The sequence below is a fragment of the uncultured Winogradskyella sp. genome (assembly GCF_947501905.1).
Classification (GTDB): Bacteria; Bacteroidota; Bacteroidia; order Flavobacteriales; family Flavobacteriaceae; genus Winogradskyella.
Genome location: NZ_CANMXL010000003.1, coordinates 288,356 through 346,026, shown reverse-complemented (window position 1 = coordinate 346,026; position 57,671 = coordinate 288,356). Strand labels below are relative to the sequence as shown.

The 57,671-nt window shown below is 34.6% G+C and carries 52 protein-coding genes (1 of these 52 cut by a window edge); 34 read left to right on the top strand and 18 right to left on the bottom strand.

The window, feature by feature from the left end; all coding sequences use genetic code 11:
- Positions 1–28: 28 nt before the first annotated feature.
- Complete coding sequence (locus Q0770_RS08450; RefSeq protein ID WP_299115932.1) at positions 29–2,116, bottom strand: insulinase family protein; 2,088 nt, start codon at positions 2,114–2,116, stop codon at positions 29–31.
- A 1-nt stretch (position 2,117) separates the two neighbouring features.
- On the bottom strand, positions 2,118–3,434 hold the full coding sequence (locus tag Q0770_RS08445) for a pitrilysin family protein (protein WP_299115930.1): 1,317 nt from the start codon (positions 3,432–3,434) through the stop codon (positions 2,118–2,120).
- Positions 3,435–3,734: 300 nt separating this feature from the next.
- Between Q0770_RS08445 and rplU the strand changes: the two genes are divergently transcribed.
- The 3 genes from rplU to Q0770_RS08430 all read left to right on the top strand — a co-directional run bounded on the left by rplU (position 3,735) and on the right by Q0770_RS08430 (position 5,507).
- Positions 3,735–4,430 (top strand): 50S ribosomal protein L21, encoded by a 696-nt coding sequence (gene rplU, locus Q0770_RS08440; RefSeq protein WP_188373030.1) that lies wholly within the window; start codon positions 3,735–3,737, stop codon positions 4,428–4,430.
- Positions 4,431–4,472: 42 nt separating this feature from the next.
- The gene (gene rpmA, locus Q0770_RS08435; protein WP_013869859.1) at positions 4,473–4,733 is read left to right on the top strand and encodes a 50S ribosomal protein L27; all 261 of its coding nucleotides are present in this window, start codon (positions 4,473–4,475) and stop codon (positions 4,731–4,733) included.
- A gap of 108 nt (positions 4,734–4,841) precedes the next feature.
- Positions 4,842–5,507, top strand: coding sequence for a GldM family protein (locus Q0770_RS08430; RefSeq protein ID WP_299115926.1), 666 nt, complete (start codon positions 4,842–4,844; stop codon positions 5,505–5,507).
- On the opposite strand, the gene Q0770_RS08425 is transcribed toward Q0770_RS08430, so the two are convergent.
- From Q0770_RS08425 to Q0770_RS08380, 10 genes are all read right to left on the bottom strand, one after another.
- Complete coding sequence (locus Q0770_RS08425) at positions 5,504–7,276, bottom strand: DNA mismatch repair protein MutS (RefSeq protein WP_299115924.1); 1,773 nt, start codon at positions 7,274–7,276, stop codon at positions 5,504–5,506. The genes Q0770_RS08430 and Q0770_RS08425 overlap by 4 nt on opposite strands.
- Positions 7,277–7,307: 31 nt before the next feature.
- Entirely contained in the window at positions 7,308–8,996 is a 1,689-nt protein-coding gene (locus tag Q0770_RS08420) for a M1 family aminopeptidase (RefSeq protein ID WP_299115922.1), read from the bottom strand.
- 60 nt (positions 8,997–9,056) lie between these two features.
- Positions 9,057–9,956 (bottom strand): M28 family peptidase, encoded by a 900-nt coding sequence (locus tag Q0770_RS08415; RefSeq protein ID WP_299115920.1) that lies wholly within the window; start codon positions 9,954–9,956, stop codon positions 9,057–9,059.
- Positions 9,957–10,056: 100 nt separating this feature from the next.
- Positions 10,057–10,803: a succinate dehydrogenase/fumarate reductase iron-sulfur subunit gene (locus tag Q0770_RS08410; RefSeq protein WP_299116468.1), complete on the bottom strand. Its 747-nt coding sequence runs from the start codon at positions 10,801–10,803 to the stop codon at positions 10,057–10,059.
- A gap of 16 nt (positions 10,804–10,819) precedes the next feature.
- Positions 10,820–11,098 (bottom strand): hypothetical protein, encoded by a 279-nt coding sequence (locus tag Q0770_RS08405; RefSeq protein WP_299115918.1) that lies wholly within the window; start codon positions 11,096–11,098, stop codon positions 10,820–10,822.
- A gap of 107 nt (positions 11,099–11,205) precedes the next feature.
- Positions 11,206–11,748: a hypothetical protein gene (locus Q0770_RS08400; RefSeq protein WP_299115917.1), complete on the bottom strand. Its 543-nt coding sequence runs from the start codon at positions 11,746–11,748 to the stop codon at positions 11,206–11,208.
- Positions 11,749–11,752: 4 nt separating this feature from the next.
- Positions 11,753–13,753 (bottom strand): fumarate reductase/succinate dehydrogenase flavoprotein subunit, encoded by a 2,001-nt coding sequence (locus tag Q0770_RS08395; RefSeq protein ID WP_299115914.1) that lies wholly within the window; start codon positions 13,751–13,753, stop codon positions 11,753–11,755.
- An 11-nt stretch (positions 13,754–13,764) separates the two neighbouring features.
- Positions 13,765–14,451, bottom strand: coding sequence for a succinate dehydrogenase cytochrome b subunit (locus tag Q0770_RS08390; RefSeq protein WP_299115912.1), 687 nt, complete (start codon positions 14,449–14,451; stop codon positions 13,765–13,767).
- 98 nt (positions 14,452–14,549) lie between these two features.
- A complete protein-coding gene (locus Q0770_RS08385; protein ID WP_299115911.1) occupies positions 14,550–15,800 on the bottom strand; it encodes a hypothetical protein in 1,251 nt (416 codons plus the stop codon).
- A 155-nt stretch (positions 15,801–15,955) separates the two neighbouring features.
- Positions 15,956–18,805: a glycosyl hydrolase gene (locus tag Q0770_RS08380; RefSeq protein ID WP_299115910.1), complete on the bottom strand. Its 2,850-nt coding sequence runs from the start codon at positions 18,803–18,805 to the stop codon at positions 15,956–15,958.
- Positions 18,806–19,009: 204 nt separating this feature from the next.
- Between Q0770_RS08380 and Q0770_RS08375 the strand changes: the two genes are divergently transcribed.
- The 6 genes from Q0770_RS08375 (at position 19,010) to Q0770_RS08350 (ending at position 28,265) form a co-directional block, all read left to right on the top strand.
- The gene (locus Q0770_RS08375; protein ID WP_188373042.1) at positions 19,010–19,309 is read left to right on the top strand and encodes a hypothetical protein; all 300 of its coding nucleotides are present in this window, start codon (positions 19,010–19,012) and stop codon (positions 19,307–19,309) included.
- A gap of 153 nt (positions 19,310–19,462) precedes the next feature.
- Complete coding sequence (locus tag Q0770_RS08370) at positions 19,463–20,755, top strand: aminopeptidase P family protein (protein ID WP_299115909.1); 1,293 nt, start codon at positions 19,463–19,465, stop codon at positions 20,753–20,755.
- Positions 20,756–20,758: 3 nt separating this feature from the next.
- On the top strand, positions 20,759–21,046 hold the full coding sequence (locus Q0770_RS08365; protein ID WP_299115908.1) for a DUF2188 domain-containing protein: 288 nt from the start codon (positions 20,759–20,761) through the stop codon (positions 21,044–21,046).
- A gap of 166 nt (positions 21,047–21,212) precedes the next feature.
- Positions 21,213–23,516, top strand: a complete 2,304-nt coding sequence (locus Q0770_RS08360) for a hypothetical protein (protein ID WP_299115907.1) — start codon at positions 21,213–21,215, stop codon at positions 23,514–23,516.
- Between the two features lie 12 nt (positions 23,517–23,528).
- Positions 23,529–26,087, top strand: coding sequence for a hypothetical protein (locus tag Q0770_RS08355; RefSeq protein ID WP_299115906.1), 2,559 nt, complete (start codon positions 23,529–23,531; stop codon positions 26,085–26,087).
- Between the two features lie 171 nt (positions 26,088–26,258).
- Complete coding sequence (locus Q0770_RS08350) at positions 26,259–28,265, top strand: AAA family ATPase (protein WP_299115905.1); 2,007 nt, start codon at positions 26,259–26,261, stop codon at positions 28,263–28,265.
- Between the two features lie 42 nt (positions 28,266–28,307).
- On the opposite strand, the gene Q0770_RS08345 is transcribed toward Q0770_RS08350, so the two are convergent.
- On the bottom strand, positions 28,308–29,636 hold the full coding sequence (locus tag Q0770_RS08345) for an aspartate kinase (protein ID WP_299115904.1): 1,329 nt from the start codon (positions 29,634–29,636) through the stop codon (positions 28,308–28,310).
- Between the two features lie 266 nt (positions 29,637–29,902).
- On the opposite strand from Q0770_RS08345, the gene Q0770_RS08340 reads away from it, so the two are divergent.
- Entirely contained in the window at positions 29,903–30,556 is a 654-nt protein-coding gene (locus tag Q0770_RS08340; protein WP_299115903.1) for a hypothetical protein, read from the top strand.
- Here the strand turns inward: Q0770_RS08340 and brnQ are convergent.
- Positions 30,534–31,838, bottom strand: coding sequence for a branched-chain amino acid transport system II carrier protein (brnQ, locus tag Q0770_RS08335; RefSeq protein ID WP_299115902.1), 1,305 nt, complete (start codon positions 31,836–31,838; stop codon positions 30,534–30,536). The genes Q0770_RS08340 and brnQ overlap by 23 nt on opposite strands.
- A complete protein-coding gene (locus tag Q0770_RS08330) occupies positions 31,838–33,388 on the bottom strand; it encodes a serine hydrolase (RefSeq protein ID WP_299115901.1) in 1,551 nt (516 codons plus the stop codon). The genes brnQ and Q0770_RS08330 overlap by 1 nt, the downstream gene beginning before the upstream one ends.
- 99 nt (positions 33,389–33,487) lie before the next feature.
- On the opposite strand from Q0770_RS08330, the gene Q0770_RS08325 reads away from it, so the two are divergent.
- Both Q0770_RS08325 and Q0770_RS08320 read left to right on the top strand, forming a co-directional pair.
- Entirely contained in the window at positions 33,488–34,264 is a 777-nt protein-coding gene (locus tag Q0770_RS08325) for an alpha/beta fold hydrolase (protein WP_299115900.1), read from the top strand.
- Positions 34,265–34,325: 61 nt separating this feature from the next.
- A complete protein-coding gene (locus Q0770_RS08320) occupies positions 34,326–34,589 on the top strand; it encodes a hypothetical protein (RefSeq protein ID WP_188373056.1) in 264 nt (87 codons plus the stop codon).
- Here the strand turns inward: Q0770_RS08320 and thiL are convergent, their stop codons facing one another.
- Complete coding sequence (gene thiL / locus Q0770_RS08315) at positions 34,590–35,648, bottom strand: thiamine-phosphate kinase (protein ID WP_299115899.1); 1,059 nt, start codon at positions 35,646–35,648, stop codon at positions 34,590–34,592. It abuts the gene before it with no gap.
- Positions 35,649–35,759: 111 nt separating this feature from the next.
- On the opposite strand from thiL, the gene Q0770_RS08310 reads away from it, so the two are divergent.
- The 19 genes from Q0770_RS08310 to Q0770_RS08220 all read left to right on the top strand — a co-directional run bounded on the left by Q0770_RS08310 (position 35,760) and on the right by Q0770_RS08220 (position 53,269).
- The gene (locus Q0770_RS08310; protein WP_299115898.1) at positions 35,760–37,517 is read left to right on the top strand and encodes a choice-of-anchor B family protein; all 1,758 of its coding nucleotides are present in this window, start codon (positions 35,760–35,762) and stop codon (positions 37,515–37,517) included.
- A gap of 12 nt (positions 37,518–37,529) precedes the next feature.
- Positions 37,530–38,864, top strand: coding sequence for a hypothetical protein (locus tag Q0770_RS08305; RefSeq protein WP_299115897.1), 1,335 nt, complete (start codon positions 37,530–37,532; stop codon positions 38,862–38,864).
- 12 nt (positions 38,865–38,876) lie between these two features.
- Complete coding sequence (locus Q0770_RS08300; protein ID WP_299115896.1) at positions 38,877–39,647, top strand: MbnP family protein; 771 nt, start codon at positions 38,877–38,879, stop codon at positions 39,645–39,647.
- A gap of 6 nt (positions 39,648–39,653) precedes the next feature.
- Positions 39,654–40,715: a cytochrome-c peroxidase gene (locus Q0770_RS08295; RefSeq protein ID WP_299115895.1), complete on the top strand. Its 1,062-nt coding sequence runs from the start codon at positions 39,654–39,656 to the stop codon at positions 40,713–40,715.
- Positions 40,716–40,825: 110 nt separating this feature from the next.
- Positions 40,826–41,044, top strand: coding sequence for a hypothetical protein (locus Q0770_RS08290; protein WP_299115894.1), 219 nt, complete (start codon positions 40,826–40,828; stop codon positions 41,042–41,044).
- Between the two features lie 161 nt (positions 41,045–41,205).
- A complete protein-coding gene (locus tag Q0770_RS08285) occupies positions 41,206–41,535 on the top strand; it encodes an iron-sulfur cluster assembly accessory protein (protein ID WP_188373061.1) in 330 nt (109 codons plus the stop codon).
- 48 nt (positions 41,536–41,583) lie between these two features.
- Positions 41,584–43,032 (top strand): Fe-S cluster assembly protein SufB, encoded by a 1,449-nt coding sequence (sufB, locus tag Q0770_RS08280; RefSeq protein WP_299115893.1) that lies wholly within the window; start codon positions 41,584–41,586, stop codon positions 43,030–43,032.
- Positions 43,033–43,046: 14 nt separating this feature from the next.
- Positions 43,047–43,928 (top strand): N-acyl homoserine lactonase family protein, encoded by an 882-nt coding sequence (locus Q0770_RS08275; protein WP_299115892.1) that lies wholly within the window; start codon positions 43,047–43,049, stop codon positions 43,926–43,928.
- Positions 43,928–44,344: a hypothetical protein gene (locus Q0770_RS08270; RefSeq protein WP_299115890.1), complete on the top strand. Its 417-nt coding sequence runs from the start codon at positions 43,928–43,930 to the stop codon at positions 44,342–44,344. Before Q0770_RS08275 ends, Q0770_RS08270 begins: the two co-directional genes overlap by 1 nt.
- Before the next feature lie 4 nt (positions 44,345–44,348).
- Positions 44,349–45,101 (top strand): Fe-S cluster assembly ATPase SufC, encoded by a 753-nt coding sequence (sufC, locus tag Q0770_RS08265; RefSeq protein WP_299115888.1) that lies wholly within the window; start codon positions 44,349–44,351, stop codon positions 45,099–45,101.
- Between the two features lie 10 nt (positions 45,102–45,111).
- On the top strand, positions 45,112–46,425 hold the full coding sequence (gene sufD / locus Q0770_RS08260; protein WP_299115886.1) for a Fe-S cluster assembly protein SufD: 1,314 nt from the start codon (positions 45,112–45,114) through the stop codon (positions 46,423–46,425).
- Positions 46,426–47,664, top strand: coding sequence for an aminotransferase class V-fold PLP-dependent enzyme (locus tag Q0770_RS08255; protein WP_299115884.1), 1,239 nt, complete (start codon positions 46,426–46,428; stop codon positions 47,662–47,664).
- Between the two features lie 165 nt (positions 47,665–47,829).
- Positions 47,830–48,906, top strand: a complete 1,077-nt coding sequence (locus tag Q0770_RS08250; RefSeq protein ID WP_299115882.1) for a zinc metalloprotease — start codon at positions 47,830–47,832, stop codon at positions 48,904–48,906.
- 95 nt (positions 48,907–49,001) lie between these two features.
- Entirely contained in the window at positions 49,002–49,520 is a 519-nt protein-coding gene (locus Q0770_RS08245; RefSeq protein WP_299115880.1) for a hypothetical protein, read from the top strand.
- Between the two features lie 25 nt (positions 49,521–49,545).
- On the top strand, positions 49,546–49,968 hold the full coding sequence (locus Q0770_RS08240) for a SufE family protein (RefSeq protein WP_299115878.1): 423 nt from the start codon (positions 49,546–49,548) through the stop codon (positions 49,966–49,968).
- Position 49,969: 1 nt separating this feature from the next.
- Positions 49,970–50,296 (top strand): iron-sulfur cluster assembly protein, encoded by a 327-nt coding sequence (locus Q0770_RS08235; protein WP_299115876.1) that lies wholly within the window; start codon positions 49,970–49,972, stop codon positions 50,294–50,296.
- Positions 50,297–50,306: 10 nt separating this feature from the next.
- Positions 50,307–51,749, top strand: a complete 1,443-nt coding sequence (locus Q0770_RS08230) for a hydroxymethylglutaryl-CoA synthase family protein (protein WP_299115874.1) — start codon at positions 50,307–50,309, stop codon at positions 51,747–51,749.
- Positions 51,749–52,258, top strand: coding sequence for a DUF2480 family protein (locus tag Q0770_RS08225; RefSeq protein ID WP_299115872.1), 510 nt, complete (start codon positions 51,749–51,751; stop codon positions 52,256–52,258). Before Q0770_RS08230 ends, Q0770_RS08225 begins: the two co-directional genes overlap by 1 nt.
- Positions 52,259–52,354: 96 nt before the next feature.
- Positions 52,355–53,269 (top strand): DUF3078 domain-containing protein, encoded by a 915-nt coding sequence (locus Q0770_RS08220; RefSeq protein ID WP_299115870.1) that lies wholly within the window; start codon positions 52,355–52,357, stop codon positions 53,267–53,269.
- A gap of 50 nt (positions 53,270–53,319) precedes the next feature.
- On the opposite strand, the gene hflX is transcribed toward Q0770_RS08220, so the two are convergent.
- Entirely contained in the window at positions 53,320–54,531 is a 1,212-nt protein-coding gene (gene hflX / locus Q0770_RS08215) for a GTPase HflX (protein ID WP_299115868.1), read from the bottom strand.
- Positions 54,532–54,655: 124 nt separating this feature from the next.
- On the opposite strand from hflX, the gene Q0770_RS08210 reads away from it, so the two are divergent.
- Positions 54,656–55,600 carry an endonuclease gene (locus Q0770_RS08210; protein WP_299115866.1) on the top strand — a complete coding sequence of 315 codons (945 nt, stop codon included), beginning with the start codon at positions 54,656–54,658 and terminating at the stop codon, positions 55,598–55,600.
- A 1-nt stretch (position 55,601) separates the two neighbouring features.
- Positions 55,602–56,507, top strand: a complete 906-nt coding sequence (locus tag Q0770_RS08205; RefSeq protein ID WP_299115864.1) for a type IX secretion system membrane protein PorP/SprF — start codon at positions 55,602–55,604, stop codon at positions 56,505–56,507.
- Here the strand turns inward: Q0770_RS08205 and Q0770_RS08200 are convergent, their stop codons facing one another.
- Entirely contained in the window at positions 56,508–56,975 is a 468-nt protein-coding gene (locus tag Q0770_RS08200) for a CYTH domain-containing protein (RefSeq protein ID WP_299115862.1), read from the bottom strand.
- 21 nt (positions 56,976–56,996) lie between these two features.
- Here Q0770_RS08200 and dinB point away from each other — a divergent pair, with 21 nt between their 5' ends.
- Positions 56,997–57,671: the 5' portion of a DNA polymerase IV gene (gene dinB, locus Q0770_RS08195; protein WP_299115860.1), read on the top strand. The gene runs 435 nt beyond the window's last position; only the first 675 of its 1,110 coding nucleotides appear in the window; it begins with the start codon at positions 56,997–56,999; its stop codon lies off the right edge, out of view.

Sequence of the window (57,671 nt, the reverse complement as noted above, 5' to 3'; positions counted from 1 at the left end):
GTTTAAAATTTATTTAAAGATTTTAATCTTAGTTAAAATCCTCAGCAGTTACACCTTCGTTAACCTTTACTTCTGTAATAGCCATCTCAAAAACTTGAGGTCCTTGAGTTATTTTCATTTTTTGAGCAAACATAACCCCATTCACTTCTTTATAATCAGAATAATCTGTAACTGTAGTGATTGATTGTCCAGCTGCTTCATTAGTCTCTTCAGTTCTAAGTAATAAGCCCGAATCTGCTGCATAGTATTTTACTGATGTCTTACCATCTTTAGTAACTACTATCTTGTATGCATCTACACCATCTACATCTGTAAGGCTCTCTAATTCTATATTAGATGCTTCCATATATAACTCAGGGAATAATCCTTTTTCAGCTTTACGAGAATTAACATCATCATCAGACATTGGGATTTTTTGCCCTTGTTGTTCTTGATAACCTGAATTACCATCAAACTTTTGCTTCATAATAGTTCCCATACCTTCAATACTCATCTCCATAGAAAACTTGTTTGGTGCCATTTGCTTAATTATAGCTTTTGGCTTGAAAGGTGCTCCTGTAATTGTAACATCAGCCATTGTTAAGGTAGATTTTACGTCTCTTAATTTAGCTTCTCCTCCAACAGCTTTTACATAATTTTTAACCACATCTGCAGCTGTTAAACCTTCTGGTAATGGCTTAGAGAATACTGGTTTTTCTGTTGCACTCGCATATTTGTCATAATACTTAATTGGTAACCCAACTTTTTCTAGATTGTCAATAACGTCAGCTCCTTTACCTACAATTACAATTCTAGCATTGTCTATATTAAAATATTTGTTTGCTACACGCTGTACATCTTCAACAGAAACATTATTGATGTTTTCTAAGTATTTAGCATAAAAATCATCTGGTAAGTTATTTCTTCTTATGTTCAACGCATAGTTAGCAATAGTTTGCGGACGCTCTAAAGCCATAACAAAACGACCAACATATTTAGCCTTAGCATTATCTAAAGTCTGTACTTCTACTGGTTCAGTACGAATACGCTTTATTTCCTTTAAAAACTCAACAACAGCACTATCTGTTACTGCATTACGAACTTTTGCACTTGCATTAAAGCGAGATACACCATAACGACTAGCACCTAAACTAGAGTATGCCCCATAAGTATACCCTTTGTCTTCACGAAGATTTTTAAATAAGTAACCTTCGCCACCACCACCAAGGATGTTGTTTGCCATTAAAGCAGCAAAATAATCACTATCACTTTGCTTTAAATCAACATTGTTAGTTACAGAAATATTAGATTGTGTTGCATTTGGCATATCTACAAAATTTATTTCTACAGTAGAAAGGTTTGCTGTTAACTCTGGCGTTGGCAACTCTTTTAAATCAACTTTTTCCCACTTGCCAAAATATTTTTTCATTTGCTTTTTGACATCTTTTACATTAATGTCACCAACAACAACGATATACGCATTATTTGGAGCAAATCTGATTTTATAAAAATCTAATACATCTTGAAATGTTACATTATTTACAGTGTCTTCTGTTGTAAACTCTCCATAAACATGATCCTTCCCATAAGCTAAAGCACCTACTACACGACCTGCAACAGCATCAGAGCTTTTTGCACTACTCTTTAAGTTTTCGATTAACTTATCTTTTTCTTTATCGAATTCTTCTTCTGTTAATAAAGGATTGATTGTTGCGTCTGCCATAAGCTCGACAATACGATCAGCATATTTTACTAAGCCACTACCAAAACCCCCACTTGAACCAAATGAAATATTTGCACCTAAGAAATCAACTTCCTCATTAAACTCATCTTTAGAAATAGACGTTGTTCCGTTTCCTAACATGGCTGAAAGTAAACTAGAAACACCTGCCTTGTCTCCTTCAGCATATGGCTTGTTGTCTATGCTTAATTGGTAAGATACTCTTGGTAGTTTATTGTTTTCAACTACCATTACAGTAATACCGTTATTTAGTTTAAACTCTTGTGGGTCTTCTAAATTAATTACAGGTTCTGGACCTGGCTTTGGCATTTGAGACCTATCTAGTTGTGCGTTTACTCCAAATGATATTAGAGCCATACCTATAAACGCAGCTAATTTTAATTTTAATGTCTTCATCTTATTTATCGTCTTTTTTAGGTAAATACTGAATTTCTACACGTTGATTTGGGCTTAAATATTTAGCCGCTACATCTCTAATTTCTTCTCTAGTAATAGACTTATACAAATCTAATTGTGTGTTAATTAAGTTTACATCACCGTATAACATATAATACGTAGCTAAAGAACTTGCAATACCTGCAACGCTAGAGTTTGAGCTTACAAATCTGTTTTCAAACTGATTTTGAAGTTTTTGATAGTCACGTTCAGAAATTAATTCTGTTTGCATGACTTTAATTTCTTCATCCATTTCTGCTAATAGTGTATCTAAAGGAACATCCCCTTGAGGCAAAGCAAATAGTGCAAAAATATTATAGTCTACTTGCCCTAAATTTACCGCTTGTACTTGCAGTGCTTGCTTCTGCTCATCAACAATTTTCTTGTATAATACAGAACTTTTTCCGCCGCTTAAATAAGTAGAAATCATATCTAATACAAATGCGTCTCTAGTAGCTTGACCAGGTAAACGATATGCTGCAATAACAGCTGGTATCTGAATATTTGGATCGTATGCTTCTACTTTTTTAGTTTCGGTAATTGGTGTTTCTTTTGGGAAATCTCTAACCACTTCTGGTCTAGATTTTACTTCACTAAAATATTCTTTAATCATCTCTTTAGTCTTAGCCGTGTCTATATCTCCAGCAACGATTAATACTGCATTATTAGGCCCATAATACTTATTAAAGTAGGCATTAAATTCATCTAAAGTTGCCGCATCTAAATCTTTCATAAATCCAATATTAGGGTCTTTATAAGGATGCACATCAAACAAATTTTTACCTATAACCTCTAATATTTTTCCGTAAGGTCTATCGTAACTCTGACGTTTTTCTTCTTTTACAACTTCATTTTGAGTGTCTACGCCAACCTTATCAATTACAGGGTGTAACATACGCTCAGATTCTAACCATAAACCTAACTCTAATTTATTAGATGGAAAGATTTCGTAATAGTAAGTTCTATCCTGAGATGTATTGGCATTGAAAGTACCACCATTAGCTGGGATAATTTTCATAAACTCACCACGCTCAATATTTTCTGAACCTTCAAACAATAAGTGTTCAAAAAAGTGAGCAAAACCTGTTCGGTTAAGTTCACGGTCTTTACCACCAACATCGTACATTACTGATGTAATAACTACTGGTGCTGTATTATCTTGATGAAGGATAACGTGTAATCCATTATCTAAATCAAATTCTTCAAACTCTACCTTTTGTGCTGTAGACGAGTATCCTACAAACATCAAAAGGGCTAGACTTAATAAGCTTTTTTTCATTTTTGTGTTTTTTAAATAAAAGTTTCAAGTGTTTGTCTTGCTGAAATAATTATTGTTACAGCAATTGGCACAAAAATAACGAACAAATCCACCTTTTTATCTAAATAAAATGTGAAATAAGCATCCCTTTCAACTATTAAGTTATGGTTTTGGCGATAACAAAGCTGATAACAAGGATTTTAAATGCTTTTCAAAAGCAATAAAACGTTTGTGAATTAGGAATTTAAGCGTATATTTGCATCCGCTTTCTGAGAAGAAGGCTTAATTTATTGAATAACAAATTAATAAAAACGTTACGCTATGTACGCAATTGTAGAGATAGCAGGGCATCAATTTAAAGTTGAAAAAGACCAAAAAGTTTTTGTTAATCGTTTAGCTACAGAAGAAGGTAAGAAAGTAAATTTCGATAACGTTCTTTTAATTGGCGACGGTGACAAAGTAACTCTAGGCGCCCCAGCTATAGACGGAGCACAAGTAAGTGCAAAAGTCTTAAAGCACCTTAAAGGTGATAAGGTTATTGTTTTCAAAAAGAAAAGACGTAAAGGTTACCGTGTTAAGAATGGTCACCGTCAAGCACTTTCTGAAATCGTAATCGAAGGTATTAAAGCTTCCGGAGCAAAAAAAGCAGCTCCAAAAAAAGAAACTAAAAAAGCTGAGCCTAAAGCAGAAGTAAAAGCTGCTGCTCCTAAAGCTGAAAAAGCTGCACCTAAAAAGGCTGCTGCAAAACCAGCTGCTAAGAAGGCTACAGGCAAGGCTGATGATTTAAAGAAAATTGAAGGTATTGGACCAAAAATTGCATCTACTTTAGTAGAAGCAGGTATAGCTACTTTCGCTGATTTAGCAAAAGCTAAGCCAGCTAAAATTTCTGAAATTATCGCTGGAGTTCGTGGTAATCACGTTACTGACACATGGCCAAAGCAAGCTAAATTAGCTGCAGATGGTAAGTGGGACGAGCTTAAAAAATGGCAAGACGAATTAGATGGTGGTAAAGCATAATTGCTTAACTGCTTAAGTTTAACAATATAAAACCTTAAGACAATGGCTCATAAAAAAGGAGTTGGTAGTTCGAAAAACGGTAGAGAATCAGAATCGAAACGCTTAGGTGTTAAGATATTTGGTGGTCAAGCTGCTATCGCAGGGAACATTATCATTAGACAACGTGGTAACACGCATCACCCAGGTGAAAACGTTTACCAAGGAAAAGACCACACTTTACATGCTAAAGTAGATGGTTTAGTGAAATTTACTAAGAAAAAAGACAACAAGTCTTATGTTTCTATTGAGCCTTTTGAAGCTTAATTAAACAGTCTTTATAATTTTATAAAAACCCTTTCTATTTCTAGAAAGGGTTTTTTGTTTGCAATAAATTGAATTGAAAAAAGTTTATAATTTATCAACTTCTTTCTTATGAAATCATTTAAGGTTCTTTTCCTAATAATTACCATTCTTTATTCCTCCTTCTTATCAAGTCAATCAGAATCTAACAAAAGCTACTCGGCATTAGAACTCAAAAACATGAATATTGTTTATAGAGGTGTTTCAAATCCTATTAAAATTGTATCTAAAGGCAAACTTATTAGTGCTGAAGCACCTGGGTTGAAAAAGATTGATGATTACGGAAATTATGAATTAAGACCGCAAACAGGAAAAACCGTTGATATAAAAATTAAATCTTTACTTAAAAATCGAGATATAATTACAGAAACTAAGAGATTAAGAATATTAGACTTAAAGAGAGCGCAAAGTTTATTTAATGGTAAAGAATGCTACAAATGTGAACTATTAATTACAAAAGAAGAATTATTAAATGGTAAAATATCATTGGGACTCCAAGATTTTCTTTTTGATTATAAAATTCTAGTCAAAGGCTTCATAATTAAGTTTCCAAATGAAAAATCTATTGAAGTAAATGGCGCAAAAATACCAAAAGAGTTAAGTCAAAGAATAAAAAGTTTAAGAAAAGGAGACATAGTTCAAATACTTAACTTAAAAACTAAGGTTGTAAATCAATCCTCCAGTAGCTTCCTAAGGTATTGCAAAATTTCTCCTATTATCATTAGGATAAAGAATTAAACAATCTCCATCTTCTTCAGCAGAAAGCTGGCATTCATATTTTGGCAAACACCTTGCTTGAGTTTGTAATCAAAATAAAGTTCGTCATTAACAATTTGCGCATCAAAGAAGTAGTTTTTAACTGGTTCTAGTTGGCTTTCGATTTCCGTAAGACTTAAATCGTGTGTAGCAATGATTCCTGTGGCATTAAGCTTGACTAGTTTTTCTACAAACTTTCTTGAACCAATAGCCTTGTCAGTACTATTTGTGCCTTTTAAGATTTCATCTAAAATGATGAAGTAGTTGTTATCTTTTTCAATAGTATCTACAACAAATTTTAAGCGAGTTAACTCGCTAAAGAAATAACTACTATCATCCGTTAGCGAGTCCGTTGTACGCATACTCGTAATGAGTTTAATGGGTTTGTATTTACTGCTTTTTGCACAAACGGGGAGTCCTACATTTGCCATTACTATATGTAAGGCTACTGTTCTTAAAAAGGTACTTTTACCCGCCATATTAGCTCCAGTAACAATAAAAAACTGTTCTTGCTGTAAGTCTAAATCACTATCAACACGTTTGTCAGATTCTAATAGTGGATGCCCTAAATTTTGAGCTAGAATTGTGTTTTTTGTTTCTGTGATTTCTGGATAAGAAAATGCTTGATGATTAAACCCATAGTTTCCTAAGCTGTTGTAGGCATCAAAAAACGTCACAACTTCAAACCAATGGTCAACCTTGTCTGCATAGGTTTTAATCCACTGTTCAATGTAATACGTCTGTCTTATGTCCCAGAGAAAATAACCATTTCCAAAAATGGCTGAAAGTAAATTGTTTCTATTATCTAAGGCGTCAATATGTTTCGAAAATTTAGAAAATATCTCAGAGGCTTTTCTGCCCTCCAATTCAATTCGGCTTTGTTGTTCTTTTAATAAATCTGAAGAAAAAGTAGCAGTTTCAATCTCATTTAAAAGCAATGCATATTGCCTAAATGTGTCTTTGGCTCTTGAGGTTTGTTGAGCAATAATATTTATCTGTTTTAAATAGCGTCCTGTAAGTCCTAGACCTAATAACAGCCAATACAATAAAGATTCGATAAGTATAATTTCTGCAATAGCTAAACTTAAAACAACTAACGATGCTAGACTAAAACCAATGGTTATCATAAACCATGTCTTGCTCAAAAATGGCTTATAATGCTGCAACCATTTTATAATGCTATTCGCCGAATGTTCCACTTTTACACCTTGTGCAATAGCTGTATAATTTTGTCGCCACTCTGATTTATCTGCTAACTCTTTAATAGCTTCTTGACGTTTAGGAATTTCAGTAGTTGTATTTGCTAATAAAAAATCAACAAGCTTTTGCGTGCCTTCTTTTATGGTGGCTCTGTTTATAAACTGAAAGAACGAACCTCTACCAAATAAGTCTATATCCAAACTATAAAAATGCTTTGGGTTTTGAAACTTAGACCCATCCAATCTTTCGTGAAAATCTCCCGAGGCAATAGCAATCTCCTCTTCATTGATACTAACCAAGCGTTTAAATCGGGCTCTTTCAGATTTTAAATCCGTGTATTTAGACAATAAAAATAGAAAAATGACAATCCCAATAATAGCTATGCCTGTAGCTAATTGCCATTGCTTAAACGTGAAGTATATACCAATTACTGTTACTGCAAAAACAGCAAGTCTTAATAGACTATACAAGCTCAATTTTTTAAATAAATCTCGAGCTTTAGTTTGATGGTTTTCTAATTGATTTCTATAAAATTCTAAAGGATTCTGCATAACATTCTAACAAAGTAGAAATATAAGAAAACTAGAAATTTAACTGAGATTTATTATGAATATTATCCTTTAATTGAGGCAAGTTTATTTCTTTAGTTGGGTAATAGCTTATCTCAATTTCTTTTTTGTTTCTTATTACGGTAAACTCAGCTTTGTACTCCGTAGAATTACTAAAATAACTTATACTTTTAAACACATCTCCCTCTCTTAATCCAGATTTATATGCTTCAGAATTGATGTCGATAGAACTTATACGACTCTTGTCTTCAGAAAAATTAAATCCTAAGTCATATACCTTTGTTTTTGAACTGAATTCAAAACCAAAGGTTTGATAGATTTCTTCTAAACTGAAAAGCCGACCTTCTTCAATATGTTTGCTAAAAAACTGTTTTAAATCTTCTTTTAGGTATTTATTAGCTGTTTTTATAAAATATTCGTGATTGATTTTTTGTCCGTTTTTAAGTGCATCTTCTTTAAAGTTCAATAATAAGTCATCTAAACTTTTTTCACCATTAGTATCCTTTTTAATTTTGTTATCCAAATAAAAAGCAAATACAGCTCCTCTTCTATAAGGCAATTTTTGAACACCTTCTTTACCACTCCAAAACGTTTCATAATTTAGTTCACTATTCGGCATCTCATTAACAGGTGAAGTGAAAAGTTCTCTAACAAATTCGTTAAACTTTTTTATAAAATAACTCTCATCTAAGTTGTAAACTTTTGCTTTTGCAATATTCTTCAAGGTATAATACTCTGTAAACCCTTCGCTAAACCAATATTGCTTTTCTTCATCATCGTTTTTGATTAATGACCCTGTCCAATTGTGCTGTAACTCATGATTAAATAAATATACTAGCCCTTCTACATCAAGAAATTTATTATTAGAAGCATTAGTTGCAAAAGAGTTTGTAAGCCCAGAACCTTGAAAAGAACTTCCTCTTTCAAGTATTGTAGGAATTAAAGTTATCGCATAAAAAGATTGAGAATGATCTTTCCAGAAATCACGTTGCGCTGATACTGTTTTATCAATTATAGCAACCATAGTAGAATCATCAAAGACCTGCCAATCACCACGAACTATAAAGTTAACCTCATTGCCTTTAATTTTTATGTTATGATGTCTAAAATCACCTCCAGTAAAAATTGCCGTATGAAATTTCTCTTCTGTAGTGTTCTTGATTTCTTGATATTCTTCTTGCGTACCAAAACTATTGCCTAAACGATACTCAGTAGGGAAATCTTTCCATTGTATAACTACATCAAAATTATCTTCTGAATCTTTGACAATATGCTTAGGGAGCATAAAAAAGTTATGAGAAAACAAATGGAAATACTTTTCTTGAATTATAGGCCTATATGTATCCCAAGTTGTTAATTCTCCTTCGCTATCTTGCCTAATTGTATACTCAATTTCTAACTTTTCTAAGTTCTTTGGGTGCCTGATACTATACCATCCGCTATCTCTATTAGGAGTAATTTCGCTCTTTTCTGATATTACCTCTATCCCTTTAATTATGTTGTGAAGGCTGTCTTGACCCCAAGCCTTATCTTGAAATAATAATATAGTTTCTCCAGATGTATTAGGGTGAAATGTAGTGTTTACCTTTAATAAATTAGTACCGTCCTGTATTAAAGTGCTAACAACATAACTAACTTTATTTTCTTGATCATTATTACAGGACAATAAAAAAAGAAAAAATACGGTAATTAGTCGTTTCATTTTTGATTGGTTTTAGCTTATAACTAAAAGACGAATCAAATGTATAAATGTGACAGCCTTTTATATGCTCTTATTATCAATATCATTAAATATAGATAATATAATCTCCACTGCATTTTTATAAAATTCAGGTGTGATATCCTTAAAATCATCTGTTGGTTTATGATAGGCTGCATGATCTTCGTTTCCAAAATATAAAAACGGAATATTAGCGCGATGAAAAGGGCCGTGGTCAGACGCGTATGTCCAGTCTTGCTTTCCATCGGAGCCATCGTGACCAACAAGCAATTTGGTGTTAGTAGGGTTTTTAAAAGATGTTATTACTTCTTGAAGTGTCTTGTTGTATCTACTACCAACAACGTACAATTCATTTTTAGAGCTTCTACTAATCATGTCCATATTAATATTAGCCACTATTGTTTCTTCTTTCATATTGTCCACAAAATACTTTGCGCCTCTTAATCCAAGTTCTTCAGCATCAAAAGCTGCTAGTATCACAGAATGCTTTGGTGGGTTTTGTTTTAAATATTCTGCAAAAGCAAATAAGGCTGATACACCTGATGCGTCATCATCAGCTCCATTATATATTATATCTCCCGAAATCCCAAGATGATCATGATGCGCACTAACAACTATATATTTATCAGGGAAATCTGTTCCTTTAATCTCAATCAGAATATTATTAGCATCAAATTTACCAACACGTGAATCGAAAGAAAATGAATGTTCATATCTTCCATTAAATCCAGGTAAATTCAAACTTTTAAACTCTTTTATAATATATGCTCTAGCTAAATCATTTCCTTTCTCTCCTGTTCGTCTTCCTTCAAACTTATCTGAGCTTAAAACTTCTAATCTAGTTAAAAGTTTATCTTCATTGAATTTTTGAATGCTTTTTTGTGAATAGCCAATTGTAATAAAAAACAGAAGGCATATTAGAGAATTTATTATAGTTTTCATATTGATGATTTGAAATCAAAATAAAGAAAAAATCCTAAGATAAAATTTACCTTAGGATAATAAATATTAAAATTTGTAACTCGATATGACTTGCAAATTTTTAGCCTTTTAAACTTGCTGAAAGGTATTCGCGATTCATACGAGCTATATTTTCTAAAGAAATGCCTTTAGGGCATTCTACTTCACAAGCTCCAGTATTAGTACAGTTTCCAAATCCTTCTTCATCCATTTGCTTTACCATATTTAAAACACGGTCTGTAGCTTCTACTTGACCTTGTGGTAATAACGCAAATTGAGACACTTTAGCAGATACAAATAACATTGCCGAAGAGTTTTTACAGCTTGCTACACAAGCACCGCAACCAATACAAGTTGCTGCATCAAAGGCTTTGTCTGCATTTTCTTTTTCTATAGGAATCGCATTGGCATCTTGTGTGTTACCAGAGGTGTTTACAGAGATAAACCCTCCTGCTTGCTGAATACGATCAAAAGAAGTACGGTCTACAATTAAATCTTTTACAACAGGAAAAGCCTCAGCTCTCCATGGCTCAATATAGATGGTATCACCATCTTTAAAGCTACGCATGTGTAACTGGCATGCTGTAATTTTTGTTTCTGGACCATGCGCTCTACCGTTAATATATAACGAACACGTTCCGCAAATACCTTCACGGCAATCGTGATCAAAAGCAACAGGTTGTTCACCTTTTTCAATAAGCTCTTGATTTAAAACGTCTAGCATCTCTAAGAAAGACATATCTGGAGAAACACCACTTAATGGATAATCTACAATCTGTCCTTTATCACTAGCGTTTTTTTGACGCCATATTTTTAACGTTAAATTCATCATAGCAATTTGTTTTTTATTGTTCAATACGACCTTGATTTGATTGTGCTTCAAAATCGAAACCCACTTTTTCAAAATCAATGTCTAATCCTCCTGTTTTCTTAAGAACGAAATTTAATAATGACGTAGCAATTAATGTTACCACAAATATTATGACTCCATAAACTATGATTCCGAAAATCATTCCTATTATTCCTCCGCCAATAAGAGCAGCTCCAGCTCCAATAGATTCAGAACCTGCTCCAATTCCAATAGCAGAAAAGATTAAAAAGAAAGGTAATACGAATATTAACATGATTGTTAAAGTTAAAACTGTAGTAATTATTGCATATTTTACAGGATCAACTCTCTTTAGTTTTAATTTTAAAATGTTAGAATTCATAATTAATAGTTATTATTTGGTTAGTTATTTTTAAAATTCATAGTTGGCAAAAGCTGCTTAATTTTATTATTAGATCTAGACTTTGCTCTTTTATAAGCTTCCATTGCTTTTGTGATGTTCTCTTCTTTTTCTTCGGTTCTATTAGCATCTACAACGTTAGCATTGATATGCTTTTTAAGCACTTTATTGACACGCCTTACATGTCTTTTGCTCTCTGGCGAATAGGGCTCAACACCAACAGCTGCGATAAACATGCCCAATTTCGCCCTTAAGTCTATTACATAGGTTTTATCAGCTTCAAGATTTGCTTCTACATAATCTCTATTTTCTGAAGCAGCCCAGAACAAATGTTCTCCTGGTTCGCACTCATATGTAAAATATGCTCTTGAAGGCAATGCTCCTAAAAACAAATCTTTGTCATAAACTCTAAAATTTAATCCTCCACCTAAATCATTACTCCTCATTATGTAAACTAATGACTTTCCAACAGAAGGTTTTTTTAGAACCTGAGAAAAACTATTAAGCGTAAATAAAATTATAAGAAACGATATTAAAAATCTCATAATTCTATTTGTAAGAACGTTCTTTTACTTCTATATTTTCGTATTTTAATTCTTCTTTATGGTGTATTGCCTCACTTGGCTTTCCTTTATATTCCCATGCAGAAACATACTGAAACTCTGGTCGTCTTAAGGCTTCACCACCTTCTGTTTGATACTCATCTCTAAAATGACCTCCAGCAGATTCTTCACGCTCTAAAGCATCTTTAGCAAACAATTCTCCTAATTCTAAGAAATCTGCAACTCTTCCTGCTTTCGCTAGTTCTTCATTATACTCGTTTTCTGTACCTGGAACAAATACATCTTTATAAAACTCCTCGCGTAATTGAGCAATTTCTGAAATGGCTTCTTTCAAATCTTTTTCATTACGAGCCATTCCGCATTTATTCCACATAATTTTTCCTAAACGTTTATGGAAATGGTCAACAGATTTTGTCCCTTCGTTATTGATAAACTTATTAATACCTGCTCTTACGTTTTCTTCAGCTTCGTCAAATTCTTTTGTGTCTGTAGGGATTGTTCCTGTTCTAATATCGTGAGCTAAATAGTCTCCAATGGTGTATGGCAATACAAAATACCCATCTGCTAAACCTTGCATCAATGCCGAAGCGCCTAAACGGTTTGCCCCATGGTCAGAGAAATTAGCTTCACCAATAGCATATAATCCTGGTACAGTTGTCATTAAATTATAGTCTACCCATAGTCCACCCATTGTATAGTGTACTGCAGGATAAATCATCATTGGCGTTTCGTAAGGATTCTGATCTACAATTTTCTCGTACATCTGAAATAAATTTCCGTACTTATTTTCCACCACTTTTTTACCAAGGTCTGTTACTAATTTAGTATCATCAACATTTAGACCTTTTACGTAAGCTTGTTCTTTTCCGTAACGTTCAATAGCTGAGGCAAAATCTAAGTAAACTGCTTCACCAGTTTTGTTAACACCATAACCTGCATCACAACGTTCTTTAGCAGCACGAGATGCAACATCACGAGGTACTAAATTCCCGAAAGCTGGATAACGACGTTCTAGATAATAGTCTCTATCTGCTTCTGCTAAATCGGTAGGTTTTAAACTTCCGTTTCTAATAGCATCAACATCTTTTTTGTGTTTTGGCACCCATATACGCCCGTCATTTCTTAAAGACTCTGACATCAATGTTAGTTTAGATTGATGGTCTCCAGAAACCGGAATACATGTTGGGTGAATTTGAGTATAGCATGGATTTGCAAAGAATGCCCCGCGCTTATGCGCTTTCCAAGCAGCAGTAACATTAGATCCCATGGCATATGTTGAAAGGTAAAATGCATTACCATAACCACCAGTGCCTAAGACTACGGCGTGAGCAGAATGTCTTTCAATCTCACCAGTAACTAAGTTTCGTGCAATAATACCTCTTGCTTTGCCATCTACAATAACCACGTCTAACATTTCATGACGCGTGTACATTTTTATTTTACCACGACCAATCTGACGATTCATAGCAGCATAAGCGCCTAGTAATAATTGTTGTCCTGTCTGCCCTTTAGCATAGAATGTTCTCGAAACTAAAACACCACCAAATGAGCGGTTGTCTAATAAACCTCCATATTCTCTGGCAAAAGGTACGCCTTGAGCGACACATTGATCAATAATATTTGTAGACACCTCAGCCAAACGATGAACATTTGCTTCTCTTGATCTATAATCGCCACCTTTTACCGTATCGTAAAATAATCTATATGTCGAGTCACCATCACCTTGGTAGTTTTTGGCAGCATTAATTCCGCCTTGGGCTGCAATAGAGTGTGCGCGTCTTGGAGAGTCTTGAAAACAAAATGCTTTTACATTATAACCTAATTCTGCAAGTGTTGCCGCAGAAGAACCACCAGCTAAACCAGTACCTACAATAATAACATCTATAAGACGCTTATTGGCTGGATTAACTAGGTTAATCTCATTTTTATGTTTTGTCCACTTGTCCGCTAAAGGACCTTTTGGTATTTTAGAATCTAATATTGACATATTCTATTTTTTTAGTGGGTGAAGTGATGAAATAATGCTATAAATACAAACCCTAAAGGAATACCAATGGCATAAACTTTACTAAAGCCTTTAAGGCCGTTTGTGTATTTATTATTTGCCCCTACAGACTGAAAAGCTGAGTTAAATCCATGTAATAAGTGTAAGCTTAATAAAACAAATGCTATTACATAAGCACCAACTCTTAATGGGCTATGAAACTTATGTACTAATTCTTCGTAATATCTGAAACCACTCTCAGTATTTGCTGGGTCAATAAGACCACTCATATCTCCTGCAATGTATTTTGTGTTTATCTCTGGAATCCAAAAATCTATAAAATGCAACACCATAAAAGCTAAAACCACCGCACCAGTTAAAAGCATGTTTCTACTCATCCAAGTAGAGTTAGCAGCACGACTTGTTTTTGCATAAGCTATTTTTCTGGCTTTATTGTTTTTTATTTCTAAAACAAAGCCCATTACAAAATGAAAAACAACACCAAAAATTAATACAGGTTGTAATACATATTGAATAACCCAAAACGTCCCCATAAAATGAGAAACCTCATTAAAAGTGTCTGGACTGAAAACCGATAAGATATTTATAGCAAAATGTTGAAGTAAAAAAAACATGAGGAAGAGTGCCGAAAGTGCCATGGCAAACTTTCTTCCAATCGAAGAATTTAAAATTCCGCTCATTGTAGAATAAATCTTTTTGTTAGTCTAACAAAGATAGTATTCCGATAGGGTTTTGACAACTGTGCTTGTTTCTAATTAGTTATTTAGAATGGTTATAATTAAAAATCAAAACGAGGGTTTACAATTGTGTTATAAATAGAACCAAATGAATAATTAAATCCGACACTTACAAAATAATTATAACCCGATTGAAGCTGTTGTTGCTGTAGTAATAACTCTTCGACGGTTAAGTCACCACCAGGAATATTCACTTGGTTTCTTGTAATAGAATAACTGCCGCTAACATTAAAATTAAAGCCTTTAAATAGACGCACATTAGTACTTAAAAAGAAGTTTGTTGCGTTTAGAGTTGGGTCATTCAAAAACTGATTAAAAGACACTTCTGCATTAACAGTTCCCCATTCTTGATTTATACGCCCCCCTAGCTGAATCCCATGTTCCCACAAAAGTTCTTCAGTCTCATTAAAAACAGTGCGCTCTATATATTCGTTGTATCTAATGCCATTACGGTAAGAAATGGTCAATTGCTTTTTTGCTGAATCTACATAATCAAAAAAACTATACTCTAAAGCTGGTCTAAATGTCGCAAATAAGTCAAAATTACTAAAGGTTGATGTTCCTATACTTCCAAAAAAGCCGTAAGACCAATGGTCATTGATACTTAGAACATCATTAACATTTAAACGTTTATTGTTATTAAAAACTTTAAAGTCCTCTTCTTCATCTAAATCATTAATAAATGTAAATGTTGACCTGTTTTCGCCATAACGTAGAAAAAGTGAAAATTTATTCTTTTCTGTTACACGTCTTGCAGAAAGGTTTACATTAAAATTACTTCTATTATTAAGCTCTTGCCCATTAAAAAACCCATTAGCTCCTACACGGAATAACCAATAATCCCAAGGATATTTCTCTTCAATTTCTTCTTCTTCGTTTTCGGGTGTTGGCACATTTACTGCAACCTCCGAAATAGTTCCTTTTGCAATCCAAAAACGTACTAAACCAAGCTTTAAATATTCTAAAACACGCTTTCTAACCTCATCATTGGTCATATTTGCATCTGTAGCAAAAGTTAGTTTATAATTAATCGCTTCAAACTCATTCTTACCAATAAAATCCATCTCATAACTCCGTCCACCTGCACCATTCCGTTGTGTAACTACAAAGATGTGGACATCACTTAAATCTTGATCCCTTACAAATTGTACATTCCCAAGGTTTTGTCGTTGAAACTCGTCATCACAGCGGTCGCAGTCCAAGAAGATTTTAACCTGTTCAACAGGCTCTTCTTGAGCAATAAGATGACATGAAAAGCATAGAAATGCCAGTAGAAAAAAGCGGTTTAGCATATAAAATTTGATTGATGCTTGTTTGTCTAACTAAGACTAAATGATTCTATAATATAAAACGTAAAAAAAATCTTTTAGTATACTCACTAAATTATGGCACGAAACTAGGGTTTATAACTTCAAATACTGTGAAAAAAATGCAAAAGAAATGTCAATTATTTGATTTTAAAATTGGTTTTAACACCATCTATTTCAATACTATATTCGCCTTTAGGTAAGTAATATTTTCCATTACTAGCTTCGTTAATATCTATACTCGTATCTTCTTTCATCAAAGCCTTTCTGCCTTTTTTGGTCAGTTCTAAATTGTAATCCGTATAATTAAAACCTTTGTCTGCTTTAACCGCTATACGATTTAATTCTGCTCCTTTTTCAGATAATATTTTAATGACTTTTTCGCCTGACGTATTACTAAAAAACTTAATCGTAGCTTCTGGTTCAAAAGCATCTAGCCATTTACTCCATGAACTACCCCATCGACTAGAATGACGAATAGAGTTTATTTTAAAAAGCGTCAAGGGCTTGGCTACCATTTTATCATTCATTTGCTGTAGTGGAGCTACATTGGCTTTGTAAATGCTTCGCCCATGTGTGCCTAATAATACATCTTTAGCGTATGGTTGAATCACAATATCATGCACCGCTACATTAGGTACACCATTAGAGAATACTTCCCAAGATTTTCCCATATCAAAAGATACGTAAGCACCATTGTCTGTACCTAAATACAAGATGTTTTCATTCTCAGAATCTTCAGTAATCACGTTTACTGGTGAGGCTGGAAGACCACTATTTAAATCTTCCCAATTTTGCCCATAATCGTCACTCATAAAAATGTAAGATGTAAAGTCATCCCATCGGTAACCATTAAGAGTTACGTAAACGCGTTCCTTTTTATGTTGAGATGCCACAACGCGACTCACCCATAAATCCTTTGGAAAACTATTCGAAATATTTGACCAACTACCACCTGCGTTTTTAGTGACGTGAACTAAACCATCATCGCTTCCTACATAGATTAATCCAAATTTAAAAGGACTTTCACTAATCGATGTCAATGTGCCATAAGCTACATTTCCTTTTTTACCACCATTGGTTAGGTCGTCACTTATAGCTTCCCAATCATTACCTTGATTCATAGAACGCATCAATTTATTGCCCCCTAAATACAAGATGTCTTGATTATGAGACGATAGTAAAATTGGTGTTTGCCAATTAAAACGATATGGATTTTCGCCTAAAGTATGTTTAGGTTGAATATAGTTTTGGTCACCTGTTTCGAGATTTAATCTAAAATAATTTCCAAACTGATAGCCTGTGTAAACAATATCCGAATTGCGATTATCTATCTGTATTTGCATACCATCACCACCCATAATCGATTTCCATGGATATTGCCCTCGTTGATGCCAGCCTTTATCTTCACGAGCAGTATTTGCGCCTTTCCAAACACCATTATCTTGAAGCCCACCATACACATTATATGGTTTTTCGTTATCGACATTAATCGCATAAAACTGACCTACTGAAGGCGAGTTATTCTTAATCCAATTATCACCATCGTCGTAAGTAATGTTTACGCCACCATCATTCCCATTAACTAAATGGTTCGGGTTTTTAGGGTTTATCCAAAGTGCATGATGATCGGCATGAACATTCTCAGCACTTATAGATTTAAATGTCTTACCGCCATCTTTAGACTTTAATATTGGTACTCCGTATATATAAATGTCATTAGCATTTGCTGGTGATACATGTATATGTCCAAAATAGTAGCCATAACTAAAGTAGATACCATCTAAATAATCCTCATGTGTTTTTTTCCATGTTGTTCCACCATCTGTACTTTTATAAACCTCAGCACCAACAACAGGCGTATCAAACAACATCGAGTTGGCATCTTCAAGATATTTCGCCAAGTCAATAGGCTTTACATTTCCACTTCGTACCATCTGCTTTACATTTTCAGCACGGTATTTTTCTTGAAAGCCGTTGGTCTTTAGAAAAGTGTTTAGTTTTTTGTCTTCTAATGCTAAAAAATCAGCATTAGACATGGTTTTAAAATCATCTTTAGCTAGACCTCTTTTGGACGCTGAGCTTGCCGAAGTTTCGTCTGGGCGTCTAAATTGGCTATCATGAATGGCATAAACCGTATTGTCATCAAAAACAGCAACACCAATACGTCCAACACCTTCTCCAGTTGGAAAACCACTAGACGCTGTTGATACTTTAGTCCATGTCTCACCAGCATCTGTACTTTTATAAATGGCCGAATTAGTTCCATTTCCGGTAAAATTCCATGCTTTTCTATCTTTTGTCCAAGATGTTGCAAACATGACATTGTAATTATTAGGATTTTGCTGAAGATCAATAATTCCGCTCAGATTATCTACAAAAAGCGTTTGTTTCCAAGTTTGTCCGCCATCGGTAGTTTTGTAAATCCCGCGCTCATCGTTTTCAGAATATAAGTGCCCAGTAACACCAACGGTAACCACATCTGGATTATCTGGGTGAATTAATATTGGTGCGAAATGATGGGCATCCATAAGCCCAACATTTGCCCATGTTTTTCCGTTATCTGTAGATTTCAAAATACCAATCCCGGCATAAGAGCTTCGCGACGCATTATTCTCGCCTGTACCCACATAAATGGTTCGGGTCGACCAATGCACAGCAATATCACCAACGTTTTGGGTATCAGACGCATCTAAAATAGGTTCAAACGTTGTACCATTATTAGTTGTGTGCCATACACCACCAGATGCATAACCGACATAAAACTCTGAAGGCATATCCGGATTAACATCCACATCAACAACACGGCCACTCATAATAGTTGGGCCAATGTTTTTAAAAGGCACATTTTTAACCAATGATGTTTCGGTCATTGTACTTTTTTGCTCTAAAGCTTGTTTAATAGTTTCTGAAGATGTTGCAGGCTGTTGCGCAATTGCAAATACTGAAATTAGACTTAAGGTCAAGCCTAAGAATTTTGAATATTTCATGGTGGTTAGTTTAAAGGATTCAAGTTAGAAATAAACCCATTACCTACCATAAGTATAAACTAAAGTTTAACAAAGCGTCTTAAAATTTATTATTGGTTATTTGACATTATTTTTACTTAAAAAATGATATTTATTTAATTTTTTAACATTTTTTTAAAGCTTTTAGTTATTTTTGAACGAATTAACTAACAAAATTTTATTACAATGGAAGAGTATTTACCTCTAATTATTCAATTAGTCAGTGGAGCTGTCGGCGGAAATGTTGCTGGCAAGCTTATGAAAGGATCGTCATTAGGCACATTATGGAACTCCGTAGCTGGTATTCTAGGTGGTGGACTTGGTGGCAAAGTTCTTGGAATGCTAGGTCTCGGTGGCGCTGCTGCGGCTGAAGCTTCAACAGGAATGGATCTTACTAGTATTTTAGGTAGTGTTGCTGGCGGTGGTGTTGGTGGTGGTATCTTAATGGCTATTATTGGCTTTGTTAAAAAGGCGATGGCAAAATAAATACTTTATAGCATAAAAAATAAAAGAGCCTAAAATTGGGCTCTTTTTTTATGGGAGACACTTTAAAGTTCTTATTTTTGAAATTCATAACCTCCTGTTTTTACAATTACACAATTCTATTTAGAATTACAGGGACTAAACTTTCTTTTTAAGATGAAATACAATCTAATCGACCGTAATCTCTTTATAAAAAACCGTAAAAATTTCGCCTCAGCAATGAAGCCAAGTAGCTTAGCGGTATTTAATTCTAACGATATTTATCCGGTAAGTGCAGATAGCACCTTACCTTTTGCGCAACACCGTGATATCTTTTATTTAAGTGGTGTGGATCAAGAAGAAAGTGTTCTGGTACTGTTTCCGGATTGTCCAAAAGCAAAGCATCGCGAAATTTTATTCCTAAAAGAAACCAACGAACATATTGCGGTTTGGGAAGGCGAAAAACTCACTAAAGAAAAAGCCTTTGAAACTTCGGGTGTCAAAACCGTGTATTGGTTACAAGACTTAGAAAAAATCATGTTTGAATTGATGACGCAATGTGATACCGTTTATATCAATACCAACGAACACTATCGCGCCAATGTAGAAACTGAAACGCGAGAAGACCGTTTTACCAAATGGCTAACCAACAAATATCCTGCACATTCTGTTGCCAAGAGCAATCCAATTTTGCAACGTTTACGCTCAGTCAAAGACCAGATAGAATTAGACTTGATGCAGCATGCTTGTAATATTACCGAAAAAGGCTTTAAGCGTGTGCTCAATTTTGTAAAACCAAATGTTTGGGAGTATAATATAGAAGCCGAGTTTATGCACGAGTTTTTAAATAATCGTTCTAAAGGATTTGCGTATACACCAATTATTGCTTCAGGAAATAATGCTAATGTGTTGCATTATATTGAGAATAACCAACAATGTAAAACTGGCGATTTAATTTTAATGGATGTTGGCGCTGAATATGCCAATTTTTCAAGTGATATGAGTCGTACTATTCCTGTTTCTGGGCGTTTTACAGAAAGACAGAAGCAAGTGTATAATGCGGTAAACCGTGTAAAAGACGAAGCCACAAAACTCCTTGTTCCAGGTGCATTTTGGGAAGAATACCATGTCGAAGTTGGTAAACTCATGACTTCAGAATTATTAGGCTTAGGTTTATTAGACAAAGCCGATGTACAAAACGAAAACCCAGATTGGCCAGCCTACAAAAAATACTTTATGCATGGTACGAGTCATCATATCGGTTTAGATACTCATGATTATGGATTGTTACACGAGCCGATGCAAGCTAATATGGTCTTTACGGTAGAACCTGGTATTTATATCCCAGATGAAGGTTTTGGTATCCGTTTAGAAGATGATGTGGTCATCCAAAATTCAGGTGAGCCATTTAACTTAATGCGTAATATCCCTATTGAAGCTGAGGAGATTGAGGATATTATGAATGCTTAATCTATGTCAAAGTCTTCAAAATCTTGGATTAATGCCCTTTCAGATATTATTAAAGTTATTCTTGAAGCGCTAGGCAAAAGCAATAAAAAAAGAACATGGCACCAACATGTGGTGCCTTACGAAAATGGTTGGGCAGTAAGACGTGAAGGCAATAAACGTATTACATCAAAGCACCGCAAACAATCTACCGCCATTAACAAAGCCAAAACTTTGGCTAAACGCAAAAAAGCCGACGTGATTATCCATCGTGAAAGTGGTGGCATTCGAGATCGCATAAGTTTTAAAGATTAATTTTTGGCTCTATAAGACTTTTTGTATAATTTTAGTACAGCTATTTAATTCTCAGTTTTTTACATTTTAATTCGTTGTTGACGCACAATAGAAAATACCCAGTATTGGGTATGTTATTCTATGATGCTCGCTGTTAATTTTATCAACCAATTTAAACCAACGAATTATGAAATTTAAAATTCTTGTTTGCTTCTTCCTTCTGAGTACAACAATCTATGGACAAAAATTAAAAACAACTGAAATAGCAGGAGAAACTTTTGGTTTAAGCTATAACAAAGCTAACCAAGGGTTTACCATATGCGAAAATGTTTCTGCTATGGATAAAAAATGTTCTATTGTTTTTATTGATAACAGTAACACATTCGTTTTTCAGCAAAAATTAAAAGATGCACTAACTAATGCTATTGACAATTTTGAGTATCAAATCCTTGAATCTAATGTTAAGCTTACTGATTTCAACAATATTGATTACACATCACAAAAATTTGATTATGATTCATCTCAATTAGACGCTGATGGTAAGGAGATTGATATTACTATTAAAGATGCTCCTAACGAATTCCCAAAATTTAAGCTTAAACGCGTTAGCTCTGGTAATTACGAGTTGTCTAATGCTGATGTTTTTTCGGGAACGCTTAGTGTTGCTTTTGCTTCTGAAATAAGTGATGAAGCTAATAGTGCGGCTTTTATTTCTGCTGTAGTGGCAGTATTGGAAACAAACAAGGCCGATATCACAACATATTACCAACCTAAGTTTAAGGCCTATGTTGAGAAGTCTTTGCTGAGTCTTTTAGAAGAACTTTATAATACAACAATCACAAAGGATGCTGATTATGAGTTTTTGGCTTCAGAGCTTTTAGATGATGTTACAAGCAATCAAAAAAGTTACAGCTTTTATCAGTTACTCGATGCTAAAAAATTTCATATTAGGGTATGTGAAGGTTCTAACTGCAACACTTATTCAGAATTTGACAACGAGGTGTCTGAAGGGGATTTCATAAATACAATGATGACCAGACATTTAATATTTGATTCTGCTAGCGAATTAAACAAGGCTAAACTTGGCAAACTATATTTATTAGCAAGGGGTAAAGTCGGAGCTAAAATGGTCCAAGTCAATAAGAAAGAGTTTAATGATAGTTTAAAAGGTGTCATTGCTAAATTAGTAAACGAAGGTAAAACATACAGTGGCCAATTTGTATTGAATAATGTAGTGGACTTATATGAATATAAAGATGTCACAGTTGATAAGAAAAATATGTTCGGCAATAAAAAGTTAAATGATGACGGAAGCGTAAAGCAAAAGACGGTAAGTGAATTTGTTCTCAGTGAAGAGTTAAAACTAGAGGTAGATTCCATTAACATCCATATTTTTAATAACCGCGCAGATAACATTACTATTGTTGGTAAATTAAGCGACGATGACGATAAGACACAGATATTTACAAATCGTTTCTACAGTCTTCCGTTAAGAGAATTTAATCATCGCAAACAACTAAATTCTATCGTAAGAAATGATAAGACATACTATTATTATTACGATGATGTTTTAGATTACTTGCCTTACAATAAATATAACTATGCGGCAAAAAATGCGGAATACAAGGTAATAAAGGATGATTCAACAAGGGTTGTTGAACGAAAAATAGGGGACTACTTTACAGGGATATTTTTTACAGATCTTTTAGGTTTAAATAGTAATAATGGCAATGGTTTAATTGTAGCGGAAGGACGTTTACGCATTCCGTGGCATTTAAGGAATTGGGGGAAATTTACATTGTTTGATAATATCAGTTTGTATGCCTCTGTGGCCTTAGTAGGAGGTTTGGAAAACACATCACGAAAAGTAAGGATTGATAATTTTACCAACCCAGATTTAACCGCTGATGAAAATGCAGATAAATTTATAACGGATAATTTCAACCTTTTAGATTTAAATAATGTAGATGCAGGTATTAATCTAACACCATTCACCTTTGAATGGAAAGGGGCTTCAACCTTCATCCACTTGCGCTATGGTTTACGTTTTTTAAGAACAGGTATCTTATATAATTTAAATGAAGTAACAACCATGCCAGATCCTGATAATAGCGATAACACCATTACTGAAGAAACTTTACTTGAAACTCGGGAATTTCAAGTGTATTCCATTGGTCAAGAAGCCGAAATTCACTTTGAGTTTAGACCACAAGCATTAATTGGTGGTGACTTAACTGCAGGACTTAATTGGTTCGGTCCAACGGGTACCAATCAGTCTGATGTAGATTTTAATACCACAAACAATTCGCCAAATCTTAAGTTATTAGCCAATGTATATGCCTATACGGATTCCGAAAATAGTAATAGTGGTATTTATGTACGTTTTGGTGGGCATTATAACCTCGGTAATTACAGGTTATTTCCACAACTCTTGGTAGGTTATGCCACAAACTTAAGCTCATTCGTAAATAAGTTGACTAAAGACGATTAAAAGCCTTGTAGTATGAATAACAGATTATTTAGCGTTGAAGAAAATTCTAAAACCAAAGTGCCTTGGATTTTGCTTCTTATTCAAGCCATTATAAAGCACTGGTTATCCTTAATTTTTGTCGTGCTTATTTTTATTGTTTTTAGAATGCCGCATTTAAGCGACCTTACGGTAGTAATTATTCAAAAAGAATACCATTTCGTTTATATTCCTCTATTCTACGTTGCTATTATTGTTATGGCAATTTTAATAAGCTACAGTTATTTGGTTATTGATAAAGCCGTTGCAAAACGTGAAGCCAAACTGCAGTATAAAAAAGCGCAGGATATGCTTTCGGATACTAACCAACCAATGGCACAGCCCTCTGCGGGCAATAGTGATGAACATACAATAGTAGATAGCACCCATACGGTAGTTGAAGACACTAACCAATCTCAAAAATCTAGGCTTGAAACCATGCGGAGTTCATTGAGCTTGCAGGATTCCAAAGAACGAGAAATACTTGCTAAAAAGCCACCTGTTCCTGTTGATGAATCAAAATATGATGCGTCTCCCTCAGAGGTTAATAAAGAAGGTTTATCTCAACCTAAATCAAATAAAAATTCGGGTTCAGATGATGTTACTGAAACACCATTTGCATATATGAATCGTGTGTTTCCAAAGTTTTTAGCAACGTTTATGATACTCAGCATAGCCTTTGCTGTAAACGATACCATTGCAGAACTCTTCGGTCAGCCTTTTGTGCCATCGGTTGTACTATGGATTATACTTGCGGTATTCTTGCTATTAACCCACCAAGATGCGGCTAACTATATAAAAAAGCAGTTGCGATGGGACTCTAAAAGCTACTGGATACCGATGACCTTTATTATCCTCAGTACACTAATCATTGTGGCTTTGGCTTTCTTTAACCAAAAAGGGACTTCTAGGGATGTCAATTCATTATTTGTATCCATGTTTTTCTTAGCGCTCTTATTTTTTACGCTAAATGTGTCTTACAATACAAGGATACTGCGCATTAAAAAGAAGTATTTGGAACCTGTGGTCATCTTCTTTTTTATACTGGCCTTAGTCCTATATCTAGTTGTGGCTATATCACCTTCTAGTACACTTAATACCGTAACTCCAATGGTCATCCTCATGTTATGTCTCGTAGGGATATATGTCATTTTTTTGGTGTTTCAATATTTAGGGGCAAAGTCAGGCTGGCCCATATTAACCTTAGTATTCTCTGGAGCCATTTTCCTCACTATCCTCTTTGCAAAGAATTCTAAATTCAAACATTATGAGGTCACCAATACCAAAACAGAAAATGCTGCAGCAGACCGGATGGACTTAGATACCTATGTAGATTTGTGGTTTAAAGAGCGTGCCGAAAAGATTGCGGCAAGCCCAGGTAAATTTCCCATAATTATGGTTTCTGCTGAAGGCGGTGGGTCGCGTGCAGGGCATTGGGCATTTTTGGTACATAGTTATTTGTATGAACAAGACGAAGCCTATTTTAAAGATTACCTATTCTCAATGACAGGTGCATCTGGTGGCAGTGTGGGTAGTAATATATTTTACACCCAAGCCTATGAGCATAGAAACGATTATCAAAAAACACGTTTTAGAACAAAAACGTCTGAAGACCTTCGCTACAAAGCCAGTGAATTTTATAATAATGATTTTATTTCTTCAAGTATTGCAGGACTTCTAGGCCGTGACCTTTTTGCGAGTATAACTAACTTTAGTTGGTTTAAAGACCGTGGAGCCTTAACGGAATTAGAATGGGAGGCCGCCTATGATTCTATTTTCAATCCAAGTATATTAGGCCGCTCGTATTTGGATATTATGCCAAAACAAGATGCTTATTTTGTGCCGCCAATAATGGTAACAACAACCACGCATGTACAATCTGGAGCACAGTATATTATGAGTCCGGTTAAATTTGAGCCCAATGTGGCTAACGAAATGCAGTTTAAGGATTTATTGAAGGAATACCAAGACAAGTATCCAGATACAACCATGATCAAGCGTTCTACGGCCATGCTGCTTACGGCACGTTTCCCGTATCTTAGTCCCAATGGTCGTGTTACGGGTATTGGGCAATTTGGCGATGGTGGCTATTACGATAATGTTGGCGGCTTGGTGACCAGACGGTTAGAACAGGCCATATTAAAAAAACTCAACGCTGTGGATAGCCTTAAGGCCAAATGCGATATCAGGCATCTTATTATATGGAATTCTAGGTCTAACGACTTTGATGAGTGCTCAGATTTGGTTTGCAAATGTAAACCTAAGGTTGATTATAACAGTCAGTTGCTAACTCCAGCCCTAATGGTGATCAATGCTACCTTTGCACCAGCGGATGAGTTTGTAGAATCATACCCTAAAGATTTTCTGGTAGAGTCCAAACGCACGCCGATTCCTATAGATGGCGCTAAGGCATCTGATACTAGTTGTGATAATATGTACAGGCCACTGATACCTCTTGGACGTTATATGAGTAAGGCTTCTGTACTATCCTTAGAGGCGCGCTTACAATCCGATGAGGTAAAAACAAAGTTAGATAACTTATTAAAGCAAGAATAGATGTATAAACATCAGTTAGCCCTTGCATAGACAAGCGCTTTTGTTATCTTTAGACTCCCTTAAAATACCCCCTTTTATTTTGAATTAATAAAGTATGCTATATATAATAGCTACAAGCACTTATGACATGAACTAAAGTTGATATCAATTTTGAAAAGTTTTAATTAAAATATGATTGCAGGATTATTCTTAAGAAATTATAAGATTTATAATGGGATTAACTTTATACCGTTTATAAATAAGCTGACAGATAAGCTGAATTTATTTATTGGAAATAATGGAGCTGGTAAAAGTTCAATTTTAGAGGGTTTAGATACTTTTTTTAACGGAAAACCTTTTATTGTGCATACTGGTGCAAGAAGTAGAGATTCCAGTACTGCAGTAGTATTTTTATTAGAGAAAAGTAAGCTTTTTACCGATAGAACTACTGAAAACTATAATTATGCAAATAGCCTAAGTGTTTCTATTTGGAATTTGGATTTCTCATCTCTTTATGCTAGTACTCCAGTGTTAGAGAAATTTATAGATTTGAGAACTTCTCTATCTGAAAATTACTCATCTGATGATTATTTCCTTTTTGTTTTTAGTGCTAACCCCAATAATCGTGATACTATACAAGCTACTTTGAAAAATAAACTTATAGCTAACGTAACTAGTGAGCTAGGAATAGATGAGTCAGCTTTCGTGTCAGCGCATAATACTTTGTGTAATAGGGTTAAAGACTTATATCGTTATTTGTATATACCTGTTGAAACTTCTGTTGATGATTTTTTAAAAATTGAGGAGAACGGAATACAATCCTTAACCAGAAAAGATTTAAAACAAGAAATAAAAACCACTTTAAATCGTACAATAGAATTACCAGGTTTAGGAACTCAAAGAGTAACTACACGTAATGTCACAATAATTAATTACATCAATGAAAAACTAGAATCTTATGTAAATGAAATTGAAGGCGCAGTTCAAAGTATAGATAGCACTTATCATTTTAACAGAGAACAAAGAGCCAAAAGGGTTAATATCAAAGATTTCACAGAAGTAATTATTAATGTTTATTTCGCTAAAAGAAGACTTCAAAAAGATGGTAAGAATATTAAAAATTTGAGTGCTGGTGAGAGAAAAAAAGCCCTAATAGATATAACTTATGCCTTTATTTCGCAAAATGCAGATACAGAAAGAGAAGTAATACTTGGCATTGATGAACCCGAGACTTCGTTGCATATTTCAATGTGTTATGAACAATATGAACGGATTGAAGAAATAGCAAATCAGTATAAAACTCAATTATTTGTTACTACACACTGGTATGGTGGTTTACCTATATTGAATGAAGGAAGATTATATCATGTACAAAAAAGCACTAGTAGAAATATTGATGTTGAGATATTTCAATTAGCTAATTACTTTGAAGATAGAGGAGCACACCCAAACGATGTTAACCTAAAGAGTTTCTACGATTTAACTTCTTCTATAGTCAGTGCAGTTAGAAGTAAACCTACAAACTGGCTTATTGTGGAGGGCAAGACAGATAAAGACTATTTAAATCATTATTTGCCAGATGACTTAGATGTCAAGATATTGCCAGTAGGCGGTTGCACAATTGTAAAAAAGATATATGAGTATTTATACTTACCAATTAATGCTAATGAAGAAGCTAGAGATATAATAGGGAAAATTTACTGCCTTATAGATACTGACAGACGAGGAATTAGACTTGAAGTTAATTCTGAAACCAGAAATGGTAAGCTAAGATTTCGAAGAATGCAGATTGATCATGACAGGGATTTAATTAGATTAGTCCGTATAGATGATACATTAAATACAGAAACAGAATTTGAAGAAGTCTTATTCCCAAGTAGATTTTATTCAGCCTTAAAAACAGTAGTAAATAATCATTCTGACCATATTCCAACAACAAATGGTTCTGAGACTATTCAGGATATATTTTCTTGTTATGAATTTGAAGAAAATTCAAACTTTAGTTTTATTCGTGGGACAAATTCAATTTTAAGAGTTTCTGAATCAGGAGTAGGAAGAAACTTTAATGCTGATACAGAATCTATACATTCTTTCTTTGACTCAAAAAAAGACGAGATTTGTAAAGAATATTTGAGACTAAACAAAGAAGAAAGTCCTCTTTGGATTCAAGACATAATCAGATTTTACTATACTAGTTAGTGTCCAACGACTAAAAAAGCGCCTTTCGGCGCTTTTCTTCTACTAAGCTAAAACAGAATAACCATTAAACACGTAACGTTGTAGCTTTTGTAAAGTTTCTAATTTATCGCTGGTATTAACGAGTAAGGAGATGTTATTATTGCTACCGCCATAAGCAATCATACGTACATTTACATCTTGTAACACTTGGAAGAGTTCTGGCGTGTCTGGATGGTAAATAATTTGGTTACCCACCAAACACACAATACTAATGTAATCCTCCACTTGAACCTCAGCAAATTTTTCAAGCTCAGATACAATAATGCCCAAATTAGTTGTATTGTCTATAGTTAATGACACCGCTATTTCAGATGTAGTAATCATATCTATAGCGGTTTCATAGGTTTCGAAAATCTCAAAGATTTTCTTTAAAAAACCATGTGCCAAAAGCATCCGTACCGACTTTATTTTAATGGCAGTAATACCATCTTTCGCAGCAATGGCTTTTATGCCTTCGCCATGAATTTGGTTGGTGATTAATGTGCCGTTTGCTTCTGGCGCCATGGTATTTTTTAATCGTAATGGTATGTCTAAACGTCTTACTGGCATTACCGTTTGTGGGTGCAATATTTTTGCTCCAAAATAGGCGAGCTCTGCAGCTTCGTCATAAGATAAATGCGATAAGGCTTTAGTCTCATTTACAAAACGTGGGTCGTTGTTATGGAAACCGTCAATATCTGTCCAAATCTGGACCTCATCGGCATCTATGGCTGCACCAATGATGGTTGCCGTGTAATCGCTACCACCACGGTGTAAGTTGGTAATAGCGCCATCGGCATCCAAGCTAATAAACCCTTGTGTAATATAGATGTCTGCCGTTGGTTGGCTATCGATTAGACGGAATAAATTTTGTTTGATATAAAAATTATCAGGCTCTTGATTACGATCTACTCTCATAAAATCTAGAGCCGGTAATAAAACCACATTAAAGCCTTCTTGTTCTAAAAATCGGCTAAACATATAGGTTGATAATAGCTCGCCATTGGCTAGTATACTATTGTGCAATGGCGTATTAAAATGTCTGGTTGCTGCTTGATGTAGATTTTTAAAAATCCCATTGACATAATGACTGACCTCTTGTCGCAACGATTCTACATGCAACAAATCATAAATAGTGGCATTGTAGATTTCGTTGAGATTATTAATCTGTTCTTGAGCAGCTTCGATATGTCCTTTTGCAATAGATTCCGAAATCGCAACAAGTGCATTTGTGGTGCCAGACATGGCAGACAATACCACTATTTTTTGGTCATCGGTAGTGATGATGTCTTTGACGTGATTCATATTCACCACAGACCCAACAGACGTACCGCCAAACTTATATACTAACATGTGTTTCAATTTTAAAGCACAAAAATAAGTTGACACATTTCCTTAGCACTAATATTTTGAAGAAATAGTTTATATTTGCACACATTGTTAATTATATAACAAATAGAAAATGCTATCGAAACTTTGTCAGTTCGAGTGATTTTATTTTCAAATTTTTGGAAATAAAAGTGTACCGAGAACCTAGTTATACGTCTTCTCGATACAAATTTCTCGAATTATAATTAGAGAAATTCACTCGAACTGACGTTGCTAATACTAAATAAGAAATGAAAACTATTGCCTCTTGTGTAGAAGACATTTTAATCAAACAGCCTTTTTTAGAAGAAGCCTTGTTTAGACAAATCATAAACTTTTCGGCATTATCTGAAGAGCTACAAGCACCTGTAAGTAAAATGCTTGGAAAACCTGTAAAAACTGGCGCTATTATGATGGCTTTACGTCGTTATGCGCCTCCAGTGCATTTGCGACAATCGCATCAGCTCAAAGCTGTGCTAAAACAGTTGGGTGATATTACCGTACGCTCTAACTTAATTGACTACACCTTTCAGAATTCGGACACTTTAATCAAAAGTCACTCAAATGTTATGGAAACTTTAGATACAAAGTCGTTCTATGGGTTTTCTAAAGGTGTCTACGAAAGTAATATTGTCGTTTCATCGTCAGAAAAACGCATAATTCTAGAGGGCTTTAAAAATGAAAAAATGATAGATTCACAAGACAATTTATCGTCTATAAGCATCCGCTTACCCAAAAATAATCAACGAATTTCTGGCTTATACTATCAAATTTTTAAGCGTTTTGCTTGGGAAGGCATTTCACTTCACGAGGTGATTTCTACCACTAACGAGTTTACTGTTTTGGTAGAAAGTCATTTGGTTGACCAAGCATTTTCTGCAATTAAGAATTTGAATGCTGTTTAGATGTCTTAATCACATTTGCCAAAACAAAAGCAACTAAAGCTGGCAATACCCAACCTAAACTATGGTTTGCTAAAGGAATGTAACTGATTAGATTTTTCAATCCGTCAGATGGGCTTATAAAACCTACAACATCAGGTATGCTAAAAACAAAGGTTGTCACCACCACTGCTCTAAACACTAATGGTTTGGCTAACTTTTCAGGCAATACATTCAAAATTATTAATACAATAGTTATCGGATAGATAAATAATAGTATCGGATAAGCGATAACTATGATAGAATGAAAATCGAGCTGCCCAACACCAACACCAGCCAAACAAGCAATAATAGCTGTAATAATATACGCTTTGTTAGAACTGTGAAATAAGCCTCTAAAATAATCTGCTGTTCCGGCGACAATACCTACAGCTGTAGTAAAACATGCGAGCGAAATAAGGATACTTAATACTGTATTACCAAAAGTACCTAATGCCGATATACTAATACCTCTTAACAAATTGGCGCGTTGCATATCATTACTCAAAGTACTATCGACATTAATTTCCGTACCATAATAGGCACCTACAGAAATCAATCCTGCATAAATAACAAACAAGCCTATACCTGCAATAAGTCCCGCTTTTCGGATTAAAGATTTTTTGGCTTCATAAGCTTCGACATCAATAGTTTTAAACTTTAAAGACACAATAATAAAAGCCCCAACAACGACAGCGCCAATAGCATCAAAGGTTTGGTAGCCCTCTAAAATTCCGCTTACAATAGGTGATTCAAATGTCGCTGGGTTAGCCAAACTACTATTATACAAACCAATACCAATGACCATAAGCAACATAATAACAATCAGTGGTGTTAAAAACTTACCTATGAAATTTAAAATTTTCGAACGGTTTAAAACAAACACTAAAACCAAAGCGAAGTAAATTAAACTTGTCCATATTGGGTCTGTGCCAAAAGCTGGATGAATGGCGATTTCATGCGTTGCAGAAGCGGTCCTTGGTGAGGGAATCGCGATAGAAATAATATAAACAATAACACAATAAATAGAACTAAACCATGGTGATACTTTTTTGCCAAAGTCGTACATGGTACCTTGCAATTTGGCATGTGCCATGATACCAATAATAGGAATAATTACCGCAGTAATCATAAATCCTAAGGTCACCCAAAACCATTGCTCACCAGCATTATAACCTAATAAAGGTGGAATTAATAAATTTCCTGCGCCAAAGAATAAAGAGAATAAACCAAAACTGGTTACGAGGAGAACTTTACGTTTGTACACTAGTCTATTCTTTTAAGTTCTAAGTCTCCAAAATCGAAACTAAAATCAGTAATTGGTGCAATATATTCCATAGTGGCTGACTGTGCTTTACCGTCTTTATCAAACGTAAACTTTACAAATACATCGGCATCAAAACTCCTGTTATTCCATTTGGCAACATAAGTTGTTGCATTGTACGGCAATAACTCTCCAACGAGTTGAGAAGAGCGTTCGCATTTTATATTATAGTTTTTGCCATCATGAGATATCATAATATTTCCAAACCAAGCATCATTATACACTCCTGTAATTTGATTTGGGTTTGGTAGTTTGGAACTGCCCTTCATTTTGTTCACTTGAGCATATACCGAAGTTTTTAAACTATCGTTATACTTAATGTATCTGGCATTTCTTCCGCCATAATTTTTTAACCAATTACGATTTTCGTACCCTAAATAAGAATCCTTTATGGTATTTGTAATGGTATTAAACGCAGAACCATTCATCTGATTTGTCAATACGACTATTGCTAAATTCAAATCAGGAATCATTGTAAACTGTGTTACGGTTCCTAATAAACCTCCTGTATGATACACTTGTTTGTGTCCGCCTTTAACATCAGTAACAAACCAACCTAATCCGTAACCTCTAAAATTAGAATTATACCAATCGCCAGCCCTAACATTAAGAGGTGTTTGTAATTGCCATAACTCATGGAATAAACCTTTATCAAGCAAACGCGTACCGTCAACAGTAACGGCGTCATTCATTAAAAACCGAGCCCATGTTAACATATCTCGAACATTACTCATAATACCTCCAGCAGGATTTGCCAACGGCGACCAATCGTGAGGAATTTTAATGACCTTACCTTCTGTTCTTGTATGTGCATCTATAATATTACTTTTATCAGTAACACGATTGTAAGACGCTTTACTGTTCACCATTCCGACTGGTTTCATGATTTTGGTTTCAATAAATTCTTCCCATGACATGCCACTAACACGTTTTAAAACTTCGCCAGCAATGATGTACATATTATTGTTATATCGGAATTTACTCCTAAAAGAAGATTCCGGTTTTAGGTGTTTTACATTGGCAATAACATCATCAACCGTAAAATCGCTGCCTTCAGGAAAAAACATTAAATCTCCAGCACCGAGAGATAAACCGCTTCTGTGCGTCACCAAATCTCTAACAGTAAACGCTTCGGTAACATGTGGGTCTTGCATCTGAAACTCTGGAATGTGCTTACGGACTTTGTCGTCCCAATTTAATTTTCCTGCATCGACCATCATCGCCAAGGCAAAACAGGTAAATCCTTTGCTATTAGATGCCACACCAACAAGCGTGTTTGGGTCCATTGGTCTGTTATTTTCTAAAGACCGTACACCATGGCCATTGGCATATATAATTTTATTGTCTTTTAATATCCCCACAGAAATACCAGGAACATCAAATGTGGTTAAGGTTTCTTGAATAAGTTTATCGAGTTCTGCTTCTTCTATTTGAGCGTTTAGGGTTGCAGAAAGTGCAAAAATAAATAGCGTAAACCAGCGTCTTAAAGCCATATGATTTGTATGTTTTAATTTTAGAATAGTTTCAAATATAGTGAATAGTTAGTGATGATTTGTGCTGAATAAACCTATGATAAATTTATCTTTGCAATCATGTTTGTAACTCACAGAAATTGTAAGATTCATTATACTTCAACCGGGGAAGGCCCAACATTATTACTATTACATGGTTTTTTAGAAACTCTAAACATGTGGGATGATTTTGTTGAAGAACTTTCTGAAAATAATCATGTGCTATGCATTGATTTATTAGGTCACGGAAAAACAGACTGCCATGGATATATACATAGTATGGAAGCTATGGCTGAAGCTGTTTATTCTGTAATAGATGAATTAAAAATTATTGAATTGAGATGTATAGGACATTCCATGGGTGGATATGTGGCTTTGGCTTTGGCTGAAATGAAACCTAACTTAATTAAGAATTTATGCTTAATGAATTCTACATTTGAAGCGGATGACAATGAGCGAAAAATTCTCCGAGCTCGTGCTGCAAAAATGGCAACAGAAAATTACGAAGCTCTTGTACGAATGTCATTTACCAACTTATTTGCGCCAGATAGTAAAGAAAAATTTAAAGATGATTTTGATAAGGCATTGGCCATAGGTCTTAAAACATCTAAACAGGGTTTTATTGCTGCACATAAAGGCATGGCCATAAGACCAGATAGATTTGAAACACTTACAAGTATCACAGGAAAAAAAGTAATTATAATAGGAGAAAAAGACACCATTTATAATCAAGAATTAGTATTGCAGAAAGTAGAGGATACAACCATAAAAATAGAACTATTTTCAGGTGGGCATATGAGTCATATTGAAAATAAACAAGAATTATCTTACTTTTTAAAGCGTTTTAGCGAAAAATAATACGTTTTAGCGTTTTAATTTGATTTTTTAATTATGTTAGTCATTCCAAATCTAACTAATTATGAAAAAATCTACTTCAGCGATTACTCCATTGAAACTATATTGCGATTTTTTTGGTCATAATTATAAAGTCACTAAAAAAGTGACGCATCATGTTAAAGAATATACATGCTCTTGTTGTAAGAAGCAATTAACAACCAATAGTAATGGTAGACTTACTGAACTTACACCAAAATTCAAAGAGATAAATGCTACACTAGCAAAAATTTATTCTAATAAATTATCTAGAATGAATGCACAAAGATTTAATACTTCAGCTGCCTAATTATTCCGTTTCTTTATCGTTGAAATTTTTCCAACCTTTCGCTATGATTGGCACTTTAGTTTCTGCTCTAGTTACTAAATGTAAACCTCGGTCAGCTTCAGTCATATAACCAATAACCGTTAAATTAGGATTCCCTTTGATTTTCGGGAAATCTTCTTGAGCTATAGTCATCAACAACTCATAATCTTCACCACCGTTTAAAGCAATAGTAGTGCTGTCTATATTAAATTCTTCACAGGTGCTAATAACTTGCGGATCTAACGGAATTTTATTTTCGTATACATCTACACCAACATTGCTTTGTTTGCATATGTGCATAATTTCAGAAGATAAACCATCACTGATATCAATCATACTTGTAGGCTTTACTTCGAGTTGCTTAAGTAAATCTATAATGTCTTTACGAGCTTCAGGTTTTAATTGACGCTCAACGATATAAGTATACATGGATAAGTCTGGCTGACTCTGTGGGTTAACTTTAAAGACTTCTTTTTCACGTTCTAAAATTTGAAGGCCCATATAAGCACCTCCCAAATCACCTGTAACGACTAATAAATCATTAGGTTTTGCTCCTGAGCGCATCACAACATTTTCTTCATCTACTTCACCAATAGCAGTAATAGAAATGATAAGTCCAGAAGTAGAAGAGGTTGTGTCTCCTCCAATAACATCTACATTATACATTCTAGATGCTGTTTCAATACCTTCATATAACTCTTCTAAAGCTTCAAGCGGAAAACGATTAGATACAGCAATAGACACTGTAATTTGTGTGGCCATGGCATTCATAGCATATACATCAGATAAATTGACCATAACCGACTTATATCCCAAATGTTTTAAAGGCACATAACTCAAATCAAAATGTACACCTTCAACTAATAAATCTGTAGTAACAACTATTTGTTTTTTTTCAGGGCTTAAAACAGCAGCGTCATCTCCAATCCCTTTAACTGTAGACTTATGGTTTATTTCAAATTGTTCTGTTAAGTGCTCAATGAGTTTAAACTCACCGAGTTCGCTCAATGGTGTTCTTTGTGGGTTTTTATCTTCTATCATTCTGCAAAAATATTATGCTTTTAACAATTAACATGTAATTTATTCATCTAATTTCAGTTAAGTATTTAGAGCAATTCTTAATTAATGGTTAAATTGCAAAAAAAACACCCCATGAAAATATATAAACTTACACTCCTAGCTCTACTCTTGTGTTTCATTTCTGTTACTATAATAAGTTGTAAAGATGATGATACGGCAATTGAAATTATTGATACTGATGGCGATGGTATAGCTGATGATGACGACAACTGTCCAAATACTGCAAATAGCAACCAAGAAGATAGTGACAATGATGGTGTTGGTGATGCATGTAATGGCGACTCAGATAATGATGGTGTCATCGATGGTGATGATAATTGTCCTAATACTGAAAATGCAGACCAGTTGGATACTGATAATGATGGTATAGGAGACGTCTGTGATACTGATGATGATGGTGATGGTATAGATGATGTAGACGACAACTGCCCTTTAATTCCTAATCCTGATCAAGAAGACAACGATAATGATGGTATTGGTGATATATGTGATGTAGATGATGACAATGATGGTGTAGAAGATGATGTTGATAATTGTCCTCTTAATTCAAATTCAGGACAAGAAGATGGAGACAATGATGGTATTGGTGATGTTTGCGATAACTGTCCTAACAACTCAAACCCGGGACAAGAAGATGTTGATAATGATGGTGTTGGTGATGCTTGCGATGTAAGTCCATTTACTTTAGATACACCTTGCGTAGATGGAATGGCAGGTGTTTTCCCTTGTAATGGTATTGACGTTATGGGTGCCATAGACACAGAAACACTTGGCGGAAGCTCAGCCTCTAATATAGAAGGCAGTGATATTTGGGGCTGGACTGATCCAACAACAAATAAAGAATATGCCTTGGTTGGTCTTACGAATACTACAGCTTTTGTAGATGTTACTGACCCTTTCAACCCTATATTCTTAGGTCGTTTAAATTCTAGTGCAGGTATAAACTTTTGGCGCGATGTAAAAGTATATAATAATTATGCCTTTATAGTTGCTGATAATGTCGGGAGTCATGGTATGCAAGTTTTTGACCTAACGCGCTTAAGAAACGTTACAAATCCTCCAGAGATTTTTACTGTAGATGCTCTTTATACTGGTGTTGGTAGCTGTCATAATATTGTAATTAATGAAAGTGAAGCTGTGGCATATTTGGTTGGATGTACAGCTACAAATGGAGGTGGACCAATCTTTGTTGATATTTCTAACCCGTTGAATCCAACATTCTTGGGAGACTATACTGCTGGTGGTTATTCTCACGATGCGCAAGTTATTACTTATACTGGTCCAGACCCAGATTATCAGGGTAGAGAAATCTACGTAGGTAGTAATGGTAATTCAGATAGAGTTGTAATATTAGATGTTACTGATAAGTCTAATGTAATACCTATTAGTGATTTTACTTATCCGCAAACAGCTTATGCACATCAAGGTTGGTTTACCGAAGATCAAAGATACTTTATACTTGGTGACGAAATTGACGAACGTAATTTTGGTTTCAATACTAAAACCTTAATATTCGATTTTTCAGATTTAGATAACCCAGTGCCATCTGCAAATTATTTTGGTCCAACACCAGCAATTGACCATAATGGTTATGTAGTTGGTAATGAATATTACTTATCTAATTATAGAGCTGGATTACGCATATTAGATATTTCTAATATTAGCTCAACCACAAACCCAATGACTGAAACTCATTTTATAGACACTTACCTGCCTAATGATGCTTCAGAGTTTAATGGTGTTTGGAGTGTTTACCCTTATTTTGCTAGTGGAAACATTATGATAGGTGATATTGAACGTGGACTTATTATTGTCAAAAAAAGCATGTAAACTATTAAAAAGATGAAGTCCCAAAAATCTTTTTTATACGTTCTACTAATCAGCCTAATCATAAGTTGTACTGATGTAGAAGACTTGAGTAATTCCAATTCTAACAATACTATTAGTTCTGAATTAACCACCTTTGGTGGTTCAAAAAATGACAGTGCTCAATCTGTTGTAGCCACAAATGATGGTGGTTACGCCATTTTAGGATTCACCCAAAGCAACGATGGCGACATCACAGACAAGCAAGATGAAAGCTTTGATTATTGGCTTTTAAAATTTTCTGCTCAAAACATGCTTGAATGGCAAAAAACCTATGGTGGCTCAGAGGATGATAGAGGTCAAGAAATTATACAAACTCAAGATGGTGGTTATGCTATAATTGGCACGAGTCAAAGTACTGACTTTGATGTTACAGAGAATAATGGTTCTCAAGACTTTTGGATAGCAAAATTAGACGCTACGGGAAATATATCTTGGCAAAAATCTTTTGGTTTTCAAGGAGATGATATGGGTGTTTCAGTTATTCAAACTTCGGATTTAGGATATCTTTTAACAGGTGTTCTAGATGTAACTTCATCTAACGGGCAAGGAAATACAGGGCGTTCTGCCTCTCGCCATGCTGGTGGAGACTATTGGGCAATAAAACTAGATGCTTCAGGAGATTTACAATGGAGTCGCTACTTCGGAGGTAATTTTACTGACACTCCTGTAGGCGCAGTAGAAATGAATGATGGCGGATTTATAATTGCTGGAGGCTCTGATAGTGAAGATACAGACATTTCTGGAAATAAAGGCACATACGACTTTTGGGTTGTGCGCGTAAATGCAGATGGAGACCTAGTTTGGGAAAAATCCTTTGGTGGTACAGAAACTGATGAAGCTAGAGCTATGATAAAAACAAATGATGGAAATATTGTTATTGCGGGCGAAACAAGAAGTAATGATTTGGATATAACTAGCAATAATGGAGCTGCAGATTTTTGGCTCATAAAAATTTCTACAGATGGAAGTCTCATTTGGCAAAAAACATTAGGCGGAAGCGGTTTTGATGTAGCTCGCGATATAAATACTACTCAAGATAACGGCTTTGTTTTATCTGGAAGCTCAAGAAGCAGCGATGGAGATGTTTCAGAAAATAAAGGACAGAATGATGCTTGGGCTGTTAAAGTAGATGGCAATGGAAATCTAGCTTGGGAAACATCTTTTGGAGGCAGTAATATTGACTTTGCGTATGGTATTACAGAGTTAAACGACCAATCTATTATCGTCGTTGGAGACACATCAAGTAATGATGGAGATATCGAAGAAAACAAAGGATTTACAGACCTTTTGCTTCTAAAAATAAATTAGAAAATACAACTTATGAAAAAGATTTTTGCCCTATTATTCATCAGCTTATGCTTTGCATCATGTAGTGATGATGATAACAATAATAGTTTAAGCCCAAGCTCTACAACTTTAAGTTTTTCTCATAATTGGAATGGCACTCCTGTAACTAATGCAGATTTTAATACTATTCAATTCACTAATGAGAATGGCGAAATGTTGAGTATAGAACGCCTACGCTACCTTATATCAGACATCACTTTTACCTCAACATCAAATGAAGTTCTAGATTTGGATAATTATAACCTAATAGACCTTACCAATGGCACTAATCTCGATTTCAATTTAGGAACACAAATTCCTCCAGGAAATTACAGTAATGTGTCTTTTACATTTGGATTTGATAATGAAGATAATTCTCAAAATTATTTAGACTTAAACTCTGCCTCCTTTAATGTGCCTGACATGTTAGGTGGTGGTTATCATTATATGCAATTTGATGGAAAGTATTTAGACTCAAACAATGCAGAAGCAAATTTCAATTATCATGCGATTAGAGCTGTAGATAACCCTGGAATGAATCCAACATTTCCTCAAGATACTTTTTTTACGGTTAATTTAGGAGCAGTTACTATAAGTGGTGATACGACGCTTAATATTGAAATGAATATTGCAGAATGGTTTACAAACCCTAACACATGGGATTTAAACCAATTGAATACTGTTCTCATGCCAAATTCTGCAGCTCAAATACAAATATATCAAAATGGTCAAAGCGTATTTACACTAGGTTCTGTTTCTCAATAAATCAATTTGAAAAAGCTCATCTACATATTATGTTTATGTTTCCTTTTCTCTTCATGTTCTAGTAATAATGATAACGAAGGCTACACACCAGTTGCCTTAGATTTAGAAATTCCAGAAATTTTTTCAAATAATATCATTCCTCCTATTATTCCAAATGATAATGGACAAACTGTTGAAGGTGTCGCTTTAGGAAAGCGTTTATTTTTTGATAACACTTTATCTGGAGACCAAAGCATATCATGCGCAAGTTGTCATTCGCCACAAAATGCATTCACAGATAATACACCAACAAGTGTTGGAATAGACGGTATTTTTGGAACAAGAAATTCCATGCCTCTTTTTAATCTCGCGTGGAATTATAATGAGCGTTTTGCTTGGGATGGCAAAGAATTAAGTCTAGAAAGGCAAGCTTTAGAACCTGTTGAAAATCCTGTAGAAATGCACAGTGATTGGAGTGATGTTGTCAGCAGACTTCAAAATCATCCTGAATACCCTGAACTTTTTAGACTAGCATTTAATACCTCAACCATAACAAAGGAACTAGCAGCTAAAGCTCTAGCACAATTTGAGAGAACCTTAATTTCTGCAAATTCAAAATTTGACAGATACTCATTAGGACAAACTACTTTAACACCTCAAGAGTTAAATGGATTAGATGTTTTTCTTCGTGAAGATAAAGGTGATTGTTTTCATTGTCATGGCAATCCTAATAATCCACTTTGGACAGATAACGATTTTCATAATAATGGCCTAGATACAGCTTTTACTGACTTAGGGCTAGGTGCTGTAACTGGTGACCCAAATGACAATGGTAAATTTAGATCACCTTCACTACGCAACTTAGCATATACTGCTCCTTTTATGCACGATGGCCGTTTTGCCACTTTAGATGAGGTTATAGATCATTACAGTGAAGGACTACAAAACTCATCTACAATAGACCCGTTAATGAAAAACATTGCTCAAGGTGGTGTACAACTTTCTGCTCAAGATAAAGCCGACTTAAAAGCCTTTTTATTAACATTATCTGACCCTTCTTTTTTAACCAATCCCGACTTTCAGAATTAAAATTTATAGTAAAATCTTATAAGTTTTATGCATTTCATCGAAAAAATAAGTATTTCAGCTTGTGTAAGTGAATTATTTATCTATATTAGTCGTCCCCCAAATTACCAAATATGAAACCTACTAATACAGATAATATATCTTGTATAATTTTTGGTCATAATTTTTATAAGCCTCAAAATGAGGTTTATAAAAATGACCAATTAAAATGTAAGCATTGCAATACAACAGTAATCATGGACAAACATGGAGACTTTAACACAAGCGGTGCAGACAAAACATTTGAAAACACACTTCGTAAACTTTTTCTACTTAAACGAAGAATTGCATAATTGCTTTTTTAATTTTCCTAATAGTACGGAGGTTTTTCTTTTAGCTTTTTAGTATAGCTAAATACTATTAAATCATATCTTAATATAATGTTAGTAAATGTTGTAAGAACCCTGCTATATCGTATCTTTGCACTCTATTTAGAGAAAATCTATATAAGGATATGATAAAGGTTTCTGAAACAGCAAAGCAAAAAGTCGTGCAGTTAATGCAAGAAGATGGCTTTAGTGCTTCTACAGATTATGTAAGAGTTGGTGTAAAAAGCGGAGGTTGCTCAGGTTTGTCCTACGATTTAAAGTTTGACAAAAACCAAGAAGAAGGTGATAAAGTTTTTGAGGACAATGGTGTAAAAATTATCGTCAATAAAAAAAGCTTTTTATACCTCATAGGCACAACTCTAGAATATTCCGGTGGACTTAACGGAACTGGTTTTGTATTTAACAATCCTAATGCCAATAGAACTTGTGGCTGTGGCGAATCATTTTCGCTATAAACCTTTCTAAAAACTTCCTTTAGAGGAAGGATTTCAAAAAAATATAAGATGTCAAAATATACTGAAGACGATTTAAGAGAAGAACTAAAAACCAAAGAATATGAGTATGGTTTTTATACAGATATTGAATCTGAAACTTTCCCGAATGGCCTTAACGAAGATATAGTAAGAGCAATTTCTAAAAAGAAAGAAGAGCCAGAATGGATGACCAACTGGCGTCTTGAGGCTTTTAAAGTTTGGAAAGAAATGACTGAGCCCGAATGGGCAAACGTACATTACCAAAAACCAGATTTTCAAGCTATTTCTTATTATTCTGCGCCAAATAGTAAACCAAAATACGATAGTATTGATGAAGTAGACCCAGAATTGTTAGCCACTTTCGAAAAACTTGGAATTTCTCTTGACGAGCAAAAAAAACTTGCAGGTGTTGCTATGGATGTGGTTGTAGATTCAGTTTCTGTTGCAACAACTTTTAAAAAGACTTTAGCAGAAAAAGGAATTATTTTTATGAGTATCTCTGAAGCTATCCAGGAACATCCTGAGTTAGTGAAAAAACATATTGGCACAGTCGTACCTACAAAAGATAATTTTTACGCAGCTCTAAACTCTGCTGTGTTTAGTGACGGTAGTTTTTGTTACATCCCAAAAGGTGTACGCTGCCCAATGGAACTGTCTACTTACTTCCGTATTAATCAAGCAGGAACAGGACAATTTGAAAGAACTTTAGTAGTTGCTGATGAAGGCAGTTACGTCAGCTACCTTGAAGGTTGTACAGCACCAAGTCGTGACGAAAACCAACTGCATGCTGCAGTCGTAGAACTTATTGCGCTTGACGATGCAGAGATAAAGTACAGTACTGTACAAAACTGGTATCCTGGAAATGCTGAAGGAAAAGGCGGTGTTTACAACTTTGTAACTAAGCGTGGACTTTGCGAAAAGAACGCAAAAATATCTTGGACTCAAGTAGAAACTGGAAGTGCTGTGACTTGGAAATACCCTTCTTGTGTTTTAAAAGGTGACAATTCTATTGGTGAATTTTACTCTATAGCAGTAACTAATAATTACCAACAAGCAGATACTGGAACCAAAATGATTCACTTAGGTAAAAACACTAAGTCAACAATTATCTCAAAAGGTATTTCTGCAGGTAAATCTCAAAACTCTTATCGTGGATTGGTACAAATTAGCTCGCGAGCAGAAAATGCTCGTAACTTCTCGCAATGCGATAGTTTGCTAATGGGTAACGAATGTGGAGCTCATACTTTCCCATACATAGAGGCTAAAAACAAATCTGCTCAAATAGAACACGAAGCCACAACAAGTAAAATTGGTGAAGACCAAATTTTCTATTGTAATCAGCGTGGTATCGATACAGAAAAAGCTATTGCATTAATAGTAAACGGATTTAGTAAAGAAGTATTAAATAAACTCCCTATGGAATTTGCTGTGGAAGCTCAAAAATTACTTGAGATTTCTTTAGAAGGTTCTGTTGGATAAAAATATATACAACCATGAAAAAACTAATCATTTTATTAGTAGTTACTTTAACTTTTTCGTCATGTAAAGACTTTAAAGAAGGTGTAAAAGATGGCTATAATGACGCTCAAAAAGAAGCTAAAGCTTCAAAAAAAGAAGGTGTAAAACTTTATGTTCTTGATGGTGGAAAAATTAGAGTTAATAATCTTGAACTATTTTCTCAAGACACCACTTATACAGGACAATCAAAAACGTTTTCTAATGCCTTTTATGTTATAGAACACCCTAAAGGACGAATGTTATGGGATGCTGGTTTAGCTGAAGGATTAGTAGGTCAAGAACCTTTTACAACACCTAATGGTGCTTTTACTGTTTCAAGAAATGATTCTGTTATATCACAACTAGCAGAATTAAAATTAACACCTGAAGATTTTGATTATATCGCGGTATCTCATACGCATTTTGATCACACAGGTTCTGCTTCAAAGTTTGCAGCATCGACATGGTTGGTTCAAGAAGCAGAATATGATTTTATAACTAGTGAAGAGCAGAAAAAAGGAGATAACTATCCGCCAATTGCAGCGTTAACTAAAGTGCAAAAGCTTAACGGGGACCATGATGTTTTTGGAGATGGTACGGTTGTTATTAAATCAATGCCTGGACATACCCCAGGGCATCAAGTTTTATTCTTAAAGCTTAATACTTATGGTAATATTCTACTAACAGGAGATTTGTATCATCTTCAAGAAAACCGAGAACATAAGCGTGTACCAAGTTTTAACTTTGATGCAGAAATGACATTAAAAAGCATGGAAGCTTTTGAAGCTTTTGCTAAAGAAAACAATGCAGATGTTTTTATTCAGCATAGTAGAGAAGATTTAATTAGAGTTCCACATTCTCCAAATTATTTAGACTAATGACAAAACATATTTTCACACTTATTTTGTGCGTTACCTTATTTGTTTCGTGCAAAAATGATTCGAAAACTGAAACCATAACTACTGAGGTTGATGCTTCAAAATCTTACGACCAAAATGATGGTCTTATTACACTAAAAGGCGATTTTATATATGATGAAAATCAGAATGCTGCAGTTATACAAACATCAAACTCTATCTACGGTGTTGTTATCGACGATAACATGAAAGCTTTAAACGAAAAAGTTAAAGCGTTCAAAAAAGAGCCAACAGATATGGTGCCTGTTACAGTTAGAGCTAAACGCTTTGAAAGTAATAAAGAAGATGCTTGGCAATTCTTTGTAGAAATAAAAGAAACCATTAAGGTTGAAGCGCCAGACCCAGAACAAAACGACGTTATTAAAATAGAAAACTAAGACTATGTTAAAGATAAATAACCTTCACGCTAGCGTTGAGGACAAACCAATTTTAAGAGGTATTAACCTAGATGTTAAGCCTGGCGAAGTTCATGCAATCATGGGACCAAATGGTTCAGGAAAAAGTACCTTGGCTTCAGTAATTGCTGGTAAAGAAGAGTATGAAGTAGAAGATGGCGAAATTATCTTAGATGGCGAAGATTTAGAAGAGCTAAGTGCAGAAGAACGTGCACATAAAGGTATATTTTTATCCTTTCAATATCCAGTAGAAATTCCTGGAGTTAGTGTAACTAACTTTATGAAAACTGCTATAAACGAAACTCGTAAAGCAAAAGGTTTAGAAGATATGCCAGCAAATCAAATGCTAAAGCTTATCCGTGAAAAAGCTGAACTTCTAGAAATAGACCGTAAGTTCTTATCACGTTCTTTAAACGAAGGCTTTTCTGGTGGTGAAAAAAAGCGAAATGAGATTTTTCAAATGGCAATGTTAGGGCCAAAATTAGCAATCCTTGATGAGACAGATTCTGGTTTAGATATCGATGCCTTACGAATTGTGGCTAATGGTGTTAACAAGCTAAAATCTAAAGACAATGCGGTTGTTGTAATTACACACTACCAACGTCTTTTAGACCATATCGTTCCAGATTTTGTACATGTTTTATATAATGGACGCATCGTAAAATCAGGAACCGCAGAGTTGGCTCATGAGTTAGAAGCTAAAGGTTACGACTGGATTAAAGAAGAAGTAAACGCTTAATTAATAAGCAATGGAATTAAAAGAAAAACTAGTATCGTCCTTCATGGCTTTTGAAAATACAGTAGATGTAGATTCATCGGTGCATGACATAAGAATAGATGCGATGAAAGCATTTGAAGCTCAAGGTTTTCCTCATAAAAAGCTTGAAGCATGGAAATACACGTCTTTAAAATCTATTTTAAAAAATGATTTTAGTGTTTTCCCTAAAGAAAATGAAGCTTTAGAATATAAAGACATAAAGAAGTATTTTATCCATGACATAGATGCTTACAAAATCATATTTGTAGATGGTAAGTACTCTTCTCATTTGTCTGCAACAACACATGATGGTATTGATGTTTGCTTAATGTCTTCTGCATTAACTAAGCCAAAGTATAAGGTGATTATTGATAATTACTTCAATAAAATAGCTACAAAAGATGGACTATCTTCTTTAAATACCGCGTTTTCAGCAGAAGGGGCTTACATCCATATTCCTAAGAATAAAGTGGTTGAAAAGCCAATACAAATTATTCATTTTTCTACAGGAAATGAAGCTGCTTTAATGCTACAACCAAGAAATTTGATTGTTGTTGATGAGAACTCTCATGTTCAGATTATTGAAAGACATCAGAGCTTAACTGAAAACCCTGTACTTACAAATAGTGTTACTGAAATTTTTGCTAATAAGCGCGCTATTGTAGATTACTACAAAATTCAGAATGACAAGCAATCGGCATCGCTTATAGACAATACATTCATCAACCAAAAACAAGAAAGTTTAGCTAAGGTACATACCTTTTCTTTTGGTGGAAAATTAACACGTAATAACCTTAATTTTTATCAAAACGGTGAACGCATAGACTCTACAATGAAAGGTATTACCATCATTGGAGATAAACAGCACGTGGACCACAATACTTTAGTGCATCATATTGAACCAAATTGCGAATCTCACCAAGATTACAAAGGTATTTTTGATGCTAACTCTACTGGCGTATTTAATGGTAAAGTTGTGGTTGAAAAGGAAGCACAAAAAACAAACGCTTTTCAGGCTAACAATAATATTTTAGTAAGTGATAAAGCAACAATAAACACAAAACCTCAACTAGAGATTTTTGCGGATGATGTAAGATGTACACATGGTTGTACTATTGGGCAATTAGACGAAAGTGCAATGTTCTATTTACGCTCTCGTGGAATTCCAGAGAAAGAGGCAAGAGGCTTATTAATGTTTGCGTTTAGTAACAACGTTTTAGATTCTGTAAAAATCCCTGAAATTAAAAGTAGGATTACCAAGCTAATCGCTCAAAAATTAGGCGTTAATATCGGGTTTGATTTGTAGATGAATACTACTCATAAACATATTGCCTTTAACGTAGATACTATAAGAAAAGACTTTCCAATTCTCAATAGAGAAGTTAATGGTAAGCCATTAATCTATTTCGATAATGCAGCGACATCACAAACACCTCAACAGGTAATCGATGTTATAGTAGATTATTACAGTAATTATAATGCTAACATTCATCGTGGAGTACATGCTTTAAGCCAAGAAGCAACAGATGCTTATGAGCAAGCTCGTATAAAAATCCAAAAGCATTTTAATGCTAAACATGCACATGAGATTATTTATACCTCGGGAACAACACATGGCATTAATTTAGTGGCAAATGGCTTTTCATCCATACTAAAAAAAGAAGATGAAATCATAGTTTCTGCTTTAGAGCATCATAGTAATATTGTGCCTTGGCAAATGTTATGTGAGCGTACAGGAGCAAGTTTAAAAGTTATACCCATGAATACTAATGGGGAATTAATTTTAAATGAATTCGATGAGTTATTAAATGAAAACACCAAACTTGTATTTGTTAATCATATTTCTAATGCACTGGGAACTATAAATCCTATTAAATATATTATCGAAAAAGCACATGCTGTTAATGCTGCCGTTTTAGTTGATGGTGCACAATCTTGCCCGCATATAAGACCAGATGTACAAGCTTTGGATGTAGATTTCTATGTGTGTTCTGCTCATAAAATATGTGGCCCAACAGGCGTTGGTATGCTCTACGGGAAAGAAGAATGGCTCAAAAAATTACCGCCTTATCAAGGTGGTGGCGAAATGATTGCTGAAGTCTCTTTTGAGAAAACGACTTATGCAGATTTACCTCATAAGTTTGAAGCTGGTACACCAAACGTATGTGGAGGCATCGCTTTTGGTGCTGCTTTAGATTACATGAATGCTATTGGTTTTGACGTTATAGCTTCTTATGAAAATAAACTTCTAGTTTATGCTACCGAGCAAATGCTTCAGATAGACGATTTAAAGATTTACGGTACAGCAAAAGAAAAGACATCTGTAATCTCATTTAACGTAGGCAATATTCACCCTTATGATATCGGAACTATCCTCGATAAAATGGGAATTGCTGTACGTACGGGTCATCATTGTGCACAACCCATAATGGATTTTTATCAAATCCCAGGGACTATTCGTGCTTCATTTATGTTCTACAACACTAAAGAAGAAATAGATACTTTTATTACTGCACTTAAAAAGGCAGTGATGATGCTATCGTAAAATCTTTCAACATATTTGGTCAAATAATTAGCACCTTTTGTAGGTGCTTTTTTTATTTCGGCCATGCACTTTATCGATTTGTAGATAAATATTTTGTGTATTTGTTAAATTTTTAACAAATAATTTTATATTCGTGAAAATTTTTAACCAAAAAACCAACAAAAAATGAAAAAAACGATTTTAAGAGTTGCTGTAATGGCGCTTCTTTTTGCAGGATGTAGTGACGACAACAACCTTGAACAAGAACAGGCAAAAGTAGACATGAGTGACTTCTATTTATACACAGATGCTACAGAAGATGGGACTAATGCTAGAGTTGTAAACGGAAAAAACTGTAGTTCAATGACAATTCTTAATCGTCAACTTAATGATAACCCTGGATTATACGAAAGTATGTACGAAGTAGAGCTCCATTCTCGCCAATTTATGGCTAATGCTAGACCTCCTGGAGGAAATGGCGGTGGTAACGGCAATGGAAATGGCGGCGGCGGTAACGGCGGCGGCGATGGAGATGGTGGCGGTGGAGACCCAGTCGATGATGGTCTTGGAACACTTAACATCCCAGTATACATTTATGTAATCTACTCTAACTCTAGTCAGAACATCAGTGATGCACAAATTAATTCTCAAATGGCAGTACTTAATGCTGATTTTAATGATACTAATTTCAATGATGTACGTGCAGAATTCCAAGGGTTAGGTGCTGATGTGGATATCAATTTTATGACTCCTGTTGTTGATAGACAGTTTAACTCTACATCTTCATGGGGCACAAACAATGCTGTAAAGTCTGTTTACCCAGCACAACCCGGTTATTTAACTATGTGGGTTGCTAATATTGGAGGCGGTATCTTAGGTTATGCTCAATTCCCAGGAGGTAATGCTTCTACAGATGGTGTTGTAATGTCTCCTCAATATTTTGGTACAACTGGTACAGCACAGGCTCCTTTTGATGGTGGTCGTACTACAACTCATGAAGTAGGTCACTGGATGAACTTGCGTCATATTTGGGGTGATGGAAGATGTCGTCAAGATGATTTTGTGTCTGATACACCTTCTTCAGATGCTCCAAACTATGGTTGTGATTTAGGAGAAAGAAGTTGTAGAACTACTGATATGGTAGAAAACTATATGGATTACTCTGATGATGATTGTATGGGCTTATTTACTGAAGGTCAAAAAGCAAGAATGCGTGCTGTTTTTGCTCCAGGTGGCGCAAGAGCATCCTTGGTAGGAAACTAAAGACACTAAAAAATATCAATTTTAAAAGGAGCTTCTATAGAAGCTCCTTTTTTTGGCATCAAAAGTGTAACTTACACTTTTAAAATACTTTTATTATGAAATTTTTATTCAGTGTAGTGACCTTATTCTTTTTAACGGGTTCATGTAATTCACAAAAACAGACAACAACAAATTCTAATGAATCTAATGCAACTCCCAAAGCAGAAAAGCAAATGATGACAGATAAACAAAAAGCTATTGGTCAAAATTATGATGTTGCAGTTATATATGAAGCTCGCTCTAGAGGTTTTGCAAAGTATGCCTATATTTCTAAAGCTAAGGTAACTCTATCAGAAGACAGAAGTCTTCAAAAAATGGATGAGTATACATGTGATGCTAAAGACTGGGAGGAGATAGAACAACTACTAGATGCTATTGATAGAAAAACATTTCAAAGTCTAAAAGCACCTACAGATAAACGCCTTTATGATGGCGCAGCTCACACGACCTTATCTATAAAACAAGGTGACGTTGTCTACATGACACCAAGTTTTGACGAGGGTTTTCCACCAAAGGAGATTGAAAAACTCGTTAATAAAGTGTTAGCAATAGCAGAGAAAGTAAAAAAACAGTAGTAATTTTGCTTTCAAAGAATTAGCAATGACTATTGAAGAGATTCAAAACGAAATTATTGACGAATTTTCAATGTTTGATGATTGGGAAGAGCGTTACCAATATATGATTGATTTAGGGAAGACATTACCTCTAATTGACGATGCTCACAAAACTGATGACAATATTATTAAAGGTTGCCAGAGTAAAGTTTGGGTGCATGCTAATATGAATGATGATAAAGTGGCTTTTACTGCAGATAGTGATGCTATTATTACCAAGGGTATTATTGCCATTTTAATTCGTGCGTTTTCCAATCAACATCCTACAGCAATTATTGAGGCCAATACCGATTTTATAGATAAAATTGGACTGAAAGAGCATTTATCGCCAACAAGAGCTAATGGCTTAGTGAGCATGATAAAGCAGTTAAAAATGTATGCCATTGCATACCAAACACAATTGAATTAAAATGAGTGAGACAACGATAGATACAAATGTACTTGGTGAGAAAATCGTGAAGGTTATTAAAACGATTTACGACCCTGAAATTCCAGTAGACATCTACGAATTAGGTTTAATATATGATGTTTTTGTAAATGAGGATTATGATGTAAAAATCTTAATGACCTTAACATCTCCAAACTGTCCTGTGGCAGAAACTTTGCCTCTAGAAGTGGAAGAAAAAGTGAAATCTATAAACGAGGTTAAAGATGCCGAAGTAGAAATTACATTCGACCCACCTTGGTCTAATGATTTAATGAGCGAAGAGGCAAAGTTAGAATTAGGAATGTTATAATTCTCCAATTATGAATACTACAGGAATAGATGCTATAGCCTTTTACGTTCCACAACTTTATGTGTCAATGGATAATTTGGCGGAAGCCAGAGGTATTCCTGCAGAAAAACTAAAACGTGGTTTAGGTCTCCAAAAAATGGCAGTACCTAATATTGGTGAGGATGCAGCAACATTTGCTGCTAATGCACTTTTAAATTTAATTTCTCAGAACAATATAGACCCTAACGACATTGGTCGTGTGTATTTAGGTACCGAAAGTGCTGTAGATGGTTCTAAACCAACTGCAACATATGCTGTAGAGATAGTAGAAAGAGAACTATCAAAAACGTACGGAGAACGCAGTTTTAAAAATTGTGATATTCTAGATATGACCTTTGCTTGTGTTGGTGCTGTAGATGCATTACACAACAGTCTTGATTGGGTTAAGCAAGACAAAGATAGAAAGGCTGTAGTTATTGCTTCTGACCTTTCAAAATATGATATTAATTCAACTGGCGAGTATACTCAAGGTGCTGGAGCTGTTGCTGTTTTGGTAAGCCATAATCCTTCTATTTTATCAATAAATAATACTTGGGGTGTTGCTTCTAAAAGTGAAGGTGATTTCTTTAAGCCGCGTCGTACATACAAAAAATCCGAATTATTAAAATCTGTACTTACAGAGCTTAAAATTGATGCTTCTGCAGAAACCATTGATACTTTCATAAAGTCTACATCATCTCAATTTTGGTCCGACACTAATGAAGTTGTAGAAGTCTTTAAAGAAGAACCTGTTTTTGATGGTCAGTTCTCAAACGCATGTTATGCCGATAGAATAACTGAAGCTTTAGAGCATTTTTATGCTCAGAAAAAAACAGACTTTGCAAATAGCTGGAAACAAATCGTTTTCCATTTGCCTTATGCTTATCATGGGCGTCGTATTATTTTTGATAATTGGTTAAGTTGGATAAAAGAAACTCCGGTTTACAACACTTTAATAAAAGAGGTTGGTAAGCCTGAAGATACCGATGCTAAAACATGGCAGAAGAGCGCTTATAAATCTAAGCTTTATAGCGACTTTATTTTAGAAAATATTTCTGCTGGCGAATTAGCATCATCTGAGATTGGTAACATGTATACCGCATCAATATTTATGTCGCTATTAAGTTATCTGTCTAATAGCCTAAATACTTCCAAAGAAATATCAGGTAATACCATTGGACTTATTGGTTATGGTAGCGGTTCAAAATCTAAAGTTTTTGAAGGTACTGTTCAACCAGATTGGGCGTCTAAAATTAAGCCTATAAAATTGTTTGAATATTTAGAACATAGAACTTCGATTGATGTGGATACTTACGAAAAAATCCATTCTTCTAAAATAGAAAAGCCAGTCCATAATGGTAGTAAAATTGCCTTAAACTATGTTGAAAAAGAAGACACTAATTACGGCTTAAGGCGCTATAAAGTGAATGAATAATGGCAGACGAAATTATAAATAGAGTCGCAAATAGTAAACTGCAAGTTATTGATTTAGAAGATTTTTATCCTGAAGGAAAACGCATTGTTTTTGATATTAAGGATTGGTTATTTGAAGGTTTAGTTCTTCGTGAAAAAGACTTTAGAAAACATGTTGTAGAGCACGATTGGTCCCAATACCAAGATGCATATGTAGCTTTATACTGCTCAACAGATGCCATTGTACCTGATTGGGCGTACATGCTTATTTCTGTTCAACTTCAAGACATTGCGAAATTGAGTGTAATTGGCAATTTAGACCAATTAGAATCTATTCTTTACGCACAGATAATTTCAGAATTAAATACTTTGGATTATAAAGATATGCCTGTAATTATCAAAGGGTGTTCTAACAAGCCTGTACCTGCAAATGCACTTGTTTTATTATCACAAAAGTTAAAACCTATTGCCAAATCTATAATGTTTGGAGAAGCCTGTTCTTCAGTACCGCTTTACAAAAGAAGAAAATAGTTTTACTTATCTGTAGTGTTGAATCTATTCAATCAATTAGTACTTCATTTCTTACAATTACTATATTTGCATAACAATCCATAAAACTTTTAACTTATGAAAACCAAATTTATTTTATCATTAATACTAGTCCTAACTTTTAGCTTTGGGTTTTCTCAAACTAAAGAAGAATTACAAAAACAAAAAGCCGAAAAACAAGCTGAAGCAGATAAGTATCAGGGAGAGGCAAATGCTTTGCAAGCACAAATAGATGCATTACCAGGATGGCGCGTTGGTGCTTTTGGAACTATTGGTGGTAGTTTATCACAATTTAGTAATTGGTATGCGCAAGGTGCTCCAAACAATTCTTCTGGTAGTATTGGTTTTACAGTAAATGCATTTGCTAATAAAATTGAGGATAAATATTTCTGGAGAAATAGCTTAAACTTAAATCTTAACTGGACCAAACTTGATGATGAGGACAATCCATTAGATAGTGATGATTTTGAGCCAACTACAGATGTTTTTAACCTTACATCGCTATATGGACAGAGATTAAATGATAAGTGGGCTGTTTCTGGTTTAATGGAATACAGAACAACATTATTAAATAACTTTAACGACCCAGGCTATCTAGATCTTGGTGTTGGTGTTGGTTTTACATGGACACCAATTACAGATTTAGTTGTTGTAATTCATCCTGCAAACTACAACTTTGTGTTCTCTAGTGGTGATACTGTTTTCGATTCATCTTTTGGTGCTAAAATAGTAGCTGATTACACGAAGCAATTAGGTAAAGTAAAATTTAAAACTAACCTATCAGCTTTTCAAAGCTATGAAGATAGTGATTTATCTAACTGGACATGGATTAATTCTTTTAGTTATACCTTATGGAAAGGTATAGGTGTAGGTTTTGATTTTGGACTACGAAGCAATAGACAAGAAGCAGCTAACTTCCAAGGCACTACTTTAGAAGCAGCCGATAATGATTTACAATCGTATTACACCATTGGTTTGAGTTATAATTTCTAATAACTTAAATAATGTAAATAAAAAAGAGGTCTCAATTGAGACCTCTTTTTTTACTGAATATCCTCAACATCAGGATATAAAAAGTGATTGTATGGAAAACGTGTGACATGTATTTCACGAACTTCTTTATACACACGCTTTCTAAATTCGTCTAGATTTTCTTTATTTAATGCAGAAATAAACAACGCATTATCGCCAATTTTAGACATCCATGTTTGTTTCCATTCGTCTATAGAGTAATTGGCTTTTGTTCGCTCTATAATTAAATCCTCTTCATCATAAGGTTGAGCTTCATAAGCATCAATCTTATTAAACACCATAATCGTTGGTTTATCTTTGCTTTGTATCTCGTCCAAAATCTGATTCACAGATTCGATATGCTCTTCAAAATTAGAATGCGAAATATCTACAACGTGTAATAACAAATCTGCTTCTCTAACCTCATCCAAAGTACTTTTAAAAGACTCTACTAATTGCGTAGGTAGTTTTCTAATAAAACCAACCGTATCACTTACTAAAAAAGGCAAATTGCCAATTACCACTTTGCGTACAGTAGTATCTAAGGTTGCAAAGAGTTTGTTTTCGGCAAAAACCTCAGACTTACTAATGACATTCATCAAGGTAGATTTACCAACATTGGTATAACCTACTAAAGCCACGCGTACCATTTTGCCACGGTTACCACGTTGCACAGCCATTTGTTTGTCTATGGTTTTAATCTTTGCCTTTAAAAGTGATATTTTATCACGTACAATACGCCTATCTGTTTCAATCTCCGTTTCACCAGGACCACGCATACCAATACCTCCTTTTTGTCGTTCAAGGTGAGTCCACATTCCTTTTAATCGCGGTAATAAATACTGGCATTGTGCCAATTCTACTTGAGTACGTGCATAGCTAGTTTGCGCACGCTGAGCAAAAATGTCAAGAATAAGATTGGTACGGTCAAGAATTTTACAATTTAGGATTTTACTAATATTACGTTCTTGTGCCGGAGATAATTCGTCGTCAAAAATAACAGTACCTATTTCATTAGCTTTTACAAACTCTTGTACATCATTCATCTTTCCGCTACCAATAAAAGTTTTAGGATTAGGCATGTCTAGTTTCTGAGTGTAGCGCTTTACGACTTCTCCTCCAGCAGTATATGTCAAAAACTCTAGTTCGTCCAAGTATTCCTTAGATGTAACTTCATCCTGGTCTTTGGTAACAATTCCTATAAGCACAACCTTCTCCAGGCTTATGTCTTTTTTTTCTAGCATAAATTATTTTAGTGCCTTAAAGTTGAATAAGGCTTTGATTCCGTTTTGTTACGGAGTATTTAAAGTGCAAATTTAGGCAATTGCCTCATATCAATTTATCAATTTTAGTCATATCTTTAGCCTTATGAGTAACAAACACACGATTGCATTTTATAATATCGAAAACTTGTTCGACACAAAAGATGACGAACATACTAATGATGATGATTTTTTACCAACTTCTGCCAAACGTTGGACTACCAAACGCTATGAAAAAAAACTAAAGAAACTAGGTCGGGTTATTTCACAAATTGGCGAAGAAGATGTTGATTCTCCTCCTGCAATTGTAGGTCTAGCCGAAGTTGAAAATGAATACGTTGTAGAAGACTTAATTAAAAGTAAATTCCTGAAGCATTACAATTACGACATCGTGCATTATGACTCTTCCGATGAACGTGGCATTGATGTGGCCTTAATTTATAACACAGATGTTTTCAAAGTTTCACATTCCGAACCTTTTGCAGTTTACCTTACAAAAGAAGATGGAAATCGTGATTATACTAGAGATGTTTTATTAGTCACTGGCCGTTTAAATGATGAACAAGTACACATTATTGTTAATCATTGGTCATCAAGACGTCAAGGTCAACAAGAAACTGAGCATAAACGTTTGGCTGCCGCCGCTACAGTAAATCGTGTTGTAGAGGTTTTAAATAAAAACTACGATGACCCAAAAATCATTGTTATGGGAGATTTTAACGATACGCCTCAGAATAATAGCCTATTATCTATAGAAGAGAAATCAAATCTCTATAACCCATTTAAAAAAGTTTCTACTCGAGAAAAAGGAAGCTTAAACCATAATTTTGAATGGCATTTGTTTGATCAAATTTTAATATCTACTAACTTTTTTAATGCCACTTCTACCCAATTCAATTTATCCGAAGCAAATGTGTTTAACTCAAAATTCTTAACCCAATACCATGGTAAATATAAAGGACAACCTTTTAGAACTTATGTAGGTAAGCGATATAAAGGTGGTTATAGTGATCACTTTCCAGTTTATATTGAGTTGAAAGAAGACAGCTAAAATGAAACACTTCTATTGTACAATTCTGTGTTTGTATTGTCTTATTGGCTTCTCGCAACAAGACCCACAATACACGCAATACATGTACAATATGCCCGTGATAAATCCAGCTTATGTTGGCGCTACAGAGAATCTAAATCTTGGTCTATTATATCGCAATCAATGGACAGAAATTGATGGCGCTCCACAAACAAGTACCTTTTTTGGCAACTTTAAACTCTCTGAGAATATGGGTGCTGGGCTTTCTGTTATTGCGGACCAATTAGGACCAGTAAAAGAAACCAATGTTTATGCAGATATAGGTTATACCGTGACCCTTAAAGAAAATCACAAACTTGCATTTGGATTAAAAGTAGGTGCTACGTTCCATAATATTGGGCTAAATAATTTAACCGTTTTTGACCCAAACGACCCATTTTTTAGTGAAAACATAAGTAGTACAACACCGAATATTGGCGCTGGATTATTCTACTTTACTGAAAGCTATTATGCAGGAATTTCTATTCCTAATTTTTTGAGCTCAGTGCATCTCAATGCCAATGGGAATCGTTTAGGCTCGGAGACCCAACATTTTTTTGTTACTGGAGGCTATGTGTTTGAATTATCTGAAAAAGCAAAACTAAAACCTTCGTTTTTAATGAAATCTGCCTTTGATGCACCATTTTCTTTTGACCTAAATACAAATGTGCTTTTATACAACAAACTAGAACTTGGGATTTCTTATCGTAATGACGATTCGTTTTCTGGCTTAGTAAACTTTGCCATAACACCACAACTCAATATAGGATATGCTTACGATGCAATTACATCTGACATCAGAGAATTTGCACCGTCTTCTCATGAAGTTTTAATACGCTATAGTTTTGCTAAAAAAGAAACACGAATTAAATCTCCTCGCTTCTTTTAGTTACCAATTTTTGAAAGGATATTGGCTTAAATTAGAATTGTAATATTTAACATCTCCTGTAACTTCTTCTCCCAACCAATCTGGTTTTTCAAAGGTTTCTATTTCAGAATTAAGCTCTATTTCGGCTACGATTAATCCTTCGTTATCGCCATAGAATTCATCGACTTCAAACACGTGATTTCCAACTTTGACTTCATACCTAGTTTTATCAATAATGCCTTTTTCGCATAGTAATAATAAAGCCTCGGCTTCTTTTTTAGGCATCTCTTTTTCCCATTCAAAACGGCTTAAACCATTAGAGGTAGATTTTCCTTTCACAGTCAAAATACCTTTATCTTTTTTCAATCGAATTCTAACAGTACGCTCTGGATGACTGTTTAAAAAGCCTTGTTTTATAGGGTAAGAATTAAAAGCTTCATCTTTGAAAGCTTCAGATTTTACTAAAAATTTTCGTTCTATTTCAGTCATAATATTGCCTAAATTTACAGTATGTCTAACGATTTACCAATCCGAAAAATAATTCATGTAGATATGGATGCTTTTTATGCATCTGTAGAGCAGTTAGACAATCCTGAATTGCGAGGAAAACCTATTGCTGTTGGTGGTGGTGGGAAACGTGGTGTCATCAGTGCTGCAAGCTACGAAGCTCGTAAATTTGGTGTGAGAAGTGCTATGTCTGGTCGCCTGGCAGAAAAATTGTGCCCAGAACTCATTTTTGTGAGAACCAACTTTGCACGCTATAATGAAGTTTCTCAAAACATTAGAAAAATATTTCATGAGTATACCGATTTGGTGGAGCCGCTTTCTTTAGATGAAGCCTACCTCGATGTAACCGAAAATAAAATAGGGATGCCTAGTGCGTCAATTATTGCTCAAGAAATAAGGCAACGTATTTTTGAAGATACTGGCTTAACAGCTTCTGCTGGTATTTCTATCAATAAATTCGTAGCCAAAGTTGCTAGCGATTATAATAAACCTAACGGACAAAAAACGGTTAATCCTGAAGATGTTTTACAGTTTTTAGAAGACTTAGATATCCGAAAATTCTATGGTGTCGGTAAAGTCACAGCCGAAAAAATGTACCAAAAAGGAATTTTTACTGGCAAGGATTTAAAGTCCAAATCTCTTGAGTATTTATCTGAAAATTTTGGAAAATCTGGAAGC

Bases quoted from the DNA above. Each gene is read 5' to 3' on its own strand.
- Q0770_RS08365 (WP_299115908.1), top strand. From the start codon at position 20,759: ATGTCAAAGTCTTCAAAATCTTGGATTAATGCCCTTTCAGATATTATT.
- Q0770_RS08225 (WP_299115872.1), top strand. From the start codon at position 51,749: ATGGCAGACGAAATTATAAATAGAGTCGCAAATAGTAAACTGCAAGTT.
- Q0770_RS08415 (WP_299115920.1), bottom strand. From the start codon at position 9,956: ATGAAAACTATAATAAATTCTCTAATATGCCTTCTGTTTTTTATTACA.
- Q0770_RS08325 (WP_299115900.1), top strand. From the start codon at position 33,488: ATGTTTGTAACTCACAGAAATTGTAAGATTCATTATACTTCAACCGGG.
- Q0770_RS08300 (WP_299115896.1), top strand. From the start codon at position 38,877: ATGAAAAAGATTTTTGCCCTATTATTCATCAGCTTATGCTTTGCATCA.
- hflX (WP_299115868.1), bottom strand. From the start codon at position 54,531: ATGCTAGAAAAAAAAGACATAAGCCTGGAGAAGGTTGTGCTTATAGGA.
- Q0770_RS08395 (WP_299115914.1), bottom strand. From the start codon at position 13,753: ATGTCAATATTAGATTCTAAAATACCAAAAGGTCCTTTAGCGGACAAG.
- Q0770_RS08275 (WP_299115892.1), top strand. From the start codon at position 43,047: ATGAAAAAACTAATCATTTTATTAGTAGTTACTTTAACTTTTTCGTCA.
- sufD (WP_299115886.1), top strand. From the start codon at position 45,112: ATGGAATTAAAAGAAAAACTAGTATCGTCCTTCATGGCTTTTGAAAAT.
- Q0770_RS08445 (WP_299115930.1), bottom strand. From the start codon at position 3,434: ATGAAAAAAAGCTTATTAAGTCTAGCCCTTTTGATGTTTGTAGGATAC.
- sufC (WP_299115888.1), top strand. From the start codon at position 44,349: ATGTTAAAGATAAATAACCTTCACGCTAGCGTTGAGGACAAACCAATT.
- thiL (WP_299115899.1), bottom strand. From the start codon at position 35,648: ATGATAGAAGATAAAAACCCACAAAGAACACCATTGAGCGAACTCGGT.
- sufB (WP_299115893.1), top strand. From the start codon at position 41,584: ATGTCAAAATATACTGAAGACGATTTAAGAGAAGAACTAAAAACCAAA.
- Q0770_RS08370 (WP_299115909.1), top strand. From the start codon at position 19,463: ATGAAATACAATCTAATCGACCGTAATCTCTTTATAAAAAACCGTAAA.
- Q0770_RS08220 (WP_299115870.1), top strand. From the start codon at position 52,355: ATGAAAACCAAATTTATTTTATCATTAATACTAGTCCTAACTTTTAGC.
- Q0770_RS08255 (WP_299115884.1), top strand. From the start codon at position 46,426: ATGAATACTACTCATAAACATATTGCCTTTAACGTAGATACTATAAGA.
- Q0770_RS08305 (WP_299115897.1), top strand. From the start codon at position 37,530: ATGAAGTCCCAAAAATCTTTTTTATACGTTCTACTAATCAGCCTAATC.
- Q0770_RS08345 (WP_299115904.1), bottom strand. From the start codon at position 29,636: ATGTTAGTATATAAGTTTGGCGGTACGTCTGTTGGGTCTGTGGTGAAT.
- Q0770_RS08230 (WP_299115874.1), top strand. From the start codon at position 50,307: ATGAATACTACAGGAATAGATGCTATAGCCTTTTACGTTCCACAACTT.
- Q0770_RS08320 (WP_188373056.1), top strand. From the start codon at position 34,326: ATGAAAAAATCTACTTCAGCGATTACTCCATTGAAACTATATTGCGAT.
- Q0770_RS08285 (WP_188373061.1), top strand. From the start codon at position 41,206: ATGATAAAGGTTTCTGAAACAGCAAAGCAAAAAGTCGTGCAGTTAATG.
- Q0770_RS08250 (WP_299115882.1), top strand. From the start codon at position 47,830: ATGAAAAAAACGATTTTAAGAGTTGCTGTAATGGCGCTTCTTTTTGCA.
- Q0770_RS08210 (WP_299115866.1), top strand. From the start codon at position 54,656: ATGAGTAACAAACACACGATTGCATTTTATAATATCGAAAACTTGTTC.
- rplU (WP_188373030.1), top strand. From the start codon at position 3,735: ATGTACGCAATTGTAGAGATAGCAGGGCATCAATTTAAAGTTGAAAAA.
- Q0770_RS08410 (WP_299116468.1), bottom strand. From the start codon at position 10,803: ATGAATTTAACGTTAAAAATATGGCGTCAAAAAAACGCTAGTGATAAA.
- Q0770_RS08405 (WP_299115918.1), bottom strand. From the start codon at position 11,098: ATGTTAATATTCGTATTACCTTTCTTTTTAATCTTTTCTGCTATTGGA.
- Q0770_RS08245 (WP_299115880.1), top strand. From the start codon at position 49,002: ATGAAATTTTTATTCAGTGTAGTGACCTTATTCTTTTTAACGGGTTCA.
- Q0770_RS08375 (WP_188373042.1), top strand. From the start codon at position 19,010: ATGGAAGAGTATTTACCTCTAATTATTCAATTAGTCAGTGGAGCTGTC.
- Q0770_RS08355 (WP_299115906.1), top strand. From the start codon at position 23,529: ATGAATAACAGATTATTTAGCGTTGAAGAAAATTCTAAAACCAAAGTG.
- Q0770_RS08360 (WP_299115907.1), top strand. From the start codon at position 21,213: ATGAAATTTAAAATTCTTGTTTGCTTCTTCCTTCTGAGTACAACAATC.
- Q0770_RS08450 (WP_299115932.1), bottom strand. From the start codon at position 2,116: ATGAAGACATTAAAATTAAAATTAGCTGCGTTTATAGGTATGGCTCTA.
- Q0770_RS08310 (WP_299115898.1), top strand. From the start codon at position 35,760: ATGAAAATATATAAACTTACACTCCTAGCTCTACTCTTGTGTTTCATT.
- Q0770_RS08290 (WP_299115894.1), top strand. From the start codon at position 40,826: ATGAAACCTACTAATACAGATAATATATCTTGTATAATTTTTGGTCAT.
- rpmA (WP_013869859.1), top strand. From the start codon at position 4,473: ATGGCTCATAAAAAAGGAGTTGGTAGTTCGAAAAACGGTAGAGAATCA.
- Q0770_RS08270 (WP_299115890.1), top strand. From the start codon at position 43,928: ATGACAAAACATATTTTCACACTTATTTTGTGCGTTACCTTATTTGTT.
- Q0770_RS08330 (WP_299115901.1), bottom strand. From the start codon at position 33,388: ATGGCTTTAAGACGCTGGTTTACGCTATTTATTTTTGCACTTTCTGCA.
- Q0770_RS08205 (WP_299115864.1), top strand. From the start codon at position 55,602: ATGAAACACTTCTATTGTACAATTCTGTGTTTGTATTGTCTTATTGGC.
- Q0770_RS08240 (WP_299115878.1), top strand. From the start codon at position 49,546: ATGACTATTGAAGAGATTCAAAACGAAATTATTGACGAATTTTCAATG.
- Q0770_RS08400 (WP_299115917.1), bottom strand. From the start codon at position 11,748: ATGAGATTTTTAATATCGTTTCTTATAATTTTATTTACGCTTAATAGT.
- Q0770_RS08430 (WP_299115926.1), top strand. From the start codon at position 4,842: ATGAAATCATTTAAGGTTCTTTTCCTAATAATTACCATTCTTTATTCC.
- Q0770_RS08420 (WP_299115922.1), bottom strand. From the start codon at position 8,996: ATGAAACGACTAATTACCGTATTTTTTCTTTTTTTATTGTCCTGTAAT.
- Q0770_RS08235 (WP_299115876.1), top strand. From the start codon at position 49,970: ATGAGTGAGACAACGATAGATACAAATGTACTTGGTGAGAAAATCGTG.
- Q0770_RS08425 (WP_299115924.1), bottom strand. From the start codon at position 7,276: ATGCAGAATCCTTTAGAATTTTATAGAAATCAATTAGAAAACCATCAA.
- Q0770_RS08350 (WP_299115905.1), top strand. From the start codon at position 26,259: ATGATTGCAGGATTATTCTTAAGAAATTATAAGATTTATAATGGGATT.
- Q0770_RS08385 (WP_299115911.1), bottom strand. From the start codon at position 15,800: ATGCTAAACCGCTTTTTTCTACTGGCATTTCTATGCTTTTCATGTCAT.
- Q0770_RS08390 (WP_299115912.1), bottom strand. From the start codon at position 14,451: ATGAGCGGAATTTTAAATTCTTCGATTGGAAGAAAGTTTGCCATGGCA.
- Q0770_RS08340 (WP_299115903.1), top strand. From the start codon at position 29,903: ATGAAAACTATTGCCTCTTGTGTAGAAGACATTTTAATCAAACAGCCT.
- Q0770_RS08380 (WP_299115910.1), bottom strand. From the start codon at position 18,805: ATGAAATATTCAAAATTCTTAGGCTTGACCTTAAGTCTAATTTCAGTA.
- Q0770_RS08200 (WP_299115862.1), bottom strand. From the start codon at position 56,975: ATGACTGAAATAGAACGAAAATTTTTAGTAAAATCTGAAGCTTTCAAA.